This is a genomic window from Streptomyces sp. NPDC020731, from assembly GCF_044334705.1.
Taxonomy (GTDB): domain Bacteria; phylum Actinomycetota; class Actinomycetes; order Streptomycetales; family Streptomycetaceae; genus Streptomyces.
The window spans coordinates 430,365-485,478 of record NZ_JBIRTN010000002.1 but is presented as its reverse complement, the minus strand read 5'-3'; the positions used below and the strand labels follow the sequence as shown (position 1 = coordinate 485,478).

Sequence of the window (55,114 nt, the reverse complement as noted above, 5' to 3'; positions counted from 1 at the left end):
CCTCGCCAACTGCTCGCCGACCTTCGCCCGCACCGCACGCAGCTCGCCGATCAGGGCGTCGAGCTCGTCCAGCTTGCGCCGGTAGACCTGCAGCGAGGCGGGGCACGAGTCGCCCTCGGGGTGCCCGGCCCGCAGACACTCCACGAAGGGCCGGGTCTCCTCCAGGTCGAACCCGAAGTCCTGGAGCATGCGGATCTGCCGCAGCAGCCGCAGATCGCTCTCGTCGTAGGTCCGGTATCCGTTGTCCGACCGCCGTGCGGACAGCAGCCCGCGTGACTCGTAGTACCGCAGCGTCCGCGTGGTGGTTCCGGCGCGTGCGGCCAGCTCGCCGATTCGCATGCGGACGAACGTACGCCTTGACGTCGGCGTCAAGGCAAGGGCGGGACGGAAACGGCCGAGCGACCGGGCTCACGGGGGTGAAGTCCGGCCGCTCGGCGGCTGTGGAGGCCCGGATACGGGCGGCGGGCCTCCACTTGTCCGGGCGGCTGAGCAACGGGGGGAGTGTCCCAGCCGCCCGGGTCTGTGGGGCGTGTGACGTCGGCGGCCGTCAGGCCTTGGCCAGCTCCTTCTCGCCGCCCGGCTCGGGCAGCTCGGCGCGGGGCTCGTCCACGTCGCCGCCGGTGCCGTGGTCGTCGTCCAGCAGCGTCTTCTCGTCGAAGGGGGCGCGGCCGGCCAGGACCTCGTCCACCCGGGCCCGGTCGATCTCCTTGGTCCAGGTGCCGATCAGGACGGTGGCGACGGCGTTGCCCGCGAAGTTGGTGAGGGCGCGGGCCTCGCTCATGAAGCGGTCGATGCCGACGATCAGGCCGATGCCGTCCACCAGGGCCGGCTTGTGCGACTGGAGACCACCGGCCAGCGTGGCGAGACCGGCGCCGGAGACACCGGCCGCGCCCTTGGAGGCCACCAGCAGGAAGAGCAGCAGCGGGATCTGCTCGCCGATCGACATCGGCGTGCCCATGGCGTCGGCGATGAACAGCGAGGCCATGGTCATGTAGATCATGGTGCCGTCGAGGTTGAAGGAGTAGCCGGTCGGGACGGTGATGCCGACCACCGGCTTGCTGACACCCAGGTGCTCCATCTTCGCGATCAGGCGCGGCAGCGCCGACTCCGACGAGGAGGTGGAGAGGATCAGCAGGAACTCGCGGCCCAGGTACTTGAAGAGCGAGAAGACGTTCACTCCCGCGATGACGCGCAGCATCGTGCCCAGCACCAGGAAGATGAACAGGACGCAGGTGGTGTAGAAGCCGAGCATCAGCACGGCCAGGCTCTTGAGCGCGTCGACGCCGGCCGAGCCGGTGACGGCGGCGATGGCACCGAAGGCACCGATCGGGGCCGCCCACATGATCATCGCCAGGACGCGGAAGACCAGCCGCTGGATGTGCTCGATGCCGCGCAGCACGGGCTGCCCGGCGGAGCCCATCGCCTGCAGGGCGAAGCCGCAGAGCAGGGCGACCAGCAGGGTCTGCAGGACCTCGCCGGCGGTGAACGCGGAGACGATCGTGGTCGGGATGATGCCCATCAGGAAGTCGACGGTGCTCTTGGCCTCCGCGTCGACCTGCGCCTGGCCGGTCTCCTTGACGGCGTCGGTGACCGCGAGGCCCGTGCCCGGGTCCAGGATGTTGCCGACGATCAGGCCGATGGCCAGCGCGACGACCGACATCACCATGAAGTAGCCCAGGGCGATACCGCCGACGGCGCCGACCTTGGCGGCCTTCCGTACGGAGCCGATGCCCAGCACGATCGTGCAGAAGATGATCGGCGAGATCATCATCTTGATCAGGTTCACGAAGCCGGTGCCGAGCGGCTTCAGCTCGGTCGCGAAGTCGGGTGCGATCAGACCGACGGCGATACCGAGGGCGACCGCGATGATCACCGCGATGTAGAGATAGTGCGTGCGGTCCCGCTTGGCCTTGGGCTCGGCAGGTGCCGTAGCGGCTGTGCTGGTCACGGCGGCCCTCCTTGACGACGTCGTCGGCATCACCGGCGTGCGGCTCACGTCCGGGGGATGGGGTTTCGGGGAATGCCGTGACTATGTCCTGCCTTGTGAGCGCGGTCACCCTTCCGTTCATTTAGTTCATCGCGGAAGCGCGAGGCAGACTGACGACATGCGCATCCCCCTCCCCCGGCCCCGCAGCCTGGCGGGTCAGCTCTTCGCCATGCAGGCCGTGCTCATCGCGGTCGTCGTGGCCGGGTACGCGCTGTTCACCTACGTCAGCAACCACAGCCAGGCCGAGCAGGGGGCGGGCCGCCAGGCCACGGCGGTGGCCCGCTCGGTCGCCGACTCCCCTTCCGTACGGCAGGCGATCCGCACCTCCCGCCCCTCGGCGCGGCTCCAGCCGTACGCGCTGGAGGTGGTGCGCGACACCGACGTCGACTTCGTCACGATCATGGATCCCCGGGGCATCCGCTGGACCCACCCCGACCCGGACCAGATCGGCCTGGTCTTCCAGGGCAACACGGCCCCGGCGCTCCGGGGCCGCACCTTCACCGAGACCTACACCGGTACGCTCGGCCCGTCGGTCCGGGCGGTCACCCCGATCCGGGACGGCGACCGGATCGTCGGCCTGGTCAGCGCCGGCATAAGGGTCGAGGAGATCAGCCAGCGCGCCCGGGGACAGCTGACGGCGCTGCTCGCGGTCGCGGCCGGCGCCCTCGGGCTCGGCGCGATCGGCACGTACGTCATCAACGCGCGGCTGCGCCGGCACACCCACGGCATGAACGCGGCCGAACTCAGCCATATGCACGACTACCATCAGGCCGCGCTGCACGCCGTGCGCGAGGGGCTGCTGATGCTGGACGGGCAGTACAGGGTGGCGCTGATCAACGACGGCGGCCGGGAGCTGCTGGGGGTGGGCCAGGAGGAGGACGGGGAGGACGTGGTGGGCAGATCGGTGGCGGGGCTGGGTCTTCCGGCGCCGCTGACGGGCGCGCTGCTCGCCTCGGAGCCCCGGGTGGACGAGGTGCACCTGACGGCGGACCGGGTGCTGGTGGTGAACACCTCACCGGTCACCGGCGGCCAGCAGCGCGGCTCGGTGGTGACCCTGCGGGACGTGACCGAGCTCCAGTCGCTGATGGGCGAGCTGGACTCCGAGCGGGGCTTCACCCAGGCGCTGCGGTCGCAGGCGCACGAGGCGGCGAACCGGCTGCACACCGTCGTCTCGCTGATCGAGCTGGGCCGGGCCCAGGAGGCGGTGGACTTCGCCACCGCCGAGCTGGAGCTGGCGCAGGCGCTCACCGACCAGGTGGTGGCGGCGGTGAGCGAGCCGGTGCTCGCGGCTCTGCTGCTCGGCAAGACCGCCCAGGCCAACGAGCGGGGTGTGGAGCTGGTGGTGTCGGACGACAGCCGCCTGGACGACGGTCTGCTCCCGGACACACTGCCCGCCCGGGACCTGGTCACCATCCTCGGCAATCTGATCGACAACGCCGTGGACGCGGCACAGGGCGGGGTGCGGCCCCGCGTGACGGTGACGGCACTGACCGAGGAGGACGGCTGCGGCTCGGAGCTGATCCTGCAGGTCTCCGACACCGGCCCCGGCGTGGACCCGGACCACGCGGAGGCGGTCTTCCAGCGCGGCTTCACGACCAAGCCGTCCGGTCCGGGCGGGCGGGGGCTGGGCCTGGCACTCGTACGGCAGGCGGCGGGCCGCCACGGCGGGGCGCTGTCGGTGACCTCCGCGGACGGGGGCGGCGCCGTGTTCGAGGCCCGGCTGCCGCTCCGGAACACCGCCGCCGCTGTCGCGCAGGGCCCGGGAGGCACCGTATGACCGGGACGACCGGGGAGCCCATCAGAGTGCTGGTGGTCGAGGACGATCCGGTGGCCGCCGACGCCCATGTGATGTACGTCGGGCGGGTACCCGGGTTCGTCGCCGTGGGCAAGGCGCACACCGGGGCGGAGGCGCGCCGGGCCCTGGAGCGCACGCCCGTCGACCTGCTCCTCCTCGATCTGCACCTGCCCGATGTGCACGGACTCCAGCTGGCGCGTTCGCTGCGGGCGGCCGGGCATCACGCCGACGTGATCGCGGTGACGTCGGCACGGGACCTGGCGGTCGTGCGGGAGGGGGTGTCGCTGGGCGTCGTGCAGTACGTGTTGAAGCCGTTCACGTTCGCGACCCTGCGGGACCGGCTGGTGCGCTACGCCGAGTTCCACGCGGCGGTGGGCGAGGCGAGCGGGCAGGACGAGGTGGACAGGGCGCTGGCGGCGTTGCGGGCGCCGGGGCCGGCCGCGTTGCCGAAGGGGCTGAGCGGGCCGACGCTGGAGCGGGTGACGGGGGCACTGCGGGAGGCGGAGGACGGGCTGACGGCGGCGGGTGTTGCCGAGATTGTGGGGATCTCCCGGATCACGGCCCGGCGGTATCTGGAGCATCTGGTGGACGCCGGCCGCGCGGCCCGCCGCCCGCAGTACGGCACCGTCGGCCGACCGGAATTGCGGTACCGCTGGGTGAGCAGGCCGTGACCGGCACCGCCGCGACCACAGGTGCGGTCTTCACCGGATCCCACACCATGTAATAGTTCGAGTACTAGAATGGCCCTTATGAAGTCACCCCGTCCCGGCAGCACGGAGAACATCTCCGTCTCAATGCCTTCGGAACTCCTCAGCGCTCTGCGCACGCGCACCGGCAAGCGCGGCGTATCCGCCTACGTGACCGCAGCCGTCCGGCACCAACTCGCGATGGACGGCCTCGCCGAGATCGTGGCCGCCTACGAAGACGAGCACGAACCGCTGAGCGAGGCCGAGGTCCAAGCCGCGGAGCTCGAACTGTTCGGTGACACTGCGGCCCCGTACGTGTCCGGCGACAGCGCCGCATGAAGGCACCCGCTGCCAGGTCCCTGGTGCTGGACTCCCAGGCCCTGTCACTGCTCCTGCGCAACGACCGCCAGGTGATCACACGGATCGAGGCCGCTCGACGCGTAGGCGTACCCGTCCTCGTGTCCGCCCTGACGGTGGTGGAGGCCGTGTACGGAAAGACGGACACCGCCCGGCTGCACTGGGTGCTCTCCCGCCTCCAGGTCCAGGACGTCACCCACGCGGACAGCCTCACCGCGGTGCGACTCCTGAGCGAGGCCGGCGGCCTGCACGGCCACAAATACGCCATCGACGCCCTCGTGGCCGCGATGGCGCTTCGCGTCCCGGCACCCGTGCTGGTGCTGACCTCGGACCGCGACGACTGGTCGAAACTGTGCGGCGACCGCGTGCAGATCAAGGATCTCTGAGGTTGGCGGTTCGTTCGTCGCACACGGTGATGACCGCCCGCGGGCCGGCCCCAGGCCCCCGCACGCACTCCAGCGGCCGGGCGGGGGCCTCCCGCCGTGCCGGGTCCTGTGCCGCCTCGGTGATGTCCCGGGCGAGTGCGCAGACATCGAGCCCCACCGCCCGCGCCAACTCCTCCACCGCCCGGCGTCCGCCGCCCCCACCCGCGCCCTCGGCCAGGGCCGCCGGCAGTGCCGCTTCCATACGCCGTACTCGCCCTCGTCAACAACTCGCGACCGTGCGTCAAAGGTAGTGCGCGGAAGGGGCGTTCATGCCGCCCTCGCGTACCACACGACCTGCGAGCCAAGCCCCGCCACGGCGAGCGCCTCCAGCGCCGACAACGCGGTCATCAGCCCGCCGCCGTCGCCGTTCGCCCAGAACACGACCAGGGCGGCCAGCGGTACCGCACAGAACGCCGTCAGGTCGATCACGGCCTGAACCGCCTTGCGGGACCGGCGCCGGGTGTCGCTCCGGTGGTACGCCTCCCACCCGAACGTCGTGAAACCACTCCCGTGCGGCGCGAGGGCGGCCAGTTTGGGTCCCAGATCGTCCCGGACATAGCGACCGATCGCCGAGATCTTCTCGTCGTTGACGAGGTAGGTCCATCCGAGGACGACACACACCGGCGGCAGCGCCAGGAGCATCGAGGGCTGCTTCGCCTGGGCCGTGGCGGCGATGACGGCGGCCACGACGGCCAGCGTCACGTAGAGGAGGTTGTCCCGGAACCCGATCCTCGCCTTCTGCTCGTCCTTCACGGTCTGGTACTCGGCGAGCAGCAACTGCCCGACCGTTACGTCCTGTTCCGGCACTCGATTCCCTTCCCCCAGCTGTAACTTATGACTATGCAGGAGACCCGGCCCACTGTTCTGGTCCTGACCGCACTCCCCCTCGAATACGCCGCCGTCCGCGCGCACGTCGAGGAGCGGGAGGAGTTGGTGCACCGTGACGGGACCCGAATCGAGAGGGGTCAACTACCCGGCACTCCCTGGCAGGCCGCCCTCGCCGAACTGGGCATGGGTGCCGATCGGGCCGCCGCCCTCACCACGCAGCTCATCAACTGGCTGCGCCCCGAGGCCGTGTTCTTCGTCGGTGTCGCCGGCAGCCTGAAGGACGACGTCGGGATCGGCGACGTCGTCGTGGGCACGCAGGTGTACGAGATCCACGGCGGCAAGCAGACGCCGGAGGGCTTCCTGGTCCGGCCGAAGGCCCTGCCGGGCTCGCACGCGCTCGAACAGGCGGCCCGTTCCGCCGTGCGGGACATGCCCGGCGTACGGGCGCACTTCCTGCCGATCGCCACGGGCGATGTGGTCCTGGCGGACGCCGAGTCCGAGATCGCCCGCTTCATCCGCGGGAACTACAACGACGCGGGCGCGATCGAGATGGAGGGTTCCGGTGCACTCCAGGCGGCCCGTCTGAACGGCCGGCTGGACGCCCTGGTGATCCGGGGCATCAGCGACCGGGCCGACGCCGAGAAGCACAGGGCCGACGCCTCGGGTTCGCAGAAGCGCGCCGCAGAGCAGGCTGCGGCGGTGACGATGGCGGTGCTGCACAAGCACCGGCCCCGTGAGGGTTCCTCGGACTCCGAGGAGGGCCCCCATCGGCACGGGGACGGCGGAGCGACGTACGGCGGAGACCACATCGACTTCCGGGGCGGCACCTTCCGCGGCCCCGTCACCGGCAAGAGCGACGGGCGACGGTAGGGGCACCGTCCACGGCCCGGTCCCGCGCGCGACCGCCACCCTCCCACCCCGTCCCCCGGGCTTCACCGGCCGATCGGCGGAGCTGGACCGCCTGCTCCCGCATCTCTCCCCCGGCGAGGACGACACGGCCGCGCTGCCGCTCCTCATCTTCGCCGTCACGGGTATGGGCGGCGTCGGCAAGACCGCACTGGCCGTGGAGGCGGCACACCAGGCCCGTGGGAGGGGCTGGTTCCCGGGCGGAACGCTCTTCGTGGACCTGCGCGGGTACGACGAGGACCCGGTCACGGCCGATCAGGCTGTCCTGGCCCTGCTCGACGCGCTCGGCGTACGGGACGGGGACCTGCCGCCGACGGCCGACCGCCAGTACGACGCGTACCGCGCGCTCCTCGCCGAACGACGGGACCGGACGCTGCTGATCCTGGACAACGCCTCGGATCCCGCCCAGTACCTCCCGCTCCTGCCCGGCACGGACCACCACCGGGTACTCATCACCTCCCGGGACCGCCCCGACGCCCTCCCGGTACGCCTGATCGACCTGGAAACGCTCGCCCCGGACGACTCCGTCGCCCTTCTGACCCGTGCCCTGCACAACACCGACGAACGGGACGAACGCCCGGCGCGCGAACCCGAGGCGCTGCGCGAGCTGGCCGATTCCTGCTGCCATTTGCCCTTGGCTCTCCAGATCGCGGCGGGGATGCTGCGTCGGCGACGGCATCGTGACGTCGCCTCTCTGGTGACCGAGATCCGGGAGACCGGGGATGCGACCACCGTCCTCGACCACGGCAGCCCCGGAACCGACCTCTACGGACGCTCACTCGTCCTGCGGCCTGTTCTGGAAACTTCTTACCGCCGGTTGCCGTCCGACCGGGCCCGGCTGCTGCGCCTGCTCTGTCTTGCGCCGGGCGCGGAGACCGGCACGGAGGCGATCTCCGCTCTTACCGGCCACGACACCGAGTCCGTGCTGTCGCTGCTGGAGGATCTGGCTGCCAGGTATTTCGTCACGCCAGTGAGAGGGGGCAACGGGACGGCTCCCGGCATGCGGTGGCGGTTGCATGACTTGGTGCGGGCGTTCGGGGTGGGTGTGGTGGCGGGGGACGCGGGGTTACGGAAGGAGGGGGAGGCGGCGCGGGAGCGGGTGCTGGAGTTCTACGTGCGGTGGGCGGTTGCGGCTGACGGCCGGTTGCGGTGGCTGCCGGGGAGGAGGGAGCCGGAGCGGTTCGGGGACCGGCGGCAGGCGTTGGCGTGGCTGGACGCGGAGCGGTCCGGTCTGGTGGCGGCGGTGGGGTGGGGGCGGGAGGAACGGTTCGCGGACGCGGCGGTGCGGCTGGCTTTATGTCTGGGGGAGTACCTGGAATGGCGGCGATATTTCGACGACTGGATCGCCGTCGCGGAGGCCGCACAGGGAGTCGCGCAGCTTGCCGGGGACCGGTTGGGCGAGGCCAACGCGTGGAGCCACCTCGGCAACGCCCTGCGAGAAGCAGACCGGGCGGAAGAGGCGATCGACGCCCACACCCGGGCCCGCGACCTGCTCCAGGCCGCCGGGGACCGCCACCGCGAGGCCAGCACGTGGGGCAACCTCGGCAACGCCCTGCGGGATGCGGGCCGGGCGGAGGAGGCGGTCGAGGCCCTCACCCGGGCCCGCGACCTGCTCCAGGCCGCCGGGGACCACCACCGCGAGGCCATGGCCTGGAACAACCTCGGCCTCGCCCTGCGGGAAGCAGACCGGGCTGGAGAGGCGATCGACGCCCACACCCGAGCCCGCGACCTGTACCAGGCCACCGGAGACCGCCGCCGCGAGGCCACGGCATGGAACAACCTCGGCGTCGCTCTGCGGAAGGCGGGCCGGGTGGAGGAGGCAGTCGAGGCATACAACAAGGACCTGGAGATCTGCCGGGAGTTCGAGGACTGGTACGGCGAGGGACAGACCCTCCACAACCTGGCCCTCGCTCACGAGGATGCCGGCAGCCCAGCCGAGGCCCGCGCCGCCTACCTCCGGGCCGCCGACGCCTACACCCGCGCCAACGCCCCCACCGAAGCCGCTCAAGCCCGCACCTGGGCCGCCGAACAACCGGGATGAACCCCGTCTTCACCCCGCCCCCGCACAGCATCGATCCCCGCCGGCGCCACCGTGGTGTGCTCCGCGCTCGCCGTCTCACAACTCCCCTTCGCCCTCTGATTCACGAAGAACTCCATGGGCGGAACGTCGGATTCGCGCCGCGTGGGCGGCTGCCCTCCGAGGGCCGGAACGGACCTTTTCGTTCGCACAAACATGCAAGCCCCGTAAGTTCGCCCTCCCCAGGACCCCGCGAGGCGTCAACGACGGCTTACGCATATGCCCACTGAGCTTGCCGTTCGTGGTTCGGCGGGTCTCGGAGCGGGGTTCCGGCCGCTCGGGGCCGAATGCCCGACTCGCCGGTAGCCGCACCTTCCCACAGTCGGTGATGCTGGCCGAACAGACCGTAGTCACCTCCCTCCGGCCGGCCCTAGTTTGTGGGCCGTGCGCCGACTCCCCGCTCGTACGGACCGCCATCCGCCTCCGCCGTTCAACGCCCCCGCCGCCCGCCGACTGCGCGCCGGGCTCGGCATGAACCCGGACCATGTCGCCCACGCCCTGCGCGGCTCCTACGGGCTGCCGTACGTGACGTCCGCTCTCGTCGCCGCCTGGGAAGGCGGGACCGCCGCCCCCTCCCACACCGAACTCACCGCGCTCGCGGGCGTGCTGTGGTGCTCCCCCGGTGAACTCATCGGGCGCCCGCGCACCCTGCGCGAGCACCGCGTCGCGCGCGGCCTGGCACCCGAGGACGTCGCCCGCACGGTCGGCCACGAACTCCACGCCTATCTACGCATGGAGGAGACCGGCCGGTGGCGCGGCACCGAGCGCCAGGCCACCGCCCTGGCCCGGCTGCTCGCCCTCTCCCTGGCCGACGTCGTCACCGTCACCGGCCGGGAGGACGGACTCGCGGAGCTGCTGCGCAGCGCGGCGACGACCCGCTGGCAGGCGTACGTACGGCCGGTCTCGAAGGTCGTCCCACTGGAGCGGCGGCTCCTCGAAGGGGTGCTCCACCGGCTGCACCAGGACTACCAGGGCCACGTGGCCGCCACCCTCAGCTGGGGCGGCGGCCACGGTGACCCGGGCGAGAGCGGCCGGGAGTTCCTCGACCGGATCGTCGAACACTTCTGGACGGCGGCCGAGGGCTCATAGGGGCGCGGGTCTGCGTCGACATGCGGCTGGCGCGTCGACCGCGAACGTCGGCCGTGACCCGCACGCCTGCTTGCGCTGGCGCAACCGCCACCATCGCCACCCCGGCGTGCTGGGAGCCCAACGCCGCGAGCGCTCCCGCGTCCGATCGAACGCCGACACCGCCCCCCACTGCACGGCAGCGCGATCAACCCACTCGTCGCACGTTCGCGGCCAACGCACGAGGCACGTCGCCGCTGTCCGGCCCGAGCCGGACATCAGGGTGCCCGCGCGTGCTGGTGTCAGCTGCTGGAGGGCTGCGCCTGCTTTCGCACGCGGAAGCGGAGCATCGTGACGGCGCCCGACTGGGTGTTGCTGAGGGGTTCCAGGTCGATCCTGTCGAGGCTTGGGGGCGAGAAGCGGACACCGTCGCCCAGTAGCACCGGTAGGACATACACCAGGATCTCGTCGACGAGCCCGCGCCGCAGGCACTGGGCGGCCACGTCAGCACCGAGGATCTCCAGGTTCTTGCCGCCCGCGGCGCCGCGTGCCGTGGCAACGGCTTCCTCGACGTCACAGGTGAGGAACGTGACGGTGGGGTCCGGCTCGCCGGGAGGCTCGTGGGTGAGGACGAACTGTGCTCCCCCGTCGTAGGCGGTGCCCTGGTCGGCCATACGCTTGGCGACCTCGTACGTGCCCCGGCCGACGAGCATGGCGCCCGTGGCCGCCATGACCTCCGGGACCGCATCCGCAGTCAGGTACTCGGCGATCCAGTCCATCGCGTGGCCAGGACCGGCGATGAACCCGTCCAGCGACATCGCCCTGTTCACGACCACTTTGCCGGCGCCGATGCTCACATCGCTCATGCGTCTTCTCCATGGATTTTGGAGGCCGAGGCCGAATCATAGTTCGGCTACGGGGAGGGCGACGACGGAAGTTGCATCCGTATCTGCGGTGGCCGACGCGGACAACCGGCATGGTGAGAGGTGTCGACGGGGCCGCCTCACGGCTCACAAGCCGACTGCCGAGGGAGCCGCTCGACTTCCGGACGGCCGCCAGGCATCCGCCCGGGCAACGCCATCGGAGCGTTTCTCCCGGCGAAGCACCGCGTAGACGGCGTCACGCCGGGAGAAACGCTCCGATCAGCGAACGGCGACGAGATTCGCCGACAGCGTCCGGGAAGGGGCGGCGGGGCGAAGAACCCTCCCGCCCTTCCAGCGCACCCGGCCTAAAAGACCGACTCCGCCTCGTCCATCCGGTCCTTGGGGACCGTCTTCAGTTCGGTGACCGCCTCCGCCAGCGGCACCATCACGATGTCGGTCCCCCGCAGGGACGTCATCCTGCCGAACTCGCCCCGGTGCGCCGCCTCCACCGCGTGCCAGCCGAAGCGGGTGGCGAGGACACGGTCGTACGCCGTCGGTACGCCACCGCGCTGGACGTGGCCGAGGATGACCGGCTTGGCCTCCTTGCCGAGCCGCCGCTCCAGCTCGTACGCCAGGGCCGTGCCGATGCCCTGGAAGCGCTCGTGGCCGAACTTGTCGATCTCGCCCTTGCCGTAGTCCATGGTGCCGTCGGCCGGGTGCGCGCCCTCGGCGACGCAGATCACCGCGAACTTCTTGCCGCGGGCGAAGCGTTCCTCGACCATCTTGACCAGCTGGGCGGGGTCGAAGGGGCGCTCGGGCAGGCAGATGCCGTGGGCGCCGGCGGCCATGCCGGACTCCAGGGCGATCCAGCCCGCGTGCCGGCCCATCACCTCGACGACCATCACGCGCTGGTGGGACTCGGCGGTGGTCTTCAGACGGTCCATCGCCTCCGTCGCCACACCCACCGCCGTGTCGAAGCCGAAGGTGCGGTCCGTGGACGAGATGTCGTTGTCGATCGTCTTCGGGACGCCGACCACCGGCAGGCCCGCCTCGAACAGCATGTGCGCCGCGGTGAGCGTGCCCTCGCCGCCGATCGGGATCAGCGCGTCGATGCCGAAGTCGCGGATCATGTCGGAGGCGTTCTCGCAGGCCTCACGGAGCCGGTCGCGCTCCAGCCGGGAGGAGCCCAGTATGGTGCCGCCGCGGGCCAGGATGCCGCTGACCGCGTCGAGGTCGAGCGTGCGGTAGCGGCCGTCGAGCAGGCCGGAGTAGCCGTCCTCGAAGCCGATGACCTCGTCGCCGTAGTTGTCGACCGCCCGGTGTACGACCGACCGGATCACTGCGTTCAGTCCAGGGCAGTCGCCGCCTGCGGTGAGCACTCCTATACGCATAGTGCTGTGTCTCCTGGTCGCTGTCGATACCGGTGAGCCAGCCCCGATTGTTTCACGTCTCCCCGGGCGCCGCCGACGCCGTACGGGTGGGCGTCCTAGCCAGCGCCGGAGGTATTGTCAAGAGGGGTCCGCTCACCTGGGTGGGCGATTTTTGTGACCCCGCCGAAGACCCTTGGGGCCCTCGACGAAACGGAGAGCGCGCGTGACCCGCAGCGTGTACGTGACCGGTATCGACCGCGGCGACGGCCGTCAGGTCGTCGAACTCGGGGTCATGGAGCTCCTGACCCGGCAGGTCGACCGGGTGGGCGTCTTCCGTCCCCTGGTGCACGACGGGCCCGACCGCCTCTTCGAACTGCTGCGGGCCCGGTACCGGCTCACCCAGGACCCGTCGACCGTCTACGGCCTGGACTACCACGAGGCCTCGGCCCTCCAGGCCGAGCAGGGCACGGACGAGCTGGTGTCCACCCTCGTCGACCGGTTCCACCGGGTCGCCCGCGACTACGACGTGGTCCTCGTCCTCGGCACCGACTACGCCGACACCCAGTTCCCGGACGAACTGTCGCTGAACGCCCGGCTCGCCAACGAGTTCGGGGCCTCGGTGATCCCGGTCGTGGGCGGCCGCAAGCAGACCGCGGAGTCGGTGCGCGCCGAGACCACCAACGCCTACCGCGCCTACGACACCCTGGGCTGCGACGTGCTCGCCGTGGTGGTGAACCGGGTCGCGAGCGAGGAACGGGACGAGCTCGCCGAGCGGCTCGCCACCCGGCTGCCGGTGCCCTGCTACGTGCTCCCCGACGAGCCGGCGCTGTCCGCCCCGACCGTCTCCCAGATCGCGCACACCCTCGGCGCGAAGGTGGTGCTCGGCGACGACTCCGGCCTCGCCCGCGACGCCCTGGACTTCATCTTCGGCGGCGCGATGCTGCCGAACTTCCTCGCCGCCCTGACCCCGGGCTGCCTCGTCGTCACGCCGGGCGACCGCGCCGACCTGGTCGTCGGCGCGCTGGCCGCGCACAGCGCCGGCACGCCGCCGATAGCCGGGGTGCTGCTCACCCTGGACGAGGTCCCCGGCGAGCACATCCTCACCCTCGCCGCCCGTCTCGCGCCCGGCACCCCGGTGCTGTCGGTGCCCGGCACCAGTTTCCCCACCGCCGAGCAGCTGTTCTCCCTGGAGGGGAAGCTGAACGCGGCCACCCCGCGCAAGGCGGAGCGGGCGCTCGGCCTCTTCGAGCGGTACGCCGACACCGCGGACCTCACCCAGCGGGTCTCCGCGCCCAGCAGCGACCGCGTCACCCCGATGATGTTCGAGCACAAGCTGCTGGAGCAGGCCCGCTCGGACCTGCGCCGGGTCGTGCTCCCCGAGGGCGTCGAGGAGCGGGTGCTGCACGCGGCCGAGGTGCTGCTGCGCCGGGGCGTGTGCGAGCTGACCCTGCTCGGTGACGTCGACCAGATCCGCAAGAAGGCCGCCGACCTCGGCATCGACCTCGGTGACACCCAGCTGATCGACCCGGCCACTTCCGAGCTGCGCGACTCCTTCGCCGAGAAGTACGCGGCCCTGCGCGCCCACCGGGGCGTCACCGTGGAGCTGGCCTACGACGTCGTCTCGGACGTGAACTACTTCGGCACGCTGATGGTGCAGGAGGGGTTCGCCGACGGCATGGTGTCCGGTTCGGTGCACTCCACGGCGGCGACGATCCGGCCGGCCTTCGAGATCATCAAGACCAAGCCGGACGCGGACATCGTCTCCTCGGTCTTCTTCATGTGCCTGGCCGACAAGGTGCTGGTCTACGGCGACTGCGCGGTCAACCCGGACCCGGACGCCGAGCAGCTCGCCGACATCGCCGTGCAGTCGGCGGTCACGGCCGCGCGGTTCGGGGTGGAGCCGCGGATCGCGATGCTGTCGTACTCGACCGGTACGTCCGGTACGGGCGCCGACGTCGACAAGGTGCGCGCCGCCACCGAGCTGGTGCGCTCGCGCCGGCCCGACCTGCGGATCGAGGGGCCGATCCAGTACGACGCGGCCGTGGAGCCGTCGGTCGCGGCCACCAAGCTGCCCGGCTCCGAGGTCGCCGGGCAGGCGACGGTGCTGATCTTCCCCGACCTGAACACCGGCAACAACACCTACAAGGCCGTGCAGCGCTCGGCCGGCGCCATCGCCGTCGGGCCGGTGCTCCAGGGTCTGCGCAAGCCGGTCAACGACCTGTCCCGGGGCGCCCTCGTGCAGGACATCGTCAACACCGTCGCCATCACGGCGATCCAGGCCCAGTCCCCCGCCCCGTCCCCGAGCGAGAAGGCGACCACCCAGTGAGCCGCACCCGCGTCCTCGTCCTCAACTCCGGCTCCTCGTCGGTGAAGTACCAGCTGCTGGACATGCGTGACAGCAGCCGGCTGGCCGCCGGTCTCATCGAGCGGATCGGTGAGCGGACCTCCCTCGTCCGGCACACCCCGCTCGCGGCGGGCGGGGAGACCCGGGAGCGCACCGGACCGGTCGCCGGCCACGACGCCGCCCTGAAGGCGATGGCCGAGGAGCTGGCCGCCGACGGTCTCGGCCTGGACTCCTCCGAGCTGGCCGCGATCGGCCACCGGGTGGTGCACGGCGGGAAGCACTTCACCGAGCCGACGGTGATCGACGACCGGGTGCTGGCGGAGATCGAGCGGCTGATCCCGGTGGCGCCGCTGCACAACCCGGCCAACCTGACCGGCATCCGCACCGCCATGACGCTGCGCCCGGACCTGCCGCAGGTTGCCGTCTTCGACACCGCCTTCCACACCACGATGCCGGAGTCGGCGGCCCGCTACGCGATCGACGTCGAGACCGCCGACGCGCACCGCATCCGCCGCTACGGCTTCCACGGCACCTCGCACGCGTACGTCTCCCGGGAGACCGTGAAGCTGCTGGGGAGGGCGCCCGGGGAGGTGAACGTCATCGTGCTGCACCTGGGCAACGGGGCGTCCGCCTCGGCCGTGCGGGGCGGGCGCTGCGTGGACACGTCCATGGGTCTTACGCCCTTGGAGGGGCTCGTGATGGGTACGCGGTCCGGAGACATGGACCCGGCCGTCATCTTCCATTTGATGCGTGTCGGCGGAATGTCCGCCGACGAGATCGACACTCTCCTCAACAAGAAGAGCGGTCTGGTCGGACTGTGCGGTGACAACGACATGAGGGAGATCCGGCGCCGGATCGACGAGGGCGACGAACGGGCGGAGCTCGCGTTCGACATCTACATTCACCGTCTGAAGAAGTACATCGGCGCCTATTACGCCGTTCTCGGACGGGTGGACGCGGTGGCCTTCACCGCCGGGGTCGGTGAGAACGCCGCTGAGGTGCGGGAGGCGGCCGTGGCGGGCCTGGAGGGGCTGGGTCTGGCGGTCGACGGCGGGCGCAACGCCGTACGCGGTGGCGGGCCGCGGCTGATCTCGCCCGAGGGCGCGCGGGTCGCGGTCGCGGTGGTACCGACGGACGAGGAAATGGAGATCGCTCAGCAGACATACGCACTGGTCGGAAGCAACAGCTGAGCAGGGACTTTCTCATTTGTATCTTCCGCCAGACGGAATATTCCGTAGCGAAACAAACCGATAGGATCGCCCCATGCGCCGTTCGAAAATCGTCTGTACTCTCGGCCCCGCGGTCGACTCCCACGAGCAGCTCGTCGCTCTGATCGAAGCCGGCATGAACGTGGCCCGCTTCAACTTCAGCCACGGCTCCCACGCCGAGCACCAGGGCCGGTACGACCGGGTCCGTGCCGCCGCCAAGGAGACGGGCCGGGCCATCGGTGTCCTCGCCGACCTCCAGGGCCCGAAGATCCGCCTGGAGACGTTCGCCGAGGGGCCCGTCGAGCTGGTGCGCGGTGACGAGTTCACCATCACCACCGAGGACGTCCCGGGCGACAAGACGATCTGCGGAACGACCTACAAGGGCCTGCCGGGCGACGTCTCCCGTGGCGACCAGATCCTCATCAACGACGGCAACGTCGAGCTCAAGGTCCTGGACGTCGACGGCCCCCGGGTGAAGTCGATCGTCATCGAGGGCGGTGTCATCTCCGACCACAAGGGCATCAACCTGCCCGGCACGGCGGTGAACGTGCCCGCGCTGTCCGAGAAGGACATCGAGGACCTGCGGTTCGCCCTGCGGATGGGCTGCGACCTGGTCGCGCTGTCCTTCGTCCGGGACGCCAAGGACGTCGCCGACGTCCACCGCGTGATGGACGAGGAGGGGCGCCGCGTCCCCGTCATCGCCAAGGTGGAGAAGCCTCAGGCGGTGGAGAACATGGAGTCCGTCGTGGCGGCCTTCGACGCCGTCATGGTCGCCCGCGGCGACCTGGCCGTCGAGTACCCGCTCGAGAAGGTCCCCATGGTGCAGAAGCGCCTGATCGAGCTGTGCCGGCGCAACGCCAAGCCGGTGATCGTGGCGACCCAGATGATGGAGTCGATGATCACCAACTCCCGGCCGACCCGCGCCGAGGCCTCCGACGTGGCCAACGCGATCCTGGACGGCGCCGACGCGGTCATGCTGTCGGCCGAGTCGAGCGTGGGCGCGTACCCGATCGAGACCGTGCGGACGATGTCGAAGATCGTCCAGGCGGCCGAGCAGGAGCTGCTCTCCAAGGGCCTACAGCCGCTGGTGCCGGGCAAGAAGCCGCGCACCCAGGGCGGTTCGGTGGCCCGTGCCGCCGCCGAGATCGCCGACTTCCTCGGCGGCAAGGGCCTGGTGGCCTTCACCCAGTCCGGCGACACGGCCCGGCGGCTGTCCCGCTACCGCGCCGGCCAGCCGATCCTGGCGTTCACCACGGACGAGTCGACCCGCAACCAGCTGGCGCTCAGCTGGGGCGTGGAGCCGTATGTCGCGCCGTTCGTGAACAGCACCGACGAGATGGTCGAGCTGGTGGAGCAGGAGCTGCTCAAGCTGAACCGCTTCAGCGAGGGCGACATCGTGATCATCACGGCCGGCTCGCCCCCCGGCGTCCCCGGCACCACCAACATGGTCCGCGTCCACCACCTGGGCGGCGCGACCGGCTGACCCGCCGAGGGCCCGTACGCCACCGAGGGCGCCCCCTGTGGCAGGGGGCGCCCTCGGTGTGTTGCGGCTCCCGGGGGGTCCTGACGGCGTTCAGCCGGTGATGTACTGCCGCAGCCCGGGCACGTGCAGGGTGCCACCGAACTGGCCGGCCTGCTTCACCGTCACCTTGGTGAAGTAGATCAGCGGGATGTTCAGCGGCGGTGGGTTCTCCGGGTCGAACGTGACCGGGATCAGGCCGAGCAGGTTCCCGGAGATGCTCTCGGTGTACATCACGGTGTCGCCGTCGCGGATGGTGGACGTCGACCCCTTGGCCGCCTGCACGTGGTGGGTCGCGCCGGACCGCTCGTCCTTGACCGTCTGGTGCAGGTCCCCGATGTCGGTGCCGTCGGAGATGACGTACTTCAGCACCTTCTTGGTGGCACCACTGGCGGTCCGCACCTCGACGATGCCCTGGTAGTCGGCGCCCTTCAGCAGCAGCGAGCTGGCGTTGAGGGTCCAGGGGTCGTCGGGCAGCAGGATCTCGTTGTCGACGCCGCCCTCGGCGTCGGTGGCGACCGGGCAGTCCTCGGGGTCGACCGTGGCCGACGCGGAGGGGCTCGGTGAGGCGGTGGCCCCGGGAGTCTCGGTCGCCTCCTCGGCGACCTCCTCGACCGCCTCCTCGGCTTCCCCGGTGGCCTCCGACGCCTTGTCGGTGGTGTCCTTCGCGATGTCCCCGGCCGCTTCGGTGACCTTCTCGGTGGTCTCCTCCACGGTGCCGGCCGCGGCCTCGGCCTTGTCCTCGGCCTTCTCCTCGGCGGCGGAGGCGGACGGGGTGGGGCTCGCCTCGGCTTCCTTGTCCTTCGGGGTGAGGACGTCCTTGATGGCGTCCCCGAGGCCCTCCAGGATGTTGCGGTCGGTCTCCGAGGGCTCCGGCTCGGGCTCGTCCGTGTCCTCCGCGGCGGGGGCGGAGGGGGCGGGCGCCGACTCGTCCTTGTCGTCCTTGTCGTCGGAACCTGAATCCGACGAAGAGGACGACGAGGACGTGTCCTTGCCCGTGTCCTGGTCCGCCTCCGGAGCCTGCTGCTCAGGGGTCTCCGCCGAGGGCTCCTCGTCCGGGGACGCGCTCTCGCTCGCCGACGCGGACGGCGTGGGCGACGCGGAGGAGTCGTCCTTCTCGGCGCCCTCGACGACCTCCAGACAGGCCTGGTACTCGTCGACGGTCAGGCTGTTCGCCGTCGGCGTCCCGTCGTTGCCGTCGGCGAGGGCCAGCGTCGGCGTGAACCCCATCCCCATGAGGACCGCCGTGGGCATCGCCGCCAGGGCTATCGCCTTGCCGCTCGGCACGTGGAATCTGGTGAACAGCGGCTTCTTCGGGGCCGCGTGACGCGGCCCGCGCACCTCGTCAGCCGACACGCTGCCCCCCTGCGGCCCGGACGCCGTCCGCCTCACCGTCTTCCCCCTTCTCGTAGGGAGCGGCCGGGAACTGCGGTGCCACGGCGGGGTCGTAGGGCGCGTCGTCCGGCGCCGCCTCGCCCGTGGGCGCGTCGGCCCCGTCGTGCTCCCCCGCCGCCTCGACCGGCGGCTCGCCCGGCACCCAGGAGAGGGCGAGCGCACCGCCGACCAGCGCGAGCAGGAAGCCGATCAGGAAGCCGCCTATGTTGGAGACCACCAGCGACACCAGGGCCAGCAGGATCGCCGCGACACCCGCGAAGACCCGGGTGGCCGACTGGAACCACATGGTCAGGCCCAGCGTGAACAGCAGCACGCCGATGATCAGCGACCCCGCGCCGGCCGTCGTCGCCATGGCGAGCGACATGTGGCCCAGCTTGAGCGTGGCGTAGGGGAAGTACGCGATGGGTATTCCGCCCAGCAGCGTGAACAGACCGGCCCAGAACGGCCGGGTGCCCCGCCAGTCGCGGAATCGCAGACGCAGCCGGGTGAAGGTCCCGGTGCTCTGGACCGGAGTCTCGGCACTCATGGAAAAAGCTCCCTGGGTCCGGGGGAAGTACGTACCGGCTCGGCCGTAGGCGTGGAGAAGCCGGAAGTCTGAGTCTGTGAGGGTGGCCCGGCACGCGGGCCTGCCGGGCGGCGGGGCGGAGAAGCGATGACTCCCCCGCCCCCCGGGGCAGCTCAGCTACCCCGGAACACCCCGGTGACGGAAGCCGTCTAGTAGCACTCCATCTTGGAGTCCGTACCGAGACGCATCGACAGGCCGTTCAGCGTGAACGTGCCGGCCGTGGTCGCCCACGCCGTCTGCTTGACGTCGTAGAGGTCGGCCGACTCGGCCTGCTGGGCGAAGCCGCCCGGCAGCACGCTTTCGCCCTCCTTGACGGCGGGGCCGCGGCTCTTGTCCCTGACCGCAACACCGATGTCGATGTTCTTGAACTTCGCGTCAGCGTCGAGCTGGGCGACGTCGATGAAGAGGTTCTTGGCCCTGACCGGCTTCTTCGCGTCGTTGCCCGCCTCAAGACGGAGGTAGACCGTCCCCACGAGGGGGATGTCCGTCTTGACCGACTGGCACATCTCGTTGATCCTCGCCGTCTCGAACGACGAGATCGCGACCGGGACCTTCTTCTTCTTCTTCTCGTCCCCGGCGACCGAGGCGTAGACCTCGTCGATACCGCCGTACTGGGCGAAACCGTCACCGTGCAGGTGACTGGCCGTCACCTTGAACTGCTGGCCGGAGACGCTGAACGACGCCGCGAGGGCGCCCTGCGCCAGGCTGACACCCACCGCCGCCGTCGCGAGCACGCTGGGCACCATGACCACAGCGAACCGCTTCCATCTGGTCCCGCCACGCACCTGGGACTCCATATTTCCTCCTTCTCGGACGTACATCTCCTGCCCCGGCTCGTCGCCATGGACGGCGGATCGGCCGGGCAGGGATGGGAGAAGTGCTACGTCCTCGGGAAGGAGAGCGCCCGAGCTCGACGGCGCGTACGACGCGCCCGATCACCGGCGATCACCCCCGAGCGACAACCACTGGTCGCGCCTGACACGCATCACGCACAACCCTGCTGGACAGGCTTCGCCGGGTGGGCGAAGACCCCCCTGTCCGAGAACCGGCGTCACGGCCGCCGGTTCTGCTCGGTGGGGACCCAGGAGTTCCCGCGGCCCGACCGGCTGTCGGGGTACGGGTAATGGACCGAGCGTCGCCGATCGTGGTGCATTCTCGCCGCCGACACAAGGGGGTTCGTTACTCGCTAGTAACGACCGGGTAACCACGCGACGACCCATCGACCCCGATCGGCGACGCTAGGTACACCGCAAGGGCCGTACAAAACTGTTGATCGATGGACAGAACCCGACAGATCGCCGCCTGCGACTTACTTGCAGTAACAGCGGCCGCGATTACCAAGATTTGGTAAAGCGCGGCCGCAACGGCATCCGTGAGCCACTCGACACCCAGGACCCCACGAACCCGAACCCCCGGCAAATCAACCGGAATCGGGCAACACCGCCCGGGTGGTTCAGAACAGGGCCCGCGCCAGCGCCCGGCGCGCGGCGATCACGCGCGGGTCGTCGGCGCCGACCACCTCGAACAGCTCCAGCAGCCGCACCCGTACGGCATTGCGGTCGTCGCCCGCGGTGCGCGCCACCGTCTCGATGAGCCGGCCGAAGGCGTCCTCGACATGACCGCCCACCAGGTCCAGGTCGGCGGCGGCGATCTGCGCCCCGGCGTCCCCGGGCTTCTCGGCGGCCTCCTTGCGCACCTGCTGCGGGTCCAGGCCCTGTACCCGCTGGAGCAGTTCGGCCTGGGCGAGACCCAGCGTGGCCTCGGGGTTGGTCGGGTCGTCGGTGAGCACGTTCTTGTACGCCTGGACGGCACCGGCGAGGTCACCGCTGTCCAGCGCCCGCACGGCGGCCTCCAGCAGGGCGTCGTACGGACCGGCGGCCTCGACCGGAGCCTCCGCCGGAGCGCCGCCGCCCGGTACGGCGTCGGGGTCGACGGCGAGGCCGGTCAGGCCGAAGCGCTGCTCGCCGACCTGAACCAGCTGGTCCAGGGTCTGGCGGATCTGCGCCTCGCCCGCGGCCCCCTGGAAGAGCGGCAGCGCCTGTCCGGCCACCACCGCGAAGACCGCCGGGATCCCCTGGATCCCGAACTGCTGCATCAGCATCTGGTTGGCGTCGACGTCGATCTTGGCGAGGAGGACGCGCCCGTTGTACTCGACGGTGAGCCGCTCAAGGAGCGGACTCAGCTGCTTGCAGGGCTCGCACCACTCGGCCCAGAAGTCGATGACGACCGGGACCTCGGTGGACCGCTGCAGAACGTCGCGCTCGAAGCCGGCCTCGTCGACGTCGATGATGAGATCGGCCGGGGAGATCGCGCCCCCGCCGCCCTGCCGGGCCGCTTCCGCGCGCGCCTGCTCCGCCTTCGCCTTGGCCTCTTGGGCCGCCTTCACCGCGGCGAGGTCGACGACTCCGCTCATGGACATGTTCCGTGGCTGCATGCGTCTATCCTCCCCCGTACTGCGCGCGTGTGTGAAAACGCCCGGGAAAGCCAGGCGTACGTGTGCTGTTGGCGCCGGGTCCCCACCCCACGCCGGTGGTCGTCGCTCGGGCACGCCGGTCATGCGCGCTTTCGCTACGGGTCGTAGCGTAATACCGGCCGGGGCTCGCTGAACAGGGTGCCACGGTGATCTCCCTCACGCACGGCCGCGCGGAATCCGCCGTTATCGTCATGCCATGCAGAGCCGCACCCCAGCCAGTCGCACCGGGCGCCCGCGCAGCGCCGCCGCGGACGCCGCGATCCTGGCCGCGACCCGTGCGGCCCTGGTCGAACTGGGCTGGTCCAAACTCACTCTGGGGGACGTGGCGATCCGCGCCGGGGTCGCCAAGACCACCCTCTACCGCCGCTGGGCGGGCAAGAACGAACTGGTCGTGGACGCCGTCGCGGAACTCTTCGACGAGCTGAACCTGCCCGACCGCGGCTCGCTCGCCGCCGACATCGAGGGCGTGGTGCTCCAGTTCGCGACGATCCTGGCGCGTCCGGAGGCCAGGAACGGCTTGATGGCGGTGGTGGCCGAGTCCACTCGCGACGACGCCCTGCGGGAACGTATCCGCGCCTCGATCGTGGACCGGCAGAAGCGGCTCGTACTGGCCGGCCGGGCGCGGGCGCAGGCACGGGGCGAGCTGCCGCCGGAGCCCGATGCGCGGGAGGCGGCCCGCACCGTCGACCTGATCTTCGACATGGTGGCCGGCGCGGTGGTGCACCGCACCCTGGTGAGCGCGGAACCGGCCGACGAGGAATGGGTGCACGGCTTCACCCGGGTCCTGCTGTCGGGCCTCGCCGCCCCCGGCCCCGGCTGACCGGGACCGGCCGCGAACCGGCCACGGTCGGCCGGTAGTCGCCTGTCACCGCCCCCGGTGCGCTGCGAGGATCGTGATCATCCCGCACCGGGGGCGTGCGGGACGCCGAGCAGCCAGGGAGGCGCGCATGACCGGGACCGGACCCGCCACCGCACGGATCGACACCTCCAGGCCGCACCCGGCCCGGGTCTACGACTGGTTTCTCGGCGGCAAGGACAACTACCCGGTCGACGAGGAACTGGGCCGGCAGATCATGGGCGTCGACGGCACCGCCCAGCACGTCGCCCGCACCAACCGCTGGTTCATGCAGCGGGTCACCCGGTGGCTGGCCGGCGAGGCGGGCGTTCGCCAGTACCTGGACATCGGCACCGGCATCCCCACCGAGCCCAATCTGCACCAGATAGCGCAGGGCATCGTGCCCGAGTCCCGCGTGATCTACACGGACAACGATCCCATCGTGCTGAAGCACGCCGAGGCGCTCCTGCGCAGCACCCCCGAGGGCGTCACCGACTACGTCCAGGCCGATGTGCGCGAGCCCGGCCGCATCCTGGAACAGGCCCGCGAGAAGCTGGACTTCGACCGGCCGGTGGCGCTGTCCCTGGTCGCGCTGACGCACTTCCTCGGTGACGGGGACGATCCGTACGCACTGGTGGCGCGGCTCGTCGGGGCGCTGCCCTCCGGCAGTTACCTGGTCCTGTCGCAGCTCACCGCGGACTTCGACCCGGAGGCGGTCGGCCGCGGCGTGGAGATGTACAAGGCGGGCGGCGTCACGCTCGCGCCGCGCGGCCGCGCGGAGATCGCCCGTTTCTTCGAGGGTCTGGAGCCGGTGGAGCCGGGCCTGGTCCAGCTGACCGACTGGCATCCCGAACTCGCGATCGGCGAGACCACCGACGAGCACGCGGTGATCTCGCTGTACGGGGCGGTGGCCCGCAAGCCGTGACCCGCAAGCCGTGACCCGATCGCGCGGAGAGGCCCACTCATGTCGACTCGCCGCTCATCGGCATCGGTCCGTGGTGGAGCGGGGCTCCGTGGCGGGTTCCGTGCCGCCCCGCCATGCGGGCCGGATCACCGCGGCACGCGCGGAAACCGGTCGGGGACGCACGTCGAGCCGTAGACACGGAGTCCCGAATTCCTGGATCCGCGCCGCGGAATCCCGGCGGACGGCGCCGCGCGCCTTCCTCTCCGGTCGTCCGACCGGTGCGCCGCCGTGATCCAAGGGGCTCCGCGCCGCAGAATCCTGGCGGGCGGCGCCCCGCGCCGCCCCCTCCGGTCGTCCAACCGGTGTGCCGCCGTGATTCATGGGACACAGAAGGGCACTACCTTGCACATACTCGGACGCGCGCTGGGCACCACGCTCACCGCAGCCCTCGGCTCGCTGCTGCTGACCGTTCCGGGAGCCGCCCCGGCGTTCGCGGCGGACGCCGTGCCGCTGCCGATGTACTCCCTCGCCGACATGGAGGTCGACGGGAGCAACCAGAGGGTCTTCCTCAGCATGCCCGCGGGGGCGGACGGCCGGGTCGTGGTGACGGACTACGACGGCGGGAACAGCACCTGGCTGGACGGCCTGCCGGGCGCCGGCGGGCTGGCCCTCTCGCCCGACTCCCGGACCCTCTACGTGGCCGCGCGGGACATCGACACCGTCGTCGCGTACGACACCGCGACGCTGACGGAGACCGCACGGTACTTCGTGGGCGAGGACACCGCCCCGTGGAGCCTGGCTTTCGCGGGCGGGAAGCTGTGGTTCGGATACGGCAGCACCGGGGACCTCGGGTCGGTCGACGTGTCCGGTGCCGAGCCGGTGGTCGAGCTCGGTCTGGACGCTTCACTGGACTGGGGGGCGGAGCTCGTCGTCTCCCCCGCCGACCCCGACGTACTGGTGGCCGGCACGGGCAACCCCAACGTCAACACCCTCACGGTGTACGACGTGGGCGGCGGATCCCCCGAGGTGACCGCCCGACGGGTCTTCTCCGGGACGGAGATGAACGGTCTGCGGGACCTGGACGTGACACCCGACGGCCGGAGCGTCGTCGTGGCCGCCCTGACATCGCCCGGTTACCAGGCCTTCCGCCTCGACGACCTCTCGGACCAGGGAACCCCCGCGGCTTCGCCCTCTCCCCTGGCCGTCGCCGTCGCACCCGACGGCACGGTGGCCGGAGGAACCTCCAACAACAGCGCCGACGTGCCGGACCTGTCCTTCTACGCGCCGGGCGCTCCGGCTCCGCTGACCGCGGTCGAGCTGGGCGGTGGCACCGAGAGGCTGGTGGAGGAAGGGCTGGCCTGGGCGCCGGACGGGAGCCGGGTCTTCGCCGTGACACAGCAGACCGGCGTCATGGGACTCCGGTTCCATGCGCGGCAGGTCGCCACCACCGTGCAGACCACCCTTGCCCTCGAGGCGCCTCCGACCAGCAGGAGGTACCGGGAACTGACCGTCACCGGCACCCTGGCTCCGGCGGCCGGCTTCGCTCCCGGCGCCACCGTCGCGGTGAAGCGCTACGACGCCGCCGCTCCGGAAGGCACCTCGCTGGGCACCGTCACCGTGTCGGCCGACGGCACCTTCGCCGTGACCGACACGCCGAGAAGGGCCGGTCAGGTGAGGTACGGCGTGACGTACGCCGGTGACCCCTGGCACACCGCGGCCTCCGCCGAGGTGACCGTGGAGATCACCCGCCGCTGACGTGGTCTCCGGCGCGGACGTCGCCGTGGCCCGGATCAGGACCGCGGACCACGGCGACCTCCCCTCCGCGCGGTCCCGGCGCAGGGCACCGGCTCCCCGCCCGGAACACCTCCGACCGGTGGTGTTCCGGGCGGTACGACGGCGGGGGCAGCCGCGTCGGCGGACGCCCCCGCCGCCCTGACCGAGCGGCGTCGGGTCTAGAACCCGGCGGGCTCCGTGTAGACGCCCCACTCCTCGCGCAGGACGCCGCAGATCTCGCCGAGGGTCGCCTCCGCGCGTACGGCGTCCAGCATCGGCCCGATCATGTTCGCGCCGGAGCGGGCCGCCGCGACCATGGCGTCGAGCGCGCCGCGCACCTTCGCGTCGTCGCGGGCGGCCTTGCGCTCGCCGAGGAGCCGCACCTGCTCGCGCTCCACCTCGTGGCTGACCCGCAGGATCTCCAGGTCGCCGGTGACGGACCCGGTGTGGACGTTGACGCCGACGACCCGCTTGTCGCCCTTCTCCAGGGACTGCTGGTAGCGGAACGCCGACTCGGCGATCTCGCCGGTGAACCAGCCGTCCTCGATGCCGCGCAGGATGCCGGAGGTGATCGGCCCGATCGGGTGCCTGCCGTCCGGATGGGCGCGCAGGCCCCGCTCCTTGATCTGCTCGAAGATCTTCTCGGCGTCCGCCTCGATGCGGTCGGTGAGCTGTTCGACGTACCAGGAACCGCCCAGCGGGTCGGCGACGTTGCCGACGCCGGTCTCCTCCATCAGCACCTGCTGGGTGCGCAGGGCGATCTCGGCGGCCTGCTCGCTGGGCAGCGCGAGGGTCTCGTCGAGGGCGTTGGTGTGGAGGGAGTTGGTCCCGCCGAGCACGGCGGCCAGCGCCTCCACGGCCGTCCGTACGACGTTGTTGTACGGCTGCTGCGCGGTCAGCGAGACACCGGCGGTCTGGGTGTGGAAGCGCAGCCACTGCGCCTTGTCGCTCTTCGCGCCGTAGACGTCCCGCATCCAGCGCGCCCAGATCCTGCGCGCCGCACGGAACTTGGCGATCTCCTCGAAGAAGTCGAGGTGGGCGTCGAAGAAGAAGGAGAGGCCGGGCGCGAAGACATCCACGTCCAGGCCGCGGCTGAGCCCCAGCTCCACGTACCCGAAGCCGTCCGCGAGCGTGTACGCCAGCTCCTGCGCGGCCGTGGATCCGGCCTCGCGGATGTGGTAACCGGAGACGGAGAGCGGCTTGTAGGCGGGGATGCCGGCCGCGCAGTGCTCCATCAGGTCGCCGATGAGGCGCAGATGGGGCTCGGGCTGGAAGAGCCACTCCTTCTGCGCGATGTACTCCTTGAAGATGTCCGTCTGCAGCGTGCCGTTGAGCACGGCGGGGTCGACGCCCTGGCGCTCGGCGGCGACGAGGTACATGCAGAAGACGGGCACGGCGGGCCCGCTGATCGTCATGGAGGTCGTCACGTCCCCGAGCGGGATGTCCCGGAACAGGACCTCCATGTCGGCGGCCGAGTCGATCGCCACCCCGCAGTGGCCGACCTCGCCCAGGGAGCGCGGGTCGTCGGAGTCGCGGCCCATGAGCGTCGGCATGTCGAAGGCGACGGAGAGCCCGCCCCCGCCGTTGCCGAGGATCATCTTGTAGCGCTCGTTGGTCTGCTCGGCGTTGCCGAACCCGGCGAACTGCCGGATGGTCCAGGTCCGCCCCCGGTAGCCGGTCGGATACAGCCCGCGGGTGAAGGGATACTCCCCCGGCCAGCCGATCCGCTCGAACCCCTCATAGGTGTCCCCGGTCCGGGGCCCGTACACCGGCTCCACGGGATCGCCGGAGAGCGTGGTGAAATCCGCGTCGCGCTTGCGAGCGGCGTCGTACCGGGCCTGCCAGCGTCGGCGGCCCTCCTCGATGGCGTCAGCGTCCATACCCTCGAATTTACTAGGACGTCCAAGTAAATGTCGATGGGAGACCGCCGCACGCTGCTCCGTACGGCGGTGGGACGCGTTACGCGACGGCGGGGGCTTCCTCCGCGACCTTGCCCTCCAGCTCGCGGCTGATCCGGCGCTCCACGAAGAACGCGGCCGTGGGGACGGTCCCGGCGAGCAACACCCACAGCTGCTTCTTGACCGGCCACTTCGCCTTGGAACCGAGGTCGAAGGCGAAGATCAGGTAGACGACGTAGAGCCACCCGTGGGCGATGCTGACCACCTGCGTGAAGTCGGCCGCGCCACCCATGTCGAGCACGTACTTGCCGATCATGCCGAGGGTCAGCGCGACGAGGAGGACACCGGTGACGTAGGCCATGATCCGGTAGCGGGTCAGCACGCTCTTCTTCATGGAGTCGAGCGTAACGGGCCGTTCCGGGAGATCTTGCCCGGGGTCACTCGCCCTCGAAGTCCCCCGCCGCCAGCCGCAGCGGGCGGAGCATCGCGAAGAGCTCGCCGCACTCCTCGGCGTCGTAGGCGCCCAGGCCGAAGTCCATGGCCATCAGGTCGCGAGTGGCGGCCTCGACCACCTCGCGGCCCTTGTCGGTGATGGTGGCGAGGGTGCCGCGGCCGTCGTTGGGGTTGGGGCGCTTGGCCACCAGACCGGACCGCACCAACCGGTCCACGGTGTTCGTCACCGACGTGGGATGCACCATGAGCCGCTCGCCGATCTTGGACATCGGCAGCTCACCGGACTTCGAGAAGGTCAGCAGCACCAGCGCCTCGTACCGCGCGAACGTGAGCCCGTACGGCTTGACCACCGCGTCCACCTCGGCCAGCAGGATCTGCTGCGCCCGCATGATCGAGGTGATCGCGGCCATCGACGGCACGTTTCCCCAACGCTGCTTCCAGAGCTCGTCGGCGCGGGCGATGGGATCGAACGAGAGACTGAGCGGCTTCGGCACGGAGCAGACCCTACCGGCCGGTCATATGTCGGTCAGCCCCGTCTCACTCATCGGTACCGCCGCATTGCGCAGTGGACAGCCCTCAGCGCAGGACGTAACTCCCCGCCCCCAGAACCGTGCGCAGGCGGCCCTCCTCCCGGAGGGCGACGACGGCCTTCTGGACCGTCGACTGCGTCACGCCGTACTCCGCTGCCAGCGTGACCGTGCCGGGGAAGCGCTCACCGGGTTCCCACTCGCCGGCGTCCAGGCGTCGGCGGAGGTCGGCGGCCACCTGGGGCCAGACGGGAACGGCGCGGTCGAGTTCCATGACCCCAGCGTCTGCGGAAATGCGAATACGAGCTACCGCGTAATCGCGTAACCGCGTAAGGTCGTCACCGTAAGTACCCCGGCGACCGCGCGAACGGTCCCGGGGCCTGGCCGACGCTATGAAGGAGCGACGACATGCACGACACTACCCAGCTTCGACGCCTGCCCTGGCGAGAGGGCGACCGGCCCGCATTCGTCTCACCGGGCGATGGGATCGTCAACCGACTGGCCGATGCCCTGGAGGCCGAACTGATCGAGACCGCGCAGACAGACGCCACTCGGGCACGGGGCCTGGCCGACGACGCCGGGGCAACACCGCCGGAGCTGAGGACCGCCCTGCGCTTCGTCGCGCACTCCGTCGAGGAAGCGGTCCTGGTCGCAGTCCTGCGCGGCGAGCGGCTGGGGCTGGGGCTGGACAGCCCTGAGGTGCCGGACGGCGGGCAGACGGACAGGCCCGGCCGGTAGCAGCGGGCGGCGGACACATGAAGGGACCCAGCGGACCTACCGGTAAGCCCGGTGCCACTGGGTCCCGGGGACACGGCCCCCGCACACGACTACTCGGCCAGATGCCGTTCCACGGTCTCCACCTTGGAGGTGAGACCGTCCGTCACTCCCGGCCGGATGTCCGCCTTGAGGACGAGGGAGACGCGCGGTGCGCGTGCCTCCACCGCGGCCACGGCGCGCCTGACCACGTCCATGACCTCGTCCCACTCACCCTCGATCGAGGTGAACATCGCGTCGGTGCGGTTCGGCAGGCCGGACTCGCGGACCACCCGCACGGCGTCGGCGACGTACTCCCCCACGTCCTCGCCGACGCCGAGCGGCGTCACGGAGAAGGCGACGATCACGCGCCCACGACCCCCTCGTTACGGGCGCGGGAGGCGATCACCGCGTCCTCGGCCTCGCGCTTGAGGCGGCGGTCGGCGAAGAAGCCGCCGGTCGGCAGGACCGACATCAGGAAGTAGAAGGCGGCGGTCTTCAGCGACCACTTGGCGCGGTTCCAGGCGTCGGCCCAGAAGAGCACGTAGAGGACGAAGAGGAAGCCGTGGACCGCGCCCATCACCGGGACGGCGTTGAAGTCCGTGGTCCGCTTCAGGACCGAGCAGACGAGCAGCAGCAGGAACGAGATCGCTTCGGGGCCCGAGACCAGGCGGAGGCGGCGGAGGGCGGAGGCGGTCTTGATGTCCACGGGTCACCTTCGGTGGGAGAGACGTCGGCGTTGACGGGTCGGACGGCTTGTGAACGGACGCACAAGCGTCCCCCATTGTGGCAAACGCCGTCCGCGATCACCGGAGGGGGTCCCGCGCGTCCCGTAAGGGGCCGGTCAGGGTACGACTCCCCCTTCGGGATCTGTCGGCGGGGGCGAAGGTGCGACTACCGTCGCAGGCGTGGCGATGTTCCGACTTCAGAGCAGCAAGGTGCTCGCCGTCGACATGACCGGGGATGCCGTGAAGGCGAAGAACGGCTCCATGGTCGCGTACGACGGTGACATGGCCTTCAAGAAGCTCAGCGGTGGTGGTGAGGGCATCCGGGGGATGGTGACCCGGCGGCTCACGGGTGAGCAGATGACGTTGATGGAGGTGAAAGGGCACGGGACCTGCTTCTTCGCGGACCGTGCCTCCGAGATCAACCTGGTGGGTCTCCAGGGCGACAAGCTGTACGTGGAGTCCAGCAACCTGCTGGCGACCGACGGCGGCCTGCGCACCGGGACGAGTTTCACGGGCATGCGCGGGGCCTCGCAGGGCAACGGGCTGTTCACGACCACGATCGAGGGCCACGGCCAGGCGGCGATCATGTCGGACGGGCCGGCGGTGCTGCTCCGGGTCAGCCCCCAGTACCCGCTGACGGTCGACCCGGGCGCCTATGTGGCCCACCAGGGGAACCTGCGGCAGTCCTTCCAGTCGGGTGTGACCTTCCGCACGCTGATGGGAGAGGGCGGCGGCGAGGCCTTCCAGATCCGGTTCGAGGGCGACGGGCTGGTCTACGTGCAGCCCAGTGAGCGGAACACGATCGCGGGGGACGTCTGACATGGGCTTCCGGGAGATCAACTCGAAGATGATCGAGGCGACCGTCGCGCCCGGTCAGCGGCTGTTCAGTCAGCGCGGCGCGATGCTCGCCTACAAGGGCGAGGTGAGCTTCACCCCGAACACGGCGGGCGGCCAGGGCGGGGTGATGTCGATGATCGGGCGGCGGGTCGCCAACGAGGACACGCCCCTGATGACCGTCGAGGGCAGCGGCACCGTCCTGTTCGGGCACGGCGGCCACCACATCCAGGTGATCGACCTCGCCGGTGACACACTGTGCGTCGAGGCCGACCGGCTGCTCGCCTTCGAGGGCACGCTGGAGCAGGGGACGGTGTTCCTCGGCTCGCAAGGCGGGGTGATGGGCATGGTGCGGGGGCAGGTCTCCGGGCAGGGCCTCTTCACGACCTCGCTCAAGGGGCACGGCGCGGTCGCCGTGATGGCCCACGGAGGGGTGATCGAGCTCCCGATCACTCCGCAGCGGCCGGTGCGCGTCGACCCGCAGGCCTACGTCGCCCACCACGGCGACGTCCGCAACAAGCTGTCGACCGCCCTCGGCTGGCGGGACATGGTGGGCCGGGGCTCCGGCGAGGCGTTCCAGTTGGAGCTGAGCGGCAGCGGTGCCGTGTACGTCCAGGCCTCGGAGGAGAAGTTGTGAGCAACACCGTCCACGACCCGATGACGCTGCCGTCCGACGACAACGTCGATCACTACACCTTCTGCGTGGAGCTCAAGGGCACCCAGTGGTTCATGCAGAAGGGGAAGATGATCGCCTACTACGGTTCGATCGAGTTCAACGGGATCGGGCACGGGCGACTCGACCGACTTGTCCGTACGTCGTTCCATTCGCCTCTGCACGCGAGCGACTGGGTCGTGGCGGAGGGTTCGGGCAAGATGCTCCTCGCCGACCGGGCCTTCGACGTGAATTCGTACGATCTCGAAGACGGCAACCTGACCATTCGCTCGGGCAACCTCCTCGCTTTTCAGCCAACTCTCTCGCTGAAGCAGTCGATCGTGCCGGGTTTCCTGACGCTGATCGGAACCGGAAAGTTCGTGGCCGCCTCCAACGGTCCGGTGGTGTTCATGGAGCCGCCGATCCGGGTGGATCCGCAGGCGCTGGTCGGCTGGGCGGACTGCCCCTCCCCGTGCCACCACTACGACCATGGCTACATGACCGGCGTGATGGGCGGTCTACGTGCGATGACCGGCCTCGGCGGGGCCTCGGGCGAGGAGCACCAGTTCGAGTTCGTGGGGGCGGGCACGGTGCTGCTCCAGTCGTCGGAGGCGCTGATGGCGGAGCAGGCCACGGGGGTCACTCCGCACGAGCCCGGGGTGCCCGGGGGCGGGGTTCCGGGTGGCCACGGGCAGGGGGCGGGGGCACCGCGTCTTCCCGGACAGCTGGGAGACCTCCAGCGTCGCTTCGGGCTGTGAGCGGTAGTGTGCGGGGTGTGACATCGAACGCCTGAGCACGGTGTCACCCGGAAGCCTTATTAGTTCGCCATTCAACTTCCTTAGGTAGACTTCATTCATGGAGACCGAGACGGCCACCCGCTGGCTGACCAATGCGGAGCAGTGCGCCTGGCGCACCCACCTGGAGGTCAACAGGCTGTTGACGTATCAGCTCGAGAAGGATCTGCAGCCGTTCGGCCTGACGATGAACGACTACGAGATCCTGGTGAACCTGTCCGAGTCGGAGGACCGGCGGATGCGGATGAGCGACCTCGCCTCCGCGACCATGCAGTCCAAGAGCCGCCTCTCGCACCAGGTCACCCGCATGGAGAACGCGAACCTGGTCCGGCGGGAGAACTGCGAGTCCGACCGCCGCGGGCTCTACGCGGTCCTCACCGACCACGGCATGGAGACCATGCAGAAGGTCGCGCCCCATCATGTGGCGTCCGTGCGCCGGCACTTCATCGACCTGCTCTCCCCCGAGGCGCTCACCGAGCTCGACAAGGCCCTCAAGCCCATCGCGGAGCATCTACGGGGGCAGCGGGGGCGCCACTGACCCGCTCCCGGCCTCACCCGGCGAGCGGCAGGCGGAGCTCGAACAGGGCTCCGCCTGCCGGCGCCGTACCCGCCGTGAGCGTTCCGCCGTGCCGTACGGCGACATCCCTCGCGATCGCCAGCCCCAGCCCCGCGCCACCGTCGTCGCGGCTGCGGGCGGCGTCCAGCCGTACGAACCGCTCGAAGATCCGCTCCCGGTCGGCCTCGGCCACCCCGTCGCCGTCGTCGGCCACGCCCAGGACCGCCCAGGCGCCCTCCCGCCGTACGGTCACGGCGACCCGCTCGCGGGCGTGCCGCCCGCCGTTGTCCAGCAGATTGGCGAGCACCCGCCCCAACTGCCCCCGCGATCCGGTCACCTCCGCCGGCTCCGCGTCCACCGTCACGCCCGTACGTCCCGTGGCCTCCTCACGGGCCAGCGCGGACAGGTCGACCCGGGCGTCGGCGGGCCGCTCCCCCGCGTCCAGCCGGGCGAGCAGCAGCAGATCCGCGGCGAGGTGCTGGAGCCGCACGGTGTCCTCCACGGCGCCGTCCAGGTCCAGCAGCCCGGGGTGGGCGGCGGCCACCTCCAACTGGGTGCGCAGGGACGCGATCGGGCTGCGCAGTTCGTGCGAGGCGTCGGCGACGAACCGCCGCTGCCGCTCCACGGACGCCTCCAGCGCGGCCAGTGTCTCGTTGGTGGTGCGGGCGAGGCGGGCGATCTCGTCGTGGGTGGCCGGTTCGGGGACCCGGCGGGCGAGGTCCTCGGAGGCGGTGATCGCGGCCATCTCGCTCCGGATGCCCTCCACCGGACGCAGGGCCCGGCCCGTGACCAGCCAGGTCACCGCACCGACGACCGCCAGGAGCAGCGGGAAGCCGATGAGCATCACGGTCAGCGCGGTCCGTACGGCGCCGTGCTCGGCGGCCAGCGGGGCGCCCGCGTGGACGGTGAGCCGGCCCCGGTCGTCGGTCTCGACCTCCACGGCGGCGAAGCGGTAGTCCTCGGTGTCGCCGTCGATGGTGGCGGAGCCGTTGCCGAAGGTGGTCTCGTGGGCGATCTCGCCGGAGTCGTCCGAGTCGCCGTCGTCGCCGTCGTCATCGTCGTCGCCCGGTGTCGACGGCTGCGGTTCCACCTCGGTGGTCGCCGTGCCGGTGATCCGTTCCAGGTCCTCACTGGCGGCGACCAGCCTGCCGTCCTCGTCGAGGACCTGCACCGGGCTGTCGTCGCCGTCCAGCCCCGAGAGTTTGCCGTACGGCGTCCGGGCGGCGAGTTCGGAGGCGACCGCCCGCGCGGAGCGTTCCGCCTGGGTGCCCGCCTCGCCGATCAGGTTGGAGCGCAGCGACAGCAGCACGGCGGTGCCGGCCGCGACGAGGGCGACCGCGACCACGAGGGTGGCGCCGAGTGTCGCCCGTGCGCGGACCGAGCCGAACAGGCGGCTCACGGCGCCGTCTCCAGGCGGTAACCGGCGCCGCGTACGGTGCGGATGAGTCCGGCGCGCAGTTTGCGGCGCAGGGCGCTGATGTAGACCTCGACGATGTTGGGGTCGCCGTCGTAGGCGAAGTCCCAGACGTGTTCGAGGATGTCGGCCTTGGAGACCACCTCGCCGGCCCGCAGCACCAGGTGCTCGAGCACCGAGAACTCCTTGGCGGTCAGGGCCACTTCGTCCTCGCCCAGGAAGACCCGGCGGGCGGCGGTGTCCACTCTGAGGTCGCCGTGCACATGGACCGGGGAGGCCCCGGTGGTGGGCCGGCGGCGCAGCAGCGCCTTGATCCTGGCGACGAGGACGACGTACGAGAACGGCTTGGTGAGGTAGTCGTCGGCGCCGGTGTCCAGGCCCTCGGCCTCGTCGTACTCGCCGTCCTTCGCCGTGAGCATCAGGATCGGCACGTCGTGGCCGGCGGCGCGCAGGGCCGCGCAGACGCGGTAGCCGTTCAGGCCGGGCAGCATGATGTCGAGGATGAGGAGGTCGTACGTCCCCTCCGTGGCCCGGTGCAGCCCCTCCCGGCCGTCGTGGACGACGTCCACGGCGTAGCCCTCGGCGGTGAGGCCCTTGGCGAGCGACAGGGCCAGCCGCTTCTCGTCCTCCACGATCAACAGGCGCATGGGGTCAAGGGTCGCAAAGCGAACCTGAAGATCCCTTCAGGCGGGTTCAGGTTCTCCTCAGCGTCGGTCGGCGAGATTGAAGTCGCCGAAAACGAAGCAGCTCGGGAGGAACCAGCATGAAGCGCAACATCGTGATCGCCGTCGTCACGGCCGCGGCCCTGGTCGGGGGCGGTACGGCCACGGCCCTCGCGGTCTCGGGGGACGACGCGCCGACGACGCGGGCGACGGAGAACCGGGCGGCGGACGACGACACGCGGGGCGACGACGGCCGGGACGACGGCCGGGGGCGCGCGGACGCCGACGACCAGGACGCCGACAGCGACGACCGCGACGGTGACGACGACGCCCGCGTCGCCTCCTCCGGCAAGGTGACCGCCGCCGACGCCATCGCCGCCGCGCTCAAGCACACGCCGGGCACGGCTGTCTCCGCCGAACTGGACGACGACGATGACGACAACGACGGCAAGGCGGCCTGGGAGGTCGACGTCCTCGGCGGCGGCGACACCTGGCACAGCGTGCGCGTCGACCCGGGCACCGGAAAGGTCCTGGGCGCCCAGAAGGACGACGAGGACGACACCGCCGAGGTGCAGGCCGCGCTGAAGGGCACGTCGGTGACGGCCGAGGAGGCCGCGAAGGCGGCTGCCGCCAAGGGGACGGTGACGTCGGTGGACCTGGACGACGACGATGACAAGGGGTGGGAGGCCGAGACCCGCGTCTCCGGCGGGGACGAGCGGGACTGGCGGGTAGATCTGAGCAGCGGCAAGGTCACAGCCGACCAAAGGGGCGATTCGGACGACGACTGAGTACCGCCCCACCATGTAGAACGGGTAGTACGTTGGAAGGACGAGCGACGATGCCGCGGTCCCGCTCAGGGAGCTCAATCAGCAGACATCACGTGTCCTGGCCCGCGTGGCGGCCGGGGAGACCGTAACCATCACCAAGGACGGGGTGCCCATGGGGGACATCGTTCCCCGGGGCACCCTGACAGGCCGCCCCGCGTACCCGTTCCGCACCGACCCCATGGGCGATCTGGACATCCCCGACCTGGGTGGTCCGGTGCTCGGCGACGACGAGATCGAGGCGACGCTGCGCGGTACGGGTGGAGCATCGGCCGAGGAGACCGATGGCTGACTTCCCGGTCGCGATCGCCGATACGAACGCTCTGTACCGGCTGTTCACCCCGAAGGACCCCCACCACGCCGTTCACCGCGAAGCTCTGGCCCGTACGGGTCACCTCGTGGTGTCGCCCATGGTGCTCACGGAGCTGGACCACTTGCTGACGTCACGGGTCGGTGCCCGGGCCGCCATGAACGCGCTGGTCTTCGTCGCGGGGCGGACGGAAGCCCGCCGGTTCGAAATTCCCGAGACCGCGCCGCACCTGAGGGCGGCCATGGCGGTGGTGCGCGGGTACTCCGACACCGACGGCGCGGCAGGAGTGGGGCTGGCGGACGCGATGAACGTGGCGCTGGCGGCGGCCTTCCGTACGATCTCCCTCTTCACCACGGACGGCCGTTTCCGCATGTTGCGGCCGCTCACCGGAGAGCCCGCCTTCCGGCTGCTGCCCGACGATCTCTGACGGCTGCGGTCAGCCCCGCGTCAACCCCGCCACCAGTTCGTCCGCCGCCCGGTACGGATCCAGCTCGCCGGCGATGATCCGTTCCGCCAGTGCGTCCAGGCGCCGGTCGCCGTGGAGGTCGCCGATGCGTTCCCTCAGGGCCGTGACCGCGATGGTCTCGACCTCGCGGGAGGCCCGGGCCAGGCGGCGGTTCGTCAGGACGCCGTGCTCCTCCATCCACGCGCGGTGCTTCTCCAGGGCCTCGACGACCTCGTCGACGCCCTCGCCCCGCGCGGCGACCGTCTTGACGATCGGGGGGCGCCAGTCGCCGGGGGCGCGGGACTCCCCGAGGCCGAGCATGTGGTTCAGTTCGCGGGCGGTGGCGTCGGCGCCGTCGCGGTCGGCCTTGTTGACGACGTAGACGTCGCCGATCTCCAGGATTCCGGCCTTGGCGGCCTGGATGCCGTCGCCCATGCCGGGGGCCAGCAACACCACGGACGTGTCGGCCTGGGAGGCGATCTCCACCTCCGACTGGCCCACGCCCACCGTCTCGACCAGGATCACGTCGCAGCCCGCCGCGTCCAGGACGCGGATGGCCTGCGGGGCCGACCACGCGAGGCCGCCCAGATGGCCGCGGGTGGCCATGGAACGGATGTAGACGCCCGGGTCGGAGGCGTGCTCCGACATGCGGACGCGGTCGCCGAGCAGGGCACCGCCGGAGAAGGGCGAGGACGGGTCGACGGCCAGGACGCCGACCCGCTTGCCCTGTTTGCGGTACGCGGTCACCAGGGCCGAGGTGGACGTCGACTTGCCGACGCCCGGGGAGCCGGTGAGGCCCACCACGTACGCACCACCGGTCAGCGGCGCGAGGGCCGCCATGACCTCCCTGAGCTGTGGGGACGCCCCCTCCACCAGGGAGATCAGCCGGGCCACGGCCCGCGGCCTGCCTTCCCTGGCCCGGGCGACCAGCGAGGAGACGTCCTGCATCACAGCTCCGTTCACGAGAGGGAAATCAGCAAACCTGTGGAGAAACCCGGCTCAGGCCTTGGGCACCCGCACGATCAGCGCGTCACCCTGGCCGCCACCGCCGCACAGCGCCGCCGCGCCGACACCGCCGCCGCGCCGCTTCAGCTCCAGCGCCAGGTGCAGCACGAGCCGTGCGCCGGACATCCCGATCGGGTGACCCAGCGCGATGGCGCCACCATTGACGTTCACCTTTTCGGTGGAAACGCCCAGGTCCTTCATTGACTGGACGGCAACCGCCGCGAAGGCCTCGTTGATCTCGATGAGGTCGAGGTCGGAAACCTCCAGGCCCTCCTTCTTCAGGGCGTGCCGGATCGCGTTGGACGGCTGCGACTGGAGGGAGTTGTCGGGTCCGGCCACATTGCCGTGGGCGCCGATCTCGGCGATCCAGTCCAGGCCCAGCTCCTGCGCCTTGGCCTTGCTCATCACGACCACGGCCGCCGCGCCGTCCGAGATCTGCGAGGAGGTGCCCGCGGTGATCGTGCCGTCCTTGGCGAACGCCGGGCGCAGCCTGCCGAGGGACTCCGCGGTGGTGTCGCCGCGGATGCCCTCGTCCTTGCTGAACAGGACCGGGTCGCCCTTGCGCTGCGGGATCTCGACCGGGGTGATCTCGGCCTCGTAGATGCCGTTCTTCTGTGCGGCGGCGGCCCGCTGGTGGGAGAGGGCGGCGATCTCGTCCTGCTCCGGGCGGGCGATGCCGAGGCGGGTGTTGTGCTTCTCGGTGGACTCGCCCATGGCGATGTTCTCGAAGGAGTCGGTCAGACCGTCGTACGCCATGGCGTCGATCATCTGTACGGCGCCGTACTTGAAGCCCTCGCGGGACTTCGGGAGCAGGTGCGGGGCGTTGGTCATGGACTCCTGGCCGCCGGCGACGATCACGTCGAACTCGCCGGCCCGGATCAGCTGGTCGGCCAGCGCGATGGCGTCGAGGCCGGAGAGGCACACCTTGTTGACGGTGAGCGCCGGGACGTTCATCGGGATGCCGGCCTTGACGGCGGCCTGGCGGGCCGGGATCTGGCCCGCGCCGGCCTGGAGCACCTGGCCCATGATCACGTACTGGACCTGGTCGCCGCCGATCCCCGCGCGGTCGAGGGCGGCCTTGATCGCGAAGCCGCCGAGGTCGGCCCCGGAGAACGACTTCAGCGAACCGAGCAGCCGACCCATCGGGGTACGGGCGCCCGCGACGATGACGGACGTCGTGCCGTTCGTTGCGGAAGATGCAGATGATGCGGAAGTCATGAGCTGCGATCCCCTTCCGGCTGCACAGCCGAGGAGTGAACGAGGGTTTACTTCGAATGTACTGACGTGCGGTGGACCACGTCATCGGCCTTTCGGTGTGATCGCGCGCACGTTGCGTAACCATCGCGGGAGCGCTGCACTGAATCCATGCTGACGCGAATCGACCACATCGGGATCGCCTGTTTCGACCTGGACAGGACGGTGGAGTTCTACCGGGCCACGTACGGCTTCGAGGTGTTCCACTCCGAGGTCAACGAGGAGCAGGGCGTGCGCGAGGCCATGCTCAAGATCAACGACACCTCCGACGGCGGGGCCTCCTACCTGCAGCTGCTGGAGCCGACCCGCGAGGACTCCACCGTCGCCAAGTGGCTGGCGAAGAACGGCGAGGGCGTCCACCACATCGCTTTCGGTACGGCGGATGTGGACGCGGAGGCCGCCGGCATCAAGGGCAAGGGCGTACGCGTTCTGTACGAAGAGCCCCGGCGCGGCTCCATGGGGTCACGAATCACCTTCCTGCACCCCAAGGACTGCCATGGCGTACTGACAGAACTGGTCACTTCGGCGCCCGTTGAGTCGTCCGCGCACTGACCCACGTACATAAGGGCCGGTAGGGTTGGGTCCGGTCGCCGCTCGATGCGTGGTGGCCATGGTCCTTTCGTTCGGACCATGCCAGGCCCCGCAAGCCCGGCATGATCCAAACAGAAGGACCGATGTCCCGTCGTCTTCGGCGGCGGGATCGCCGGGGTCCGGGTTTCGGGGGGCGGGCGCGGGGCAGCAGCCCATGCTCCGCCGTTGATCTGACACCATTCCCCCGGGGGCCCCGTCCGGCGGATGGACGGAGCTCGGCCAGACTTGCGACCAGGGGACGGATGGGACCGCGCAGTGCGGGGCTACGAGAGCCAGGAGCGAGAGCCGGCGGCTGACGTCGACCACCTCTCTCGGTTCGAAGCCGAGATGAAGCGGCTGAAGACCGAGCGGGAAAAGGCGATCCAGCACGCCGAGGACCTCGGCTACCAGGTCGAGGTGCTGCGCGCCAAGCTGCACGAGGCGCGGCGCACCATCATGTCCCGGCCCGCGTACGACGGCGGTGACATCGGCTACCAGGCCGAGCAGTTGCTGCGCAACGCGCAGGTGCAGGCCGACCAGCTCCGCGCGGACGCCGAGCGGGAGCTGAGCCAGGCGCGGGCGCAGACCCAGCGGATCCTCCAGGAGCACGCGGAGCAGGCGGCCCGGCTCCAGGCGGAGCTGCACCAGGAGGCGGTGACCCGGCGCCAGCAGCTCGACCAGGAGCTGGCGGAGCGCCGGCAGACCGTCGAGTCGCACGTCAACGAGAACGTGGCCTGGGCGGAGCAGTTGCGCGCCCGTACCGAGCAGCAGGCCCGCCGGCTCCTCGACGAGTCCCGCGCGGAGACCGAGCAGGCGATGGCCGCCGCCCGCGCGGAGGCGGAGCGGCTGACGGCCGAGGCCCGGCAGCGGCTGCAGAGCGAGGCGGAGTCGGCCCGGGCGGAGGCCGAGCAGCTTCTGCGCCGGGCCCGCGCGGACGCCGAACGGTTGTTGAACGCCGCCTCCACGCAGGCCCAGGAGGCCACCGACCACGCCGAGCAGCTGCGGACGTCCACGGCCGCCGAGTCGGAGTCCGCGCGCCGTCGGGCACAGGAGCTCAGCAGGGCCGCCGAGGAGCGGATGTCGCAGGCCGAGGCCGCGCTGCGCGAGGCCCGTGCCGAGGCGGAGAAGGTGCTCGCCGAGGCGGAGGAGTCCGCCTCGAAGGCGCTCTCCTCCGCCGAGTCCGCCAACGAGACCCGTACGCGCACCGCCAAGGAGCAGGTGGCGCGGCTGGTCAGCGAGGCCACCAAGGAGGCGGAGGCCACCAAGGCGGACGCCGAGCAACTGGTCGCGGACGCCCGCGCACAGGCCGAGCGGATCGTCGCCGAGGCCTCCGAGAAGGCCCGCACGATCACCGCGGAGGAGTCCGCGACGCAGCTGTCCAAGGCGGCCAAGACCGCCGAGGACGTGCTCAACAAGGCGTCGGAGGAGGCCAAGCGGACCACCAGGGCGGCGGCCGAGGAGGCCGAGCGGATCCGCCGGGAGGCCGAGACCGAGGCGGACCGGCTGCGCGCCGAGGCGCACGACATCGCCGAGCAGCTCAAGGGCACGGCGAAGGACGACACCAAGGAGTACCGCGCCAAGACGGTCGAGCTGCAGGAGGAGGCCCGCCGGCTGCGCGGCGAGGCCGAGCAGCTGCGCGCCGACGCGGTCGCCGAGGGCGAGAAGATCCGCGCGGAGGCCCGCAAGGAGGCCGTGGCGCAGATCGAGGAGGCGGCGAAGTCCGCCGAGGAGCTGCTCGCCAAGGCGAAGGCGGACGCCGACGAACTGCGCTCCACCGCGCAGACGGACAGCGAGAAGGTCCGCACCGAGGCCATCGAGCGCGCTACGACGCTGCGCCGGCAGGCCGAGGAGACGCTGGAGCGCACCCGCCAGGAGGCCGAGCGGCACCGCGCGGAGGCCGTCGAGCAGGCCGACGCGCTCAAGGAGGACGCCGAGCGGGCCGCGCGTGAGCTGCGCGAGGAGACCGAGCGGGCCGTCGAGGCCCGCCGCGCGGAGGCCGCCGGGGAGCTGACGCGGCTGCACTCGGAGGCCGAGGAGCGGCTCGCCGCCGCCGAGCAGGCGCTGAGCGACGCGCGTGAGGAGGCCGCCCGGATCCGCCGGGAGGCGTCCGAGGAGACCGAGCGGCTGCGCGCGGAGGCCGCCGAGCGGATCCGTACGCTGCGGCAGCAGGCGGAGGCGGAGGCCGAGCGGCTGCGTGACGAGGCCGCCGCGGACGCGTCGGTGTCCCGCGCGGAGGGCGAGTCCGTCGCCGTGCGGCTGCGGTCGGAGGCCGCGGCCGAGGCGGAGCGGCTGAAGTCGGAGGCGCAGGACAGCGCCGACCGGATGCGCGCGGAGGCGCAGGCCGCCGCCGAGCGGATCGGCACGGAGGCGTCCCAGGCGCTGGCCGCCGCGCAGGAGGAGGCCGCCCGGCGCCGCCGTGAGGCCGAGGAACTCCTCGGTGCGGCCCGGCAGGAGGCCGACCAGGAGCGCGAGCGGGCCCGCGAGCAGAGCGAGGAGCTGCTGGCGTCGGCGCGCACCCGCGTGGAGGAGGCGCAGGCCGAGGCCGTACGGCTGGTCGAGGAGGCCGACCGGCGCGCCACCGAGATGGTGTCGGCGGCCGAGCTCCACGCCCAGCAGGTGCGGGACTCCGTCGCGGGGCTGCACGAGCAGGCCCAGGAGGAGATCGCCGGGCTGCGCAGCGCCGCCGAGCACGTGGCGGAGCGGACGCGCCGTGAGGCCGAGGAGGAGGCGGACCGGGTCCGCACCGACGCCTACGCGGAGCGGGAGCGGGCGAGCGAGGACGCGGGCCGGCTGCGGCGCGAGGCGCAGGAGGAGACGGAGGCCGCGAAGGCGCTGGCCGAGCGGACGGTGTCCGAGGCCATCACGGAGGCCGAGCGGATCCGTACGGATGTGTCCGAGCACGCCCAGCGGGTGCGTACGGAGGCGTCGGACGCGATCGCCGAGGCGGAGCAGGCCGCGGCGCGCACCCGGGCGGACGCCCGTGAGGACGCCAACCGGATGCGTTCGGACGCGGCGACGCAGGCGGACACCCTCATCACCGAGGCCCGCAGTGAGGCGGAGCGGCTCACCGAAGAGACGATCGCGGAGACCGACCGGCTGCGCGCGGAGACGGTCGCCGAGGCCGAGCGGGTGCGGTCGGAGTCGGTGTCCAGGGCGGAGCGGCTGATCGCGGACGCCACCGGGGACGCGGAGCGGCTGCGGGCCGAGGCGGCGGAGACGGTCGGGTCGGCGCAGGCGCACGCGGAGCGGATCCGCCGGGAGTCCGAGCGGGTCAGATCCGACGCGGAGTCGGAGGCCGAGCGGATGGTGTCCGCCGCGCGCGGGGAGGCGGAGCGGACGCTGGACGAGGCCCGCAAGGACGCCAACAAGCGGCGTTCCGAGGCGGCCGAGCAGGTGGACACGCTCATCACGGAGACCACCGCCGAGGCGGACAAGCTGCTCACCGAGGCGCAGCAGCAGGCGCTGAAGACGACGGCGGACGCCGAGGCACAGGCGGACACGATGGTCGGCGCGGCCCGCAGCGAGGCCGACCGGCTGGTGTCCCGGGCCACGATCGAGGGCAACTCGCGGGTGGAGAAGGCCCGTACGGACGCGGACGAGCTGCTGGTCGGCGCGCGCCGGGACGCGACGCAGATCAGGGAGCGCGCGGAGGAGCTGCGCAACCGGATCACCGGTGAGATCGAGGAGCTGCACGAGCGGGCCCGCCGTGAGGCTGCGGAGACGATGAAGTCGACGGGCGACCGCTGCGACGCGCTCATCAAGGCCGCCGAGGACCAGCTCGCCAAGGCGGAGGCGAAGGCCAGGGAGATCGTCTCCGAGGCGAACTCCGAGGCGGGCAAGGTGCGTATCGCCGCCGTGAAGAAGGCCGAGGCGCTGCTGAAGGAGGCGGAGCAGAAGAAGGCCAGCCTGGTGAAGGAGGCCGAGGAGCTGAGGGCCGAGGCGGTCCGGGAGGCGCGGCGCACGGTCGAGGAGGGCAAGCGCGAGCTGGAGGTGCTGGTGCGGCGTCGCGAGGACATCAACGCCGAGATCTCCCGCGTGCAGGATGTGCTGGAGGCGCTGGAGTCCTTCGAGGCGCCCGGAGGTGCCAAGGACAACGGGGTCAAGGCGGGGGCCACCGCGGGTGCTACCCGTACGGGTGGCAAGTCATCGGAATAGCTGGCAAAGCGGACGAAAACCCTTGTACGGTGAGGGCTTTGACCATGACATTGGCAAGCCTTCCGGTGGCGAGCCACTCAAAAGGGGTGTCATTCTCCGTATCAAACGTGCATCCGCTCGATGACACAGCGCTTCGGCCCCTAGGATTCCACCTATCACCTCACCGGTCTCATTCGACAGGAACCCCATGAGCGACACTTCCCCCTACGGCTTCGAGCTTGTGCGGCGTGGGTACGACCGCGCTCAGGTGGACGAACGTATCTCCAAGCTCGTCTCCGACCGTGACAGCGCTCTCGCCCGCATCACCGCTCTGGAAAAGCGCATCGAAGAGCTCCACCTCGAGACGCAGAACGCCCAGGCCCAGGTCAACGACGCCGAGCCGTCGTACGCGGGTCTCGGCGCACGCGTGGAGAAGATCCTCCGCCTCGCCGAGGAGGAGGCGAAGGACCTGCGCGAGGAGGCCCGGCGCGCGGCGGAGCAGCACCGCGAGCTCGCCGAGTCGGCCGCCCAGCAGGTGCGCAACGACGCCGAGTCGTACGCCGCCGAGCGCAAGTCGAAGGCGGAGGACGAGGGCGTCCGGATCGTCGAGAAGGCCCAGGGCGAGGCGTCGCAGCTGCGTTCCGACGCGCAGAGGGATGCCCAGTCCAAGCGGGAGGAGGCGGACGCCCTCTTCGAGGAGACCCGCGCCAAGGCCGCGCAGGCCGCCGCCGACTTCGAGACGAACCTCGCCAAGCGCCGCGAGCAGTCCGAGCGCGACCTCGCGTCGCGTCAGCAGAAGGCCGAGAAGCGCCTCGCGGAGATCGAGCACCGCGCGGAGCAGCTGCGTCTTGAGGCCGAGAAGCTGCGCACCGACGCCGAGCGCCGTGCCCGCCAGACGGTGGAGACCGCGCAGCGCCAGGCCGAGGACATCGTGGCCGACGCCAACGCCAAGGCCGACCGGATCCGTTCGGAATCCGAGCGTGAGCTCGCGGCGCTGACCAACCGCCGCGACTCGATCAACGCCCAGCTGACGAACGTCCGCGAGATGCTCGCCACGCTCACGGGTGCCGCGGTGGCCGCGACCGGTGCGCCCTCCACCGAGGACGAGCCGGTCTCCCGCGGGGTTCCGGCCCAGCAGTCCCGGTAACGGCGACCGACGTATCGGCGAAGCCCTCTGCCACTGAGGTGGCAGAGGGCTTTGTCCCGTTCTAGCGTGGCCGCATGATCGAGCTCGAGGGGCTGACCAAGCGGTACGGCGAGAAGGTGGCGGTCAGGGATCTGACGTTCACGGTCGGACCGGGCATCGTCACGGGCTTCCTCGGCCCGAACGGTGCCGGCAAGTCGACCACCATGCGGATGATCCTGGGCCTGGACCACCCGACCGCCGGGGACGTGCGGATCGACGGCACGCGCTACGACCGGCTCAAGGACCCGCTGACGTACATCGGCGCCCTGCTGGAGGCCAAGGGCGTGCACCCGGGCCGCAGCGCGTACCACCACCTGCTGTGCCTCGCGCAGAGCAACGGCATCCCGCGGCAGCGGGTGCACGAGGTGCTGGACGCGGTCGGGCTGACGGCGGTGGCGCGGAAGAAGGCCAAGGGGTTCTCGCTCGGCATGGGCCAGCGGCTCGGCATCGCGGCCGCGCTGCTCGGCGACCCCCGGATCCTGATGTTCGACGAGCCCGTCAACGGCCTCGACCCCGAGGGCATCCACTGGATCCGCACGCTGATGAAATCGCTCGCCGCCCAGGGCCGTACGGTCTTCGTCTCCTCCCACCTGATGAGCGAGATGGCGCTGACCGCCGACCACCTCGTCGTCATCGGCCAGGGCCGGCTGCTCGCCGACACCTCCATGGCCGAGTTCATCGAGCGCAACTCCCGCTCGTACGTCCGGGTCCGCGGCCCGCAGCGCGAGCGGCTGCTCGACGTGCTGCACCAGGCCGGGATCACCGCCGTGGAGAGCGGCGACGGGGCGCTGGAGGTGGACGGCTCCAAGGCCGAGTACATCGGGGAGCTGGCGGCCCGGCACCAGCTGGTGCTGCACGAGCTGAGCCCCCAGCAGGCCTCCCTGGAGGAGGCGTTCATGCGGTTGACCGCGGAGTCGGTGGAGTACCACGCGCACACCGACGCCCCCGGGCCCCCGCGGCAGTGGGGCGACGACCGGAAGAGGGGCTGAGCATGGCGGTGGCGCAGGTCGTCCGGTCCGAGTGGACCAAGATCCGGTCGGTGGCGTCCACGGTGTGGACCCTCTCCCTGGCGGTGGTCGTCACCATCGCGCTCGGCATGCTGATCTCGGCGTTGTCGAGGAACGAGTTCGAGACCATGGGCGCACGGGACCGGCTCTCCTTCGACCCGACGTTCATCAGCTTCGCCGGGATGAGCCTCGGCCAGCTCGCGATGATCGTGTTCGGGGTGCTGGTGGTGTCGAACGAGTACAGCACCGGCATGATCCGCTCCTCGCTGGCGGCCGTCCCCCGGCGCGGCACGTTCCTGCTGAGCAAGCTGGCGGTCGCCACCGCGCTCGCCCTCGCCGTCTCCATGGCCACCGGCTTCGCCACGTTCTTCCTGGGCCAGGCGATGCTCGGCGAGCACAAGGCGTCCCTCGGGGACGACGGGGTGCTGCGGGCGGTCATCGGCGGTGGCCTCTACATGACGCTGATCGCGCTGTTCTCGATGGGCGTCGCCGCGATGCTGCGCTCCCCCATGCTGTCGCTGGGCATCCTGATGCCGTTCTTCTTCCTCATCTCCAACATCCTCGGCAACGTCGACGCCACGGAGAAGGTCGGCCGGTTCCTGCCCGACCAGGCGGGCAGCAGGATCATGCAGGTGGTGGTGCCCCTCGACGACGACACCCCGTACGGGCCCTGGGGCGGCCTCGGCATCATGGCGCTCTGGGTGCTCGCGGCGGTCGCCGGCGGCTACGTGCTGCTGAAGAGGCGCGACGCCCAGTGAGTGACCGCGCGGGACCGGTTTTTACCTCGACTTGAGCGGAACCGTCAGCGCCTCGATATCCTCCTAACCCTTACGGGGGCGTGTGCCCTGCTGTCCTGAACCTTTCGATGGGTGCGGAGCATGATCGAGGCAGTCGGCCTGACCAAGCGGTACGGCGACAAGACCGCTGTGTACAACCTTTCCTTCCAGGTGCGGCCCGGCGCCGTCACCGGGTTCCTGGGCCCCAACGGCTCGGGCAAGTCGACGACGATGCGGATGATCCTCGGTCTGGACAACCCCAGCGCGGGACAGGTCACGATCGGCGGCTACCCGTACCGCAAGCTGCCCAACGCCCCCCGTCAGGTCGGCGCGCTGCTGGACGCCAAGGCGGTGCACGGCGGCCGGTCCGCCCGCAGCCACCTGCTGAGCCTGGCCCAGCTGTCGGGCATCCCGGCCCGGCGCGTGGACGAGGTGCTGGGCGTGGTGGGCCTGCACGACGTGGCGCGCAGGCGGTCCAAGGGCTTCTCCCTGGGCATGGGCCAGCGGCTCGGCATCGCGGCCGCGCTGCTCGGCGACCCCCAGGTGCTGCTGTTCGACGAGCCGGTCAACGGCCTCGACCCCGAGGGCATCCTCTGGGTGCGCAACCTGATGAAGGCGCTGGCCGCCGAGGGCCGTACGGTCTTCGTCTCCTCCCACCTGATGAGCGAGATGGCGCTGACCGCCGACCACCTCATCGTCATCGGGCGCGGACAGCTGCTCTCCGACATGAGCGTGACGGACTTCATCTCCGCCAACTCCGCCGACTTCGCGCGCGTGCGCACCCCCGACACCGAGCCGCAGCAGCGCGAGAAGCTGTCCGCCGCGATCACCGAGGCCGGCGGCCATGTGCTGCCCGAGCAGGACGGCGCGCTGCGGGTGACGGGACTGGCGCTGCCGCGCATCAGCGACATCGCCCACGACTCCGACGTACGGCTGTGGGAGCTGTCGCCGCACCAGGCCTCGCTGGAGGAGGCGTACATGCGGATGACGCAGGGCGCCGTCGACTACCGCTCGACCATCGACCAGAAGGCCGGGCTCCAGCAGCAGCTGCCGCCCGGCGCGCAGCCGCCGATGCCGGTTCCGGGACAGGGCCAGCCCGGCTGGTACGCCCCGCCGCCGCCCCAGCAGGGCGGGCAGCCCTTCGCCGCGCCGCAGGGTGTGCCCGCGGGGGCCCCCGCGGGCCCCTACGGCGCCCCTGGGGCCCCCGCGCCCAACCCGTACGCGCAGCCCGCCCCGCAGGCGCCCCAGGCGCCGCCCGGCCCGGCTCCGGCGGCCCCGCCCGCCGTGCCGCCGACCGCTCCCGCCGCCGACCTGACCAAGCCCGAGGACGCCCGATGAGCACGCCCCCGCCCCCGATGCCACCGGCCGCCGCACCCGACTGGCAGGCGGCGCCCGGCTCCCCGTACCCCAACTACACCTCGCCGATCCCCGTGGTCCGTACGCATCTCGGGCACGCGCTCGCCTCCGAGTGGACGAAGATCAAGTCCGTGCGCTCCACCATGTGGACGCTGGGCGTGTTCGTCCTGCTCGTGGTCGGCATCGGTCTGCTGACCGGCCTGGTGGTGTCGAACGCCGACCCCGACATGGGCGGCGAGAGCCCGCTGTCCCTCGGCTTCTTCGGACTGCTCCTCGGCAGCATGTGCATCATCACGCTGGGCGTGCTGACCACGGCGTCGGAGTACGGCACCGGCATGATCCGCACCACGATGGTCGCCTGCCCCTCGCGCGGACGGGTGCTCCTGGCGAAGGCCCTGGTGTTCTTCCTGATCGCCTTCGTGGTGACCCTGGTGTGCGCCACGCTGATCGGCTTCCTGCACGTGGCGCTGCTGGAGGGCCACAACGGCAAGGAGCCCACCGGCGAGGAGTGGCTGAAGGGCACGATCGGCATCTCGCTCTACCTCTCGCTGCTCGGCACGCTGTCGCTGGCGATCGGGTCGGTCATCCGGCACTCGGCGGGTGCCATCACCATCATGATCGGTGCCGTGCTCGCCCCGCTGGTGATCGCGCTGTTCATGTTCTCGTCCTCGCTGGAGGACGTGCAGCAGGCGCTGTTCGAGTACTCCATCCCGAACCAGATGAGCATCTTCTACGCCAACTCGCTGAGCGAGTCCGGCCCGTCGGGCTGGGACCCGCTGTGGATCATGCTGGCCGTCACGGCCGCCGCGCTCGGCGGCGCCTTCGCCCTGCTGCAGAAGCGGGACGTGTAGGAGCCTTCAGAACCTCGGCGCGTTACGGGACCGCCGCACCCGCGTGGTGCGGCGGTCCTTGGCGTTCCAGCACGCCTTGTGCCAGTGCCGGCGGTCGTCGACGCCCGCGTGCTCGGGCCAGGCCACCACGTGCGGCACTCCGTCCGGGATCAACTGGTCGCAGCCGGGGCACCGGTAGGCCTTGCCCTGGGCACTGGCGCCCGCCACGTGCCGCACGCTCCACTCGTCGCCCTGCCAGCTCTCCATGGACTGCCAGCCGCCGTAGCGGCCGGAGCCGTCGTCCTCGGTGCTCCGGCCGGACGGACCGGCTCCCTTCGGTCGGTTGCGACGCGGGGACACAGGACACCTCACGGGGCTATACAGGATGCTGGGACCGCGTCCAGCCTACGCGGCGCGCGCGGGGGTACGCGTACGGCACCAATCGTCACAAGTCCCCTCCGTGGTGATGCGGCACCCCTCATGAACGGCCGATTCTGCAGACAATCCGCAAAGTCCCTCGCCCGGCCGTGTCCTCGGCACGTGTCGGGCGGTTATGCCCTGCGGGGGAGCTCCGCGTCGGAGCCAAGGAAGCAGGAAGCAATGCGCGTTGGAAGTTTCGTGTTGGCCGCCCAGTTCCCCGGGCAGGGCGAGGGGGAGGCGCTGCACCGCGCGGTCCGCTCGGCCGAGGTCGCCGAGGAGGCGGGGCTCGACACGGTCTGGCTGGCCGAGCACCACTTCGTGCCCTACGGCACCTGCCCGTCGGCCATCACCCTGGCCGCGTTACTGCTCGGCCGCACCCGCCGGCTGCGGGTCGGCACGGCGGTCAGCGTGCTGCCCACCGTCCACCCCGTGGCCCTCGGCGAGCAGGCCGCGCTGCTGCACATCACGAGCGGCGGCCGGTTCTCGCTGGGCCTCGGGCGCGGCGGGCCGTGGGTCGACCTGGAGGTGTTCGGGGCCGGCCTCGACGCGTACGAGAAGGGGTTCCCCGAATCACTCGATCTGCTGGTGCGCTGGCTGCGTGAACCGTCCGTCGGGGCCGACGGCGAGCGGTTCCGGTTCCGCGAGGTGCCCGTCGTCCCCCGCCCGTCGGAGTCCCTGGACGAGGCGGAGGGTCCCGAGGTCGTGGTCGCCTGCACCTCCCCGGCGAGCGTACGGCTGGCCGCCGAGCGCGGGCTGCCGATGCTGCTCGGCATGCACGTCGGGGACGAGGAGAAGGCCGAGATGGTCGCCCTGTGGCGGCGGCACGCGCGCGCCTGCGGGCGGCCGGCCCGGGAGGTCCACCGCGCGGCCCATGTCTCGGCCGGCATCTGCCAGATCGCGGACCGGCGCACGGACGCGACGGAGACCCTGATGAAGGCGATGCCCGGCTGGCTGAGGCAGGGCCTCGAGGCCCATGTCACGGTGGACGGGCGGCAGCGGCGGATGCGCGACCCGCTGGCGTACACCGAACTCCTCTGCGGCCTGCACCCGGTGGGCCCCCCGCGGCTGTGCGCCGACCGGCTCGCCGCGACCAGCGAGCGGACCGGCATCTCCCGCTTCGCCCTGCTCGTCGAGGGCTCCGGCGACCTGGCGGCGACCGAGGAGAACGTACGGCGGCTCGGAGCCGAGGTACTCCCCCGACTCGACTGAGCGAGCGGGGTTCACGCATGCTTGCCGCCCCGGTACAACCGCACCTCCCGCGTACGGAGCGGCAAGCGAACGATGGAGCGCGTCAGCAGTCGCGCAGTTCCGCCGACTGGTTCAGTACCTGAGCGCGCACCGAGGTGAAACGGGCGAGCCTCTCGTCGACCGAGGAGTCGAGCGGGAACACCGCCACCCGGTGGCAGTTCTGGAAGGCCAGCCGTACACCGAAGTGGCGTTGCAGCGCGCCGCGTATCGCGTCACTCGCGAGCGCACGCAGCAGCTGACCGCGTGCCTGCTCGTCCGGCGGGGGCGTCTGGTTGTCGGCGAAGGCTCCGCCGTCCACCTTCAACTGGGCCACCAGGGAGCTGATCATCTCCCACGCGAAGGGCAGGGAGGTCCGGACGCAGTCGACGAATTCAGCTTCGTCGACCTCGCCTCGCTCGGCCTGTTCGAGTAGGGCCGGTGAGACGTCGAGCGACATGGGTTCTCCTCTCGCACCCCCAACGAACAGGGGTTGCCTGACAGATAAGGGAGTGCGCGGAATCGGGCACGCTGCGTACACGGTTCGCGACCTCCCGTTCAATACCGTAAGCACCGGACGGTGACGGCACCAGGCGAATGCCCGGATGCGGGACTTCCTGTGGGCCGGTAATCGGCCACCGCCGAACACGCGTTTTCCAGGAGATTCAGGACGTGCCCCACGGGTCCCGCGGGGCACGTGTGAGGACGGACCGCGTCCCCTGCGAGGGCGAATCGCCTCGACCCCCACCGGTCGAGTAGCGTTGCCGACCATGCGTCTCGTCATTGCCCGCTGCTCCGTGGACTACGCCGGGCGGCTCACCGCGCACCTGCCGTCGGCACCCCGTCTCATCCTGGTCAAGGCGGACGGCAGCGTCTCGATCCACGCCGACGACCGGGCCTACAAGCCCCTGAACTGGATGTCGCCGCCCTGCGCGCTGAAGGAGGGCACCGGCGACGAGGAGGGCGTCTGGACCGTCGTCAACAAGGCGGGCGAGAAGCTCATCATCACGATGGAGGAGATCCTCCACGACTCCTCGCACGAACTGGGCGTCGACCCCGGCCTGATCAAGGACGGCGTGGAAGCGCACCTCCAGGAACTGCTCGCCGACCGCATCGAGATCCTCGGCGAGGGCTACACCCTCATCCGCCGCGAGTACATGACGGCGATCGGCCCGGTCGACATCCTGTGCCGGGACGCCGAGGGGCGGACCGTCGCGGTGGAGATCAAGCGGCGCGGCGAGATCGACGGCGTGGAACAGCTCACGCGCTACCTGGAACTGCTGAACCGCGATCCCCATCTCGCCCCGGTGCGGGGCGTCTTCGCCGCGCAGGAGATCAAGCCGCAGGCCCGGGTCCTCGCGACCGACCGGGGCATCGGCTGCCAGGTCCTCGACTACGACGCGATGCGCGGCATCGAGGACGACAAACTGCGGCTGTTCTGAGCCGCTCAGGCACGTGTGAGGGGCCGGGTTCCGTCGGGAACCCGGCCCCTCACACGTGCCTACGGCGTCAGATCACCTGTTCCGGGCCGCCGGGCGTGCCCGCGTCGCCGCCCTGCGGGGCGCTCGCACTCGTTTCCACGGGAGAGGACGAGGTGGAACCGCTCGCGGAGTTGCTGTTGGACGGCGGCGGGGGTTCCTCCGTGGGCGTCGTGGGCGTCCCGGGGTCGGTCGGCTCGCCGGACGGGTCCGGCTCGGACGGGTCCGGGTCCGGGTCCGGGTCCGGGGACGTGGGCGGCTCGGACGACGACGGCTTCGACGTCGGTGACTTCGTCGGCTTCTTCGTCGGCGACTTGGTCGGATCGTCCGGCTCGGCCGTCCCGCTCGGGCCGTCCGACGGCTCCCCCGACTCGCCGGCCGTGGGCGTCGGGTCGTCGGACGTGCCCAGGGTGCCGTCCGGGCCCGGGTCGGTCGGCCGGCCGGTGGCCTCGCCGGTGTCGTCGTCGTCCTCGGCCGCCCGGTCGGCACCGAGACTGCCGTCGTCGACGCCCTGGCTGGCGGAGGGGTTGACGCCGACGTTCTCGGACGGGGTGCCGGCGTCGTTCTCCGACGTGGCGCCGAGCGTGACCACCGTGCCCAGCACGGCGACGAGCAGCGCGCCCGCGCCGGCCGCCACCAGGTTGCGCCTGGCCAGCCCCTTGAGACCGCCGCCCGGCTTGGCCTGCGGCGTGGCCGGCGACGCCACCGTGCGGTGGACGACCAGGGCGGTGTCGGCGGGCGGCTGGAGCTCCGGGAAGGCCGTCGGCACCCCGCGGGGCGGTGCGGCCGACTCCTCGTAGTGGGCCTCGGGCACCTCCTCGCCCGCGGTCGGCGTGATCGTCAGCGGGGTCCCCGAGCGGTCGGCGACCAGGGCCAGCGCCCTGCGTCCGGCGACGGTGCCGCGCTTGTCGGCGAGGGCGCCGCGCAGCCCGATGGACGCCTCCAGTTCGGCGCGTGCCCGGTCGAGCTGTCCGGCGCACAGCGCGTGGATGCCGAGTTCGTGGTGGAAGTAGGCCTGTTCCGCCACGTCCCCCGCGAGCCGGGAGGCCTCCGCGCCGGCCCGCAGCGCCTTCTCCCAGGCGCTCCAGTACAGGCCCGAGGCGAACGCGGGCGCGGCGGTACGGGCCAGCCGCACGGCCGTGCTCCGCTCGCCCTCGGTGGTGGCCGTGGTGAGCGGCGACAGCACGGCGAGCGCGGCGAGCACCGCGTCGGCCTCGGCGCAGACCCGTTCCGGGGTGACCGAGGGGTGCCCGGTCCACCAGGCGTAGTGCTGGGCGGCGGCGCGGGCCCGGTCCTCGGCGCCGTCGGCGTATCCGGCGGCCTCCAGCTGGGCGGGGACTCCGGCGGCGAGCCGGTAGCGGGCGCCGGCCGGGGAGACCAGTCCGCAGGCGGCCAGCTCGCCGAGCGCGGCGTCGGCGTGGGTGTCGCCCACCAGGGCGGGCAGATGCGCCTGGTGGGGTACCTCGCCGCCGAGCGCGACGGCGAACCGCAGGGTGGCGCGGGCGGAGGCGCTGAGCCGGGAGGCGAGCAGCGGGGCGGGGGCGGCTGCCTCGCCGAGCGAGGGCAGCGGCACCTCCTCGCCGTCCGCGGGGTCGTAGGACGCCTCGTCGGGCCGTACGTCCTCGAAGACGCCGAACTCGTCGACGGCGTCGGCGCCGGCCCGCAGCCGGTCGCGCTGTCGCAGCAGGGCACCGGCCTGGACGAAGCGCAGCGGCAGGCCCTCGGACTCGAACCAGAGGTCGCCGGCCCAGTTCGACTCGTCCTCGGTGAGGCTCCGGCCGACGGCGTGCTTGAGCAGGTCGAGACTGGCCGCGCGGTCGAGACCGGGGAGGACGACCTCCTCGACGCCGGCGCCTGCGGACGGCTCGGGCACCTCCGGGGTGGCGCCGAACAGGAAGGCGCACTCGGGGGTGGCGTCCAGCAGCTCGTCGAGGGCGGCGCCGCCGAACTCCAGGTCGTCGAGGACGACGACGGCGCCGATCTCACGGACGCAGTCGGCGAGTTCGTCCCGGTCCGGGCGGTGCAGCGGGGCGTTGTGGACGGCGTGGAAGAGGTCGTACAGCAGGTCGTCGGCGGAGCGGCGGTGGCCGTTCAGGCGGACGACGCCGTCGGGGGCGAGGTCCGCGCAGTCCTCGGCGACGATGTCGAGGAGCCGGGTGCGGCCGGAGCCGGCGGGGCCGGTGAGGCGCACGGAGCGGCCGCGGGCCAGCAGCCGGATCAGCTTCTCGCGCTCGTCCTGACGGGCCAGCAGTGGCAGCGGGAGCTGCGCGGGTCCCGGCGGGACGGGCGGCCTGGCGGCCCGCTCGACCTCGGCGCGCTCGGCCTCGGTCAGCTTCACGGGGCGGACCGGCCGTTCGGCGGGCGGGCAGGGCTCGATCTCGCTGCCGTCGACGGGGTTGACGGTCAGCAGGAAGTCGCCGGAGACGAGCTGCACCGTACGGGCGAGCGCGGGCGCGTGCTGTCCGAAGTCGGAAGTGAGGGATTCCCGGGGCGGACGCTGGCGTGGCGCGGTGCCTCCCCCGGTCTCGAATTGACTCGGCCGGGAGGTATCCCCACCTTCGTGGCCGTACTCCTCGGGTCCCGGGTTGTTCGGGTCCATAGGTCCTAGCCCCCAAAAGCGTCGTGTGGTGGAAGCCCCTCCCGACCTCGCCGCACACCGCGCTGTCGCTTCTGGTCCGGGCCCGCTCGAGGGTTGCAAGGCAGCGGGCAGCCGAACCCTAAACCTTCGCTCAGTATCTACGACAGTCCGGGGTACCGCGCGGTCCGGGACATCACGGTCTCGTGAGAATTGTGCGCGCGTCGCACGGTTCGCCGAGGTCGGTCCGGGTCTTCGGGGTCGTCCGTCCCGCACCCGTACGCCCTCATACGCGGGGCAGTGTGTCCACCCCGATGCCTCCCTCGATCGCCAGGATCCGGTGCAGCCGGGTGGCCACCAACAGGCGCTGCATCTGCGGCGGTACGTCGCGCAGCACCAGGCGCCGGCCGCAGCGGCCGGCCCGTCGGTGGGCCCCCATGATCACACCGAGTCCGGTGGCGTCCCAGGAGTCCAGATCGGACAGGTCCAGCACCAGGTCGCCGGCTCCGTCGTCGACGGCCGAATGCAGGACCGTACGGGCGTCCGCCGCGCTGCGGACGTCGAGGCGGCCCCCGACGACCAGCTCGGCGTGGTCGCCCCTGATGTACATATGCGCTCCCCGTGGTGCGTCTCGTGCTCCGCTTTTCCTGATGGCCGGTGATGCAACCTCTGACTGCGTGGCGGCGTCCGAGGTTGCTACCTGTAAGCGAACCGATACCGAATTCACCCCGGCGTGTGATGCCTGCCGGGGCGAGTGCGCGGTGTCAGTGCTCGTAGAAGCCCTGCCCGCTCTTGCGGCCGATGTCACCGGCGTCAACCATCCGGCGCATCAGCTCGGGAGCGGCGAACTTCTCGTCCTGGGACTCGGTGTAGATGTTGCCCGTGGCGTGCAGCAGGATGTCCACGCCGGTCAGGTCCGCGGTGGCCAGCGGTCCCATGGCGTGGCCGAAGCCCAGCTTGCAGGCCAGGTCGATGTCCTCGGCGCTCGCCACGCCCGACTCGTACAGCTTGGCGGCCTCGACGACGAGGGCGCAGATGAGGCGGGTGGTGACGAAGCCGGCGACGTCGCGGTTG

Annotated in this window: 54 protein-coding genes and 1 pseudogene (2 of these 55 only partly in view); 30 read left to right on the top strand and 25 right to left on the bottom strand. The window is 71.3% G+C overall.

The features are described 5' to 3' along the window. Together ACH4VX_RS04990 and ACH4VX_RS04985 are read right to left on the bottom strand one after the other, a co-directional pair. Positions 1-339, bottom strand: partial view of a MerR family transcriptional regulator gene (locus ACH4VX_RS04990; protein WP_398365922.1) — the 5' portion only. Its footprint begins 129 nt before the window's first position; the window shows 339 of its 468 coding nt (coding positions 1-339); it begins with the start codon at positions 337-339; its stop codon lies off the left edge, out of view. A 208-nt stretch (positions 340-547) separates the two neighbouring features. Next, entirely contained in the window at positions 548-1,948 is a 1,401-nt protein-coding gene (locus tag ACH4VX_RS04985) for a cation:dicarboxylate symporter family transporter (RefSeq protein WP_398365921.1), read from the bottom strand. A 157-nt stretch (positions 1,949-2,105) separates the two neighbouring features. Between ACH4VX_RS04985 and ACH4VX_RS04980 the strand changes: the two genes are divergently transcribed. The 4 genes from ACH4VX_RS04980 (at position 2,106) to ACH4VX_RS04965 (ending at position 5,211) form a co-directional block, all read left to right on the top strand. Then, on the top strand, positions 2,106-3,764 hold the full coding sequence (locus ACH4VX_RS04980; RefSeq protein WP_398365920.1) for an ATP-binding protein: 1,659 nt from the start codon (positions 2,106-2,108) through the stop codon (positions 3,762-3,764). Continuing rightward, positions 3,761-4,453: a response regulator gene (locus ACH4VX_RS04975; protein WP_398365919.1), complete on the top strand. Its 693-nt coding sequence runs from the start codon at positions 3,761-3,763 to the stop codon at positions 4,451-4,453. The genes ACH4VX_RS04980 and ACH4VX_RS04975 overlap by 4 nt, the downstream gene beginning before the upstream one ends. A 78-nt stretch (positions 4,454-4,531) precedes the next feature. Further along, a complete protein-coding gene (locus ACH4VX_RS04970) occupies positions 4,532-4,807 on the top strand; it encodes a hypothetical protein (RefSeq protein WP_398365918.1) in 276 nt (91 codons plus the stop codon). Next, positions 4,804-5,211: a DNA-binding protein gene (locus ACH4VX_RS04965; RefSeq protein ID WP_398365917.1), complete on the top strand. Its 408-nt coding sequence runs from the start codon at positions 4,804-4,806 to the stop codon at positions 5,209-5,211. Before ACH4VX_RS04970 ends, ACH4VX_RS04965 begins: the two co-directional genes overlap by 4 nt. Here the strand turns inward: ACH4VX_RS04965 and ACH4VX_RS04960 are convergent. After that, positions 5,198-5,452, bottom strand: coding sequence for a hypothetical protein (locus ACH4VX_RS04960; RefSeq protein ID WP_398365916.1), 255 nt, complete (start codon positions 5,450-5,452; stop codon positions 5,198-5,200). The genes ACH4VX_RS04965 and ACH4VX_RS04960 overlap by 14 nt on opposite strands. Before the next feature lie 65 nt (positions 5,453-5,517). Further along, positions 5,518-6,057: a hypothetical protein gene (locus ACH4VX_RS04955; protein WP_398365915.1), complete on the bottom strand. Its 540-nt coding sequence runs from the start codon at positions 6,055-6,057 to the stop codon at positions 5,518-5,520. 27 nt (positions 6,058-6,084) lie between these two features. Between ACH4VX_RS04955 and ACH4VX_RS04950 the strand changes: the two genes are divergently transcribed. The 3 genes from ACH4VX_RS04950 (at position 6,085) to ACH4VX_RS04940 (ending at position 10,150) form a co-directional block, all read left to right on the top strand. Continuing rightward, positions 6,085-6,948: a nucleosidase gene (locus ACH4VX_RS04950; RefSeq protein WP_398365914.1), complete on the top strand. Its 864-nt coding sequence runs from the start codon at positions 6,085-6,087 to the stop codon at positions 6,946-6,948. A 133-nt stretch (positions 6,949-7,081) separates the two neighbouring features. Next, positions 7,082-9,025, top strand: a complete 1,944-nt coding sequence (locus tag ACH4VX_RS04945) for a tetratricopeptide repeat protein (RefSeq protein ID WP_398365941.1) — start codon at positions 7,082-7,084, stop codon at positions 9,023-9,025. Positions 9,026-9,436: 411 nt separating this feature from the next. Then, complete coding sequence (locus ACH4VX_RS04940) at positions 9,437-10,150, top strand: helix-turn-helix domain-containing protein (RefSeq protein WP_398365913.1); 714 nt, start codon at positions 9,437-9,439, stop codon at positions 10,148-10,150. A gap of 278 nt (positions 10,151-10,428) precedes the next feature. Here ACH4VX_RS04940 and ACH4VX_RS04935 read toward each other — a convergent pair whose 3' ends face one another. Next, positions 10,429-10,992 (bottom strand): dihydrofolate reductase family protein, encoded by a 564-nt coding sequence (locus ACH4VX_RS04935; protein ID WP_398365912.1) that lies wholly within the window; start codon positions 10,990-10,992, stop codon positions 10,429-10,431. Positions 10,993-11,354: 362 nt separating this feature from the next. Next, positions 11,355-12,380: an ATP-dependent 6-phosphofructokinase gene (locus ACH4VX_RS04930; RefSeq protein ID WP_398365911.1), complete on the bottom strand. Its 1,026-nt coding sequence runs from the start codon at positions 12,378-12,380 to the stop codon at positions 11,355-11,357. A gap of 202 nt (positions 12,381-12,582) precedes the next feature. On the opposite strand from ACH4VX_RS04930, the gene pta reads away from it, so the two are divergent. The 3 genes from pta to pyk all read left to right on the top strand — a co-directional run bounded on the left by pta (position 12,583) and on the right by pyk (position 17,394). Further along, entirely contained in the window at positions 12,583-14,685 is a 2,103-nt protein-coding gene (gene pta, locus ACH4VX_RS04925; RefSeq protein ID WP_398365910.1) for a phosphate acetyltransferase, read from the top strand. Continuing rightward, on the top strand, positions 14,682-15,893 hold the full coding sequence (locus ACH4VX_RS04920) for an acetate kinase (RefSeq protein WP_398365909.1): 1,212 nt from the start codon (positions 14,682-14,684) through the stop codon (positions 15,891-15,893). The genes pta and ACH4VX_RS04920 overlap by 4 nt, the downstream gene beginning before the upstream one ends. A 73-nt stretch (positions 15,894-15,966) precedes the next feature. Then, on the top strand, positions 15,967-17,394 hold the full coding sequence (gene pyk / locus ACH4VX_RS04915) for a pyruvate kinase (RefSeq protein WP_398365908.1): 1,428 nt from the start codon (positions 15,967-15,969) through the stop codon (positions 17,392-17,394). A 90-nt stretch (positions 17,395-17,484) separates the two neighbouring features. On the opposite strand, the gene ACH4VX_RS04910 is transcribed toward pyk, so the two are convergent. From ACH4VX_RS04910 to ACH4VX_RS04895, 4 genes are all read right to left on the bottom strand, one after another. Next, positions 17,485-18,786, bottom strand: coding sequence for a hypothetical protein (locus ACH4VX_RS04910; protein WP_398365907.1), 1,302 nt, complete (start codon positions 18,784-18,786; stop codon positions 17,485-17,487). Further along, positions 18,776-19,351: a DUF6114 domain-containing protein gene (locus tag ACH4VX_RS04905; protein WP_398365906.1), complete on the bottom strand. Its 576-nt coding sequence runs from the start codon at positions 19,349-19,351 to the stop codon at positions 18,776-18,778. Before ACH4VX_RS04905 ends, ACH4VX_RS04910 begins: the two co-directional genes overlap by 11 nt. 188 nt (positions 19,352-19,539) lie before the next feature. Next, the gene (locus ACH4VX_RS04900; protein WP_398365905.1) at positions 19,540-20,187 is read right to left on the bottom strand and encodes a DUF6230 family protein; all 648 of its coding nucleotides are present in this window, start codon (positions 20,185-20,187) and stop codon (positions 19,540-19,542) included. A 656-nt stretch (positions 20,188-20,843) separates the two neighbouring features. Beyond that, entirely contained in the window at positions 20,844-21,824 is a 981-nt protein-coding gene (locus ACH4VX_RS04895; RefSeq protein WP_398365904.1) for a tetratricopeptide repeat protein, read from the bottom strand. 235 nt (positions 21,825-22,059) lie between these two features. On the opposite strand from ACH4VX_RS04895, the gene ACH4VX_RS04890 reads away from it, so the two are divergent. The 3 genes from ACH4VX_RS04890 to ACH4VX_RS04880 all read left to right on the top strand — a co-directional run bounded on the left by ACH4VX_RS04890 (position 22,060) and on the right by ACH4VX_RS04880 (position 25,357). Next, positions 22,060-22,683 carry a TetR/AcrR family transcriptional regulator C-terminal ligand-binding domain-containing protein gene (locus ACH4VX_RS04890; RefSeq protein ID WP_398365903.1) on the top strand — a complete coding sequence of 208 codons (624 nt, stop codon included), beginning with the start codon at positions 22,060-22,062 and terminating at the stop codon, positions 22,681-22,683. Positions 22,684-22,810: 127 nt separating this feature from the next. Further along, the gene (locus tag ACH4VX_RS04885; protein ID WP_398365902.1) at positions 22,811-23,623 is read left to right on the top strand and encodes an SAM-dependent methyltransferase; all 813 of its coding nucleotides are present in this window, start codon (positions 22,811-22,813) and stop codon (positions 23,621-23,623) included. Positions 23,624-24,004: 381 nt separating this feature from the next. Then, a complete protein-coding gene (locus ACH4VX_RS04880) occupies positions 24,005-25,357 on the top strand; it encodes a hypothetical protein (RefSeq protein ID WP_398365901.1) in 1,353 nt (450 codons plus the stop codon). 197 nt (positions 25,358-25,554) lie between these two features. Here the strand turns inward: ACH4VX_RS04880 and ACH4VX_RS04875 are convergent, their stop codons facing one another. The 4 genes from ACH4VX_RS04875 to ACH4VX_RS04860 form a co-directional block, all read right to left on the bottom strand. Further along, positions 25,555-27,255: a methylmalonyl-CoA mutase gene (locus ACH4VX_RS04875; RefSeq protein ID WP_398365900.1), complete on the bottom strand. Its 1,701-nt coding sequence runs from the start codon at positions 27,253-27,255 to the stop codon at positions 25,555-25,557. Between the two features lie 79 nt (positions 27,256-27,334). Continuing rightward, positions 27,335-27,667: a DUF3817 domain-containing protein gene (locus tag ACH4VX_RS04870; RefSeq protein ID WP_398365899.1), complete on the bottom strand. Its 333-nt coding sequence runs from the start codon at positions 27,665-27,667 to the stop codon at positions 27,335-27,337. Positions 27,668-27,710: 43 nt separating this feature from the next. Further along, a complete protein-coding gene (locus ACH4VX_RS04865) occupies positions 27,711-28,220 on the bottom strand; it encodes a MarR family winged helix-turn-helix transcriptional regulator (protein ID WP_398365898.1) in 510 nt (169 codons plus the stop codon). An 82-nt stretch (positions 28,221-28,302) separates the two neighbouring features. Next, complete coding sequence (locus ACH4VX_RS04860; RefSeq protein ID WP_344568630.1) at positions 28,303-28,527, bottom strand: GntR family transcriptional regulator; 225 nt, start codon at positions 28,525-28,527, stop codon at positions 28,303-28,305. A gap of 134 nt (positions 28,528-28,661) precedes the next feature. Here ACH4VX_RS04860 and ACH4VX_RS04855 point away from each other — a divergent pair, with 134 nt between their 5' ends. After that, positions 28,662-28,991, top strand: coding sequence for a sulfatase (locus ACH4VX_RS04855; protein WP_398365897.1), 330 nt, complete (start codon positions 28,662-28,664; stop codon positions 28,989-28,991). An 89-nt stretch (positions 28,992-29,080) separates the two neighbouring features. On the opposite strand, the gene ACH4VX_RS04850 is transcribed toward ACH4VX_RS04855, so the two are convergent. Both ACH4VX_RS04850 and ACH4VX_RS04845 read right to left on the bottom strand, forming a co-directional pair. Continuing rightward, a complete protein-coding gene (locus tag ACH4VX_RS04850) occupies positions 29,081-29,374 on the bottom strand; it encodes an MTH1187 family thiamine-binding protein (protein ID WP_189739141.1) in 294 nt (97 codons plus the stop codon). Further along, on the bottom strand, positions 29,371-29,715 hold the full coding sequence (locus ACH4VX_RS04845) for a DUF3817 domain-containing protein (protein WP_398365896.1): 345 nt from the start codon (positions 29,713-29,715) through the stop codon (positions 29,371-29,373). The genes ACH4VX_RS04850 and ACH4VX_RS04845 overlap by 4 nt, the downstream gene beginning before the upstream one ends. Positions 29,716-29,920: 205 nt before the next feature. On the opposite strand from ACH4VX_RS04845, the gene ACH4VX_RS04840 reads away from it, so the two are divergent. The 4 genes from ACH4VX_RS04840 (at position 29,921) to ACH4VX_RS04825 (ending at position 32,552) form a co-directional block, all read left to right on the top strand. After that, positions 29,921-30,553 (top strand): AIM24 family protein, encoded by a 633-nt coding sequence (locus ACH4VX_RS04840; protein WP_398365940.1) that lies wholly within the window; start codon positions 29,921-29,923, stop codon positions 30,551-30,553. Position 30,554: 1 nt separating this feature from the next. Then, on the top strand, positions 30,555-31,205 hold the full coding sequence (locus tag ACH4VX_RS04835) for an AIM24 family protein (RefSeq protein WP_398365895.1): 651 nt from the start codon (positions 30,555-30,557) through the stop codon (positions 31,203-31,205). Positions 31,206-31,225: 20 nt separating this feature from the next. Continuing rightward, positions 31,226-31,978, top strand: coding sequence for an AIM24 family protein (locus ACH4VX_RS04830; protein ID WP_398365939.1), 753 nt, complete (start codon positions 31,226-31,228; stop codon positions 31,976-31,978). Positions 31,979-32,075: 97 nt separating this feature from the next. Next, entirely contained in the window at positions 32,076-32,552 is a 477-nt protein-coding gene (locus ACH4VX_RS04825; protein WP_398365894.1) for a MarR family winged helix-turn-helix transcriptional regulator, read from the top strand. Positions 32,553-32,565: 13 nt separating this feature from the next. Here the strand turns inward: ACH4VX_RS04825 and ACH4VX_RS04820 are convergent, their stop codons facing one another. Beyond that, positions 32,566-33,969 (bottom strand): ATP-binding protein, encoded by a 1,404-nt coding sequence (locus ACH4VX_RS04820; RefSeq protein ID WP_398365893.1) that lies wholly within the window; start codon positions 33,967-33,969, stop codon positions 32,566-32,568. Beyond that, on the bottom strand, positions 33,966-34,631 hold the full coding sequence (locus ACH4VX_RS04815; protein WP_398365892.1) for a response regulator transcription factor: 666 nt from the start codon (positions 34,629-34,631) through the stop codon (positions 33,966-33,968). The genes ACH4VX_RS04820 and ACH4VX_RS04815 overlap by 4 nt, the downstream gene beginning before the upstream one ends. Before the next feature lie 116 nt (positions 34,632-34,747). On the opposite strand from ACH4VX_RS04815, the gene ACH4VX_RS04810 reads away from it, so the two are divergent. From ACH4VX_RS04810 to ACH4VX_RS04800, 3 genes and pseudogenes are all read left to right on the top strand, one after another. Beyond that, a complete protein-coding gene (locus ACH4VX_RS04810; RefSeq protein WP_398365891.1) occupies positions 34,748-35,434 on the top strand; it encodes a PepSY domain-containing protein in 687 nt (228 codons plus the stop codon). 67 nt (positions 35,435-35,501) lie between these two features. Further along, positions 35,502-35,762, top strand: a pseudogene (locus ACH4VX_RS04805) (type II toxin-antitoxin system Phd/YefM family antitoxin); the annotation flags it as partial. After that, positions 35,755-36,207 (top strand): PIN domain-containing protein, encoded by a 453-nt coding sequence (locus ACH4VX_RS04800; protein ID WP_398365890.1) that lies wholly within the window; start codon positions 35,755-35,757, stop codon positions 36,205-36,207. The pseudogene ACH4VX_RS04805 and the gene ACH4VX_RS04800, both read left to right, overlap by 8 nt. Positions 36,208-36,216: 9 nt before the next feature. Here the strand turns inward: ACH4VX_RS04800 and meaB are convergent, their stop codons facing one another. Both meaB and ACH4VX_RS04790 read right to left on the bottom strand, forming a co-directional pair. Beyond that, complete coding sequence (gene meaB / locus ACH4VX_RS04795; RefSeq protein ID WP_398365889.1) at positions 36,217-37,173, bottom strand: methylmalonyl Co-A mutase-associated GTPase MeaB; 957 nt, start codon at positions 37,171-37,173, stop codon at positions 36,217-36,219. A 51-nt stretch (positions 37,174-37,224) separates the two neighbouring features. Beyond that, positions 37,225-38,448 carry an acetyl-CoA C-acetyltransferase gene (locus tag ACH4VX_RS04790; protein ID WP_398365888.1) on the bottom strand — a complete coding sequence of 408 codons (1,224 nt, stop codon included), beginning with the start codon at positions 38,446-38,448 and terminating at the stop codon, positions 37,225-37,227. 147 nt (positions 38,449-38,595) lie between these two features. On the opposite strand from ACH4VX_RS04790, the gene mce reads away from it, so the two are divergent. The 7 genes from mce (at position 38,596) to ACH4VX_RS04755 (ending at position 48,364) form a co-directional block, all read left to right on the top strand. Then, on the top strand, positions 38,596-39,036 hold the full coding sequence (mce, locus tag ACH4VX_RS04785) for a methylmalonyl-CoA epimerase (protein ID WP_398365887.1): 441 nt from the start codon (positions 38,596-38,598) through the stop codon (positions 39,034-39,036). 294 nt (positions 39,037-39,330) lie between these two features. Further along, entirely contained in the window at positions 39,331-43,209 is a 3,879-nt protein-coding gene (gene scy, locus ACH4VX_RS04780) for a polarized growth protein Scy (RefSeq protein WP_398365886.1), read from the top strand. 187 nt (positions 43,210-43,396) lie between these two features. After that, positions 43,397-44,335, top strand: coding sequence for a cellulose-binding protein (locus tag ACH4VX_RS04775; protein ID WP_398365885.1), 939 nt, complete (start codon positions 43,397-43,399; stop codon positions 44,333-44,335). A gap of 74 nt (positions 44,336-44,409) precedes the next feature. After that, positions 44,410-45,363 carry an ABC transporter ATP-binding protein gene (locus ACH4VX_RS04770; RefSeq protein WP_398365884.1) on the top strand — a complete coding sequence of 318 codons (954 nt, stop codon included), beginning with the start codon at positions 44,410-44,412 and terminating at the stop codon, positions 45,361-45,363. A gap of 2 nt (positions 45,364-45,365) precedes the next feature. Beyond that, the gene (locus tag ACH4VX_RS04765) at positions 45,366-46,139 is read left to right on the top strand and encodes an ABC transporter permease (protein ID WP_398365883.1); all 774 of its coding nucleotides are present in this window, start codon (positions 45,366-45,368) and stop codon (positions 46,137-46,139) included. A gap of 120 nt (positions 46,140-46,259) precedes the next feature. Beyond that, on the top strand, positions 46,260-47,495 hold the full coding sequence (locus tag ACH4VX_RS04760; RefSeq protein WP_398365882.1) for an ABC transporter ATP-binding protein: 1,236 nt from the start codon (positions 46,260-46,262) through the stop codon (positions 47,493-47,495). Next, complete coding sequence (locus ACH4VX_RS04755) at positions 47,492-48,364, top strand: ABC transporter permease subunit (protein ID WP_398365881.1); 873 nt, start codon at positions 47,492-47,494, stop codon at positions 48,362-48,364. The genes ACH4VX_RS04760 and ACH4VX_RS04755 overlap by 4 nt, the downstream gene beginning before the upstream one ends. 6 nt (positions 48,365-48,370) lie before the next feature. Here ACH4VX_RS04755 and ACH4VX_RS04750 read toward each other — a convergent pair whose 3' ends face one another. Beyond that, on the bottom strand, positions 48,371-48,703 hold the full coding sequence (locus ACH4VX_RS04750; RefSeq protein ID WP_398365880.1) for an ATP/GTP-binding protein: 333 nt from the start codon (positions 48,701-48,703) through the stop codon (positions 48,371-48,373). A 240-nt stretch (positions 48,704-48,943) separates the two neighbouring features. Between ACH4VX_RS04750 and ACH4VX_RS04745 the strand changes: the two genes are divergently transcribed. Further along, the gene (locus ACH4VX_RS04745; protein WP_398365879.1) at positions 48,944-49,972 is read left to right on the top strand and encodes an LLM class flavin-dependent oxidoreductase; all 1,029 of its coding nucleotides are present in this window, start codon (positions 48,944-48,946) and stop codon (positions 49,970-49,972) included. Between the two features lie 82 nt (positions 49,973-50,054). Here the strand turns inward: ACH4VX_RS04745 and ACH4VX_RS04740 are convergent, their stop codons facing one another. Beyond that, positions 50,055-50,447: an SCO5389 family protein gene (locus ACH4VX_RS04740; protein WP_398365878.1), complete on the bottom strand. Its 393-nt coding sequence runs from the start codon at positions 50,445-50,447 to the stop codon at positions 50,055-50,057. Positions 50,448-50,757: 310 nt separating this feature from the next. Here ACH4VX_RS04740 and nucS point away from each other — a divergent pair, with 310 nt between their 5' ends. Continuing rightward, on the top strand, positions 50,758-51,429 hold the full coding sequence (nucS, locus tag ACH4VX_RS04735; protein ID WP_388390715.1) for an endonuclease NucS: 672 nt from the start codon (positions 50,758-50,760) through the stop codon (positions 51,427-51,429). 67 nt (positions 51,430-51,496) lie between these two features. Here the strand turns inward: nucS and ACH4VX_RS04730 are convergent, their stop codons facing one another. The 3 genes from ACH4VX_RS04730 to ACH4VX_RS04720 form a co-directional block, all read right to left on the bottom strand. Beyond that, complete coding sequence (locus tag ACH4VX_RS04730) at positions 51,497-54,064, bottom strand: ATP-binding protein (protein WP_398365877.1); 2,568 nt, start codon at positions 54,062-54,064, stop codon at positions 51,497-51,499. Between the two features lie 262 nt (positions 54,065-54,326). Then, complete coding sequence (locus tag ACH4VX_RS04725; protein ID WP_030223853.1) at positions 54,327-54,650, bottom strand: STAS domain-containing protein; 324 nt, start codon at positions 54,648-54,650, stop codon at positions 54,327-54,329. 154 nt (positions 54,651-54,804) lie between these two features. Next, positions 54,805-55,114, bottom strand: the 3' end of a protein-coding gene (locus tag ACH4VX_RS04720) for a 3-hydroxyacyl-CoA dehydrogenase family protein (RefSeq protein ID WP_398365876.1). 539 nt of this gene lie beyond the right edge of the window; 310 of the gene's 849 nt are visible here — the last part of the coding sequence; its start codon lies off the right edge, out of view; its stop codon occupies positions 54,805-54,807.

What these genes read in the sequence shown, in the direction of transcription:
- ACH4VX_RS04930 (WP_398365911.1), bottom strand. Translation starts at nt 12,380, where the DNA reads ATGCGTATAGGAGTGCTCACCGCAGGCGGCGACTGCCCTGGACTGAAC.
- ACH4VX_RS04965 (WP_398365917.1), top strand. Translation starts at nt 4,804, where the DNA reads ATGAAGGCACCCGCTGCCAGGTCCCTGGTGCTGGACTCCCAGGCCCTG.
- ACH4VX_RS04740 (WP_398365878.1), bottom strand. Translation starts at nt 50,447, where the DNA reads ATGTCGCTCGACGTCTCACCGGCCCTACTCGAACAGGCCGAGCGAGGC.
- ACH4VX_RS04770 (WP_398365884.1), top strand. Translation starts at nt 44,410, where the DNA reads ATGATCGAGCTCGAGGGGCTGACCAAGCGGTACGGCGAGAAGGTGGCG.
- ACH4VX_RS04790 (WP_398365888.1), bottom strand. Translation starts at nt 38,448, where the DNA reads ATGACTTCCGCATCATCTGCATCTTCCGCAACGAACGGCACGACGTCC.
- ACH4VX_RS04830 (WP_398365939.1), top strand. Translation starts at nt 31,226, where the DNA reads ATGACGCTGCCGTCCGACGACAACGTCGATCACTACACCTTCTGCGTG.
- mce (WP_398365887.1), top strand. Translation starts at nt 38,596, where the DNA reads ATGCTGACGCGAATCGACCACATCGGGATCGCCTGTTTCGACCTGGAC.
- ACH4VX_RS04815 (WP_398365892.1), bottom strand. Translation starts at nt 34,631, where the DNA reads ATGCGCCTGTTGATCGTGGAGGACGAGAAGCGGCTGGCCCTGTCGCTC.
- ACH4VX_RS04730 (WP_398365877.1), bottom strand. Translation starts at nt 54,064, where the DNA reads ATGGACCCGAACAACCCGGGACCCGAGGAGTACGGCCACGAAGGTGGG.
- ACH4VX_RS04765 (WP_398365883.1), top strand. Translation starts at nt 45,366, where the DNA reads ATGGCGGTGGCGCAGGTCGTCCGGTCCGAGTGGACCAAGATCCGGTCG.
- ACH4VX_RS04980 (WP_398365920.1), top strand. Translation starts at nt 2,106, where the DNA reads ATGCGCATCCCCCTCCCCCGGCCCCGCAGCCTGGCGGGTCAGCTCTTC.
- ACH4VX_RS04835 (WP_398365895.1), top strand. Translation starts at nt 30,555, where the DNA reads ATGGGCTTCCGGGAGATCAACTCGAAGATGATCGAGGCGACCGTCGCG.
- ACH4VX_RS04885 (WP_398365902.1), top strand. Translation starts at nt 22,811, where the DNA reads ATGACCGGGACCGGACCCGCCACCGCACGGATCGACACCTCCAGGCCG.
- ACH4VX_RS04840 (WP_398365940.1), top strand. Translation starts at nt 29,921, where the DNA reads ATGTTCCGACTTCAGAGCAGCAAGGTGCTCGCCGTCGACATGACCGGG.
- ACH4VX_RS04860 (WP_344568630.1), bottom strand. Translation starts at nt 28,527, where the DNA reads ATGGAACTCGACCGCGCCGTTCCCGTCTGGCCCCAGGTGGCCGCCGAC.
- ACH4VX_RS04960 (WP_398365916.1), bottom strand. Translation starts at nt 5,452, where the DNA reads ATGGAAGCGGCACTGCCGGCGGCCCTGGCCGAGGGCGCGGGTGGGGGC.
- ACH4VX_RS04890 (WP_398365903.1), top strand. Translation starts at nt 22,060, where the DNA reads ATGCAGAGCCGCACCCCAGCCAGTCGCACCGGGCGCCCGCGCAGCGCC.
- ACH4VX_RS04875 (WP_398365900.1), bottom strand. Translation starts at nt 27,255, where the DNA reads ATGGACGCTGACGCCATCGAGGAGGGCCGCCGACGCTGGCAGGCCCGG.
- ACH4VX_RS04760 (WP_398365882.1), top strand. Translation starts at nt 46,260, where the DNA reads ATGATCGAGGCAGTCGGCCTGACCAAGCGGTACGGCGACAAGACCGCT.
- ACH4VX_RS04970 (WP_398365918.1), top strand. Translation starts at nt 4,532, where the DNA reads ATGAAGTCACCCCGTCCCGGCAGCACGGAGAACATCTCCGTCTCAATG.
- ACH4VX_RS04755 (WP_398365881.1), top strand. Translation starts at nt 47,492, where the DNA reads ATGAGCACGCCCCCGCCCCCGATGCCACCGGCCGCCGCACCCGACTGG.
- ACH4VX_RS04935 (WP_398365912.1), bottom strand. Translation starts at nt 10,992, where the DNA reads ATGAGCGATGTGAGCATCGGCGCCGGCAAAGTGGTCGTGAACAGGGCG.
- ACH4VX_RS04975 (WP_398365919.1), top strand. Translation starts at nt 3,761, where the DNA reads ATGACCGGGACGACCGGGGAGCCCATCAGAGTGCTGGTGGTCGAGGAC.
- ACH4VX_RS04895 (WP_398365904.1), bottom strand. Translation starts at nt 21,824, where the DNA reads ATGCAGCCACGGAACATGTCCATGAGCGGAGTCGTCGACCTCGCCGCG.
- ACH4VX_RS04825 (WP_398365894.1), top strand. Translation starts at nt 32,076, where the DNA reads ATGGAGACCGAGACGGCCACCCGCTGGCTGACCAATGCGGAGCAGTGC.
- ACH4VX_RS04800 (WP_398365890.1), top strand. Translation starts at nt 35,755, where the DNA reads ATGGCTGACTTCCCGGTCGCGATCGCCGATACGAACGCTCTGTACCGG.
- ACH4VX_RS04870 (WP_398365899.1), bottom strand. Translation starts at nt 27,667, where the DNA reads ATGAAGAAGAGCGTGCTGACCCGCTACCGGATCATGGCCTACGTCACC.
- ACH4VX_RS04745 (WP_398365879.1), top strand. Translation starts at nt 48,944, where the DNA reads ATGCGCGTTGGAAGTTTCGTGTTGGCCGCCCAGTTCCCCGGGCAGGGC.
- ACH4VX_RS04725 (WP_030223853.1), bottom strand. Translation starts at nt 54,650, where the DNA reads ATGTACATCAGGGGCGACCACGCCGAGCTGGTCGTCGGGGGCCGCCTC.
- ACH4VX_RS04810 (WP_398365891.1), top strand. Translation starts at nt 34,748, where the DNA reads ATGAAGCGCAACATCGTGATCGCCGTCGTCACGGCCGCGGCCCTGGTC.
- pyk (WP_398365908.1), top strand. Translation starts at nt 15,967, where the DNA reads ATGCGCCGTTCGAAAATCGTCTGTACTCTCGGCCCCGCGGTCGACTCC.
- ACH4VX_RS04900 (WP_398365905.1), bottom strand. Translation starts at nt 20,187, where the DNA reads ATGGAGTCCCAGGTGCGTGGCGGGACCAGATGGAAGCGGTTCGCTGTG.
- ACH4VX_RS04905 (WP_398365906.1), bottom strand. Translation starts at nt 19,351, where the DNA reads ATGAGTGCCGAGACTCCGGTCCAGAGCACCGGGACCTTCACCCGGCTG.
- ACH4VX_RS04950 (WP_398365914.1), top strand. Translation starts at nt 6,085, where the DNA reads ATGACTATGCAGGAGACCCGGCCCACTGTTCTGGTCCTGACCGCACTC.
- ACH4VX_RS04855 (WP_398365897.1), top strand. Translation starts at nt 28,662, where the DNA reads ATGCACGACACTACCCAGCTTCGACGCCTGCCCTGGCGAGAGGGCGAC.
- meaB (WP_398365889.1), bottom strand. Translation starts at nt 37,173, where the DNA reads ATGCAGGACGTCTCCTCGCTGGTCGCCCGGGCCAGGGAAGGCAGGCCG.
- ACH4VX_RS04775 (WP_398365885.1), top strand. Translation starts at nt 43,397, where the DNA reads ATGAGCGACACTTCCCCCTACGGCTTCGAGCTTGTGCGGCGTGGGTAC.
- nucS (WP_388390715.1), top strand. Translation starts at nt 50,758, where the DNA reads ATGCGTCTCGTCATTGCCCGCTGCTCCGTGGACTACGCCGGGCGGCTC.